The sequence below is a fragment of the Ignatzschineria sp. 22MB058224 genome (assembly GCF_058188435.1).
The window spans coordinates 1,267,844-1,325,514 of the sequence record NZ_CP187366.1; the positions used below are offsets into that span (position 1 = coordinate 1,267,844).

Genomic DNA, 57,671 nt, shown 5'->3' on the forward strand with positions numbered 1-57,671 from the left:
TGCGGACGCTCCTCCTCTTTCGATTCCACAATAACCGATTGTGGCTGATACTGAAATTGACGACTCATGCGTGCAATATCATCGGGGAATGTTGCTGAAAAAAGAAGTGTCTGCCGGTGTTTAGGAAGATAATGAATAATCTCAGAAACGTCATCCGCAAATCCCATATCTAACATTCGATCGGCTTCATCAAGTACTAAAACTTTTACTTTTGAGAGATCTAATGTCCGGCGTTCTAAATGATCGAGCAGCCGTCCTGGTGTACCAACAGCAACATGTGGCGCATGTTGCGATAGCGCATGAATTTGACGCTTAATCGGAACACCACCGCAGATCGAAGAGATTTTTAAATTCGGTATATAACGACCCAATCGGCGCAATTCCTTACTGACTTGATCCGCTAGTTCGCGGGTTGGGCAAATCACTAAGCTTTGCGTTGCAAAATGTTTAACGTCGATCGTTTCCAATAACCCAATACCGAAAGCGGCTGTTTTCCCACTACCTGTATCTGCTTGCCCTAAAATATCCTTTCCCTTCAAAATAAGAGGAAGCGTGGAAGCTTGAACAGGGGTCATTTCAGTGTAGCCGAAATCGGCCAAATTCTCGATTTGTGATTGAGGAAGTGATAATTGAGTAAAGGTTTGTTTATTCACGATGATCTGTTTCTCTTTTTATAGGTGATAACTAAGTATTTAAAAGCTCTGCCCATTCCTGAATAGAACCCCTAATAAAAAACCTATATCCCACTTGGAATATAGGTTATTCACAATTTTACGCTACTTTTAGAAATTATTCGATAATAAGCAGTGAAATCCTAATTTGACCATGCTTTTGGAAAGATAAATCCTTCATAGAGCGGATTATTTTCAATATAATTTTGAAACTCTTTCGATTCATAAGCTGACTTCAATGCTTTTGCCCAAGGCTTATTAATATCTTCTGCACGAATCGTAACCATAACCACATGCTGTGAAGGCGTATTTTCAATCACTAAAGCATCGGTCATTTTTAAGCCGGCATTAGCGACGTAATTACCATTAATCACGGCAAAATCTACATCTTCTAAAGCTCGTAATCCTTGCGCCGGATCGATTAAAAGAACTTTAACACCATTAAGCGATTCAATATCTCGCTCAGCAAATTGAGCAACATCTTCATTGTGTACCTTAACCCAGCCAATACTTTCAAGAAGTCTTGCTGCTCTTTCAGCATTAACAGGGTCATTCGGGATCGCAATTGTCATGCCAGGCTTTACATCCCTCAATGATTGATGCTTTACAGAACGGAGTGATTGTGGTGCACTTGCCATATCAGCAAGTTTAACCATATTCATGTTGAGCTCTTTATTCATCTCTTCCATGTAGGCTACACTTTGATGTCCTGTCGCATTGATCGCTCCCTCTTTAAGCGCCGGATCGATCTGCATATTTTGCGAAAGCACCTTTACTTCAACTTCAAAACCTTCTCGTTCTAAAATAGGGCGAATACCCTCTTCAAATTGATTGACATAAGTTGAGGGACCAAAACCAATAACAACGCGATGGTCGCTATCTTTCCCTTGACCGCAAGCAACAAGGACACCGGCGATAAGCAGTACTGAAAATCCTCGCACCAAGCGAGCCATAATATTTTTACGCTTATTGATAATCATTTTTTACCCCTATTAATCCCATGCTGTTGGAAAAATTAATCCTTCATAAATAGGATCTGATTTAATGTACTGCTCAAACTCTTTTGACTCATAGGCAGCTTTCACGTCTTGTGCCCATGCTTCATTTTTATTTTTCTCTAAAATAGCTACCCGAACGAGGTGCTGTGCTGGAGAGTTTTCAATCGCTAACCCATCTTGGATACGAAGCCCAGCATTAGTGACAAAGTTGCCATTGACCACGACAAAATCAAGATCTTGTAATGCCCGTAACATCTGTGCTGATTCCATCTCGATAATTTTGGGATTAACACTTCCAGGCTTTATTTCATTGACATGAAAGGTTGATACATCAATTTCAGGGTCGAGTGTTATCCATCCCACCGATTCGAGTAAGCGCGCTGCTCGTTCAGAGCTCACAGGATCTGTTGGAATCGCGACAGTCATTCCATCACGGATATCCTCGATGCTATCGTGACGATTAGAACGAATCGTTTGCGGTGCACTTGGTGTTGCCGCCCAAACCATCATCGGATCGCCGCCTAAACGACGATTCATCTCGTGTAGGTTTGCTTCACTAATATGCACAGAAACATCCACCGCACCTTCTTTTAACGCTGGAGGAATCATCGAATTTTGCGAGAACGTTTTAATCGAGACTTTATAACCTTGTTTCTCTAATATCGGGATAATACCGCCCTCAACTTGATTCACATAGATCGAGGGTCCTAATCCAAAAACAATCTCTTTTTTATGATCTGTTTGATCACTGCATGCAACTGCAATCAATAAGAACAAAATCCCCATCAATAGATGAACTATATTCCTAGATAATTGCCACAACACCTTCCTTGTTTGTTGACTCATTCCATTCTCCTTTGGTGATTTATGAGTATTATTGAATATCTAATCCCTCGCTACATACTGCGTCGCCATCATGTGTTTGTTATAAATTATGAACAATCGCGACTTACCATTGAATATTTCTCAACCTAATCATTTGAGCGTTAAAGTTTCAAAACGGCTTTTGCCAAATTAGTGTAGACCATGTCTTCCATCGGTGGATTATGGAGACCGGCACGAACATCTCGATAAGCACGTGAAAGAGGATGCTTTACTGAAAGGCTACGCGCACCAACAATACGCATCGCTAAGTCCACAACATCTAAGGCTTGATTAACAATCGCGACTTTAACCGCGCCAAGCTCATCTCCCATTGATAATCGTTCTTCCAATGTAGCTTCATCCCATTTACGCGCGACACCAAAGAGAAAGTATTCCATCTCCATAAGTTTCACGCGAATTTGCCCGATTTTTTGCTGAACCGTTGGGAACTGCCCAATCGTACCGGTCATCGCATTTGATGAGTAACTATTTGCAAAATGAAGCGCTTCTTCGTAGGCACCGCTGGCGATCCCAAAGTAGACTGCTGGAATATGTAACAACCATCCTTGCGGCTCTTTTTTCCCAGGTGTTAAGTATTGCGCTAGATCTTGTGAACGAACTTTTACATCTTTTAAAATAAGATCATGACTACCTGTTGCACTCATAGCAATTGAGTCCCAAGTCTCTTCAATCGATACACCGGGAAGATCTCGCTTTACTAAAAAGCTTCCCACATCGGAAGAGCCATCAATACCGGCACTGACCGCAATATAATCGAGTACTGGTGAAAGCGTAGTGAATGTTTTACGTCCATTTAAAACCCAACCATCAGCAACCTTTACCGCTGTTGTTTCAGGTCTTCCCCCACGCGTTGGACTGCCGGTCGCGGGTTCTGAAGCGGCGTTATTAATCAAAGCGCCTTTTGCTAAAACATCTTGAGCGAATGCCTCATAAAGTGATTTATCCCAAACATCAGTTTCGCCCAAATTTTTGCTAATGCCCATATGCCAACCAATCGCCAATCCTGTTGATCCGTCATGTTTAGCGATTTCTGATTGCAGACGAAGCATCTCTTCCAGAGAAATTCCCGCCCCTCCCAAAGCTTTAGGAAGTGTTAAAGCTGGGAAATTAACGTTCCGTAAATCTTCATAATTCTCGTATGGGAATGAGCCATCAAGATCATGCTTATAGGCACGCTCTTTAAAGTTCTTCGCAATTGTTTTAACAGCTTGCAAGCGTTCTTCAGGATTCAATTCTACAATATTCATACTTTCTCCAACATGAGTTTGACTACTACGCACTAAAAAGTGCGTATTTCGACAGTCATTTTTGTGTAAAAGTGGCTGTTTTTTTAAACAGGTATTACCAATTAGTGATAACGACGCGCAAGGAAGTTTCCGAGCGATTGAATCGCCTGCACGATAATCACGAGTAGAACAACCGTGTAGAACATAGCAACACTATCAAAACGCTGATAACCATAGTTCAATGCTAAATCACCGATACCACCACCACCAACGGCACCTGCCATAGCTGTTGCACCGACTAAACCAATTGTTGCGGTTGTAAAATTTAAGATGAGTGAACCACGCGCTTCGGGCAATAAGAATTTCCAGATTAACTGAAATGTTGAGGCTCCCATAGAATCAGCCGCTTCGACAATTCCATGATCAACTTCTAATAATGAGCTTTCGACTAAACGTCCAATAAATGGTGAGATATAGATAATAAGTGGAACAATCGCGGCCGCAGTTCCAATTGATGTGCCCACAACCATTCGTGTAAATGGAATAATCGCCACCATCAAAATAATAAAGGGTAAAGAACGAACAATGTTCACAATTGTATTGAGAATTTTATAGAAAATTGGTGATTGATGAATCCCGCCTGGGCGAGTTAACACTAAGGTAATACCGATTATTGATCCTAAAATAGTACCGACAATTAGTGAGACACTCACCATCACAAATGTTTCCCAACCTGCCTGTAAAAACTGTTCGAGCGTGACTTGCGTTTTAAATGTTTCTGTATACCATTGCCACATGATTTATGCTCCCTTTGGTAAGAGATCAAGATTTAACTCTTTCTCGGTAATATTAATGCCATGTTTAGATCCTTCATGCGTGACACGTACGCCATGAGAACGAAGGAATTCGATCGCCTTCGTCACTTTTTCAGGCTCGCCTTTCATCTGAACAAAAGTACTGCCGAGAATATTGCCCTCAATCTCAATCATATTGGCAAATAAGATATTAATAACGACTTCATCCTGAAGAATCAACGCATTAATTACAGGCTCTTGTGCTGAACGGCCGAGAAATTCGAAGCGGTAAATATCTTCTAAAGAAGAATCATCAAGGTTTGCTAAAACACGTTCTGGGATAGAATCCCCGATAACGGTTCTTACAAAACTCTTTGTCGTCGCTTGTTGGGGATTTCCAAATACGTCGATCGTTTTACCTGTTTCAATAACTTGCCCTTGCTCCATCACTGCAACTTTATTACAGAGATATTCCACAACTTCCATCTGATGCGTAACCATCATGATCGTAATCCCTTGTTCACGGTTGATCTTTTTCAGAAGATCTAAAATGGAGATCGTAGTTTGCGGATCAAGTGCAGAAGTTGCCTCATCACAAAGCAAAATTTTAGGATTATTTGCTAATGCCCGCGCAATACCAATCCGCTGCTTCTGCCCACCGGAGAGCTCCTTAGGATAAGAATTCTTTTTATCAGGGAGCTCAACAAACTGCAATAATTCATCAACACGCTTGTCGATTTGTGCACGACTATGATTGCCATTAAGCGTTAAAGGCATCGCGATATTTTCCGCCACAGTTTTCGTTTCAAGCAGATTAAAATGTTGGAAAATCATACCAATATTTTTTTTCGCTAATCGTAACTCTTTCGGGCTATAACTTGCTAAATCTCGACCATCAACGATTACACGCCCTTCAGTTGGGCTCTCAATGTCATTCACTAAACGAATTAAGGTACTTTTACCGGCGCCACTGTAACCAATTACGCCAAAAATATCCCCTTCTTTAATGTGTAAACTCACATCCTTTAGGGCTTGCGTTTCTACGCCATTACGTAGATATTTCTTATAAATATGTTCAAACTGAATCACGGGGTTTCTCCATTATTTCCGTATCGTATTGGTCAAACTTCTTTGTAAATTTTGACCATTTAATATCTCATACTTTGGTACGTTATGCCCCACACATATTTTGGTATTTTGCTTTTCTACTCACGTCTCATTTCCTTCCACGATCTTTTTAATTATCTTTTCTGCAAGTGATCTATTGCTTCACTCTCACAGCTATAATAAAACATACTTAACATATAAAAACAATACACTTTTAATTTTTTCGATGATTTTTTTAGGCATGTAAATCGATTAATCGTTATTAAAGGTATTTTCAAATTAAGAACAACAGCCAATAGCGGTGAAAAACACTCATATTTAATAATGAGTAGAAAAAACTAAGCCGATAAAAAAGCTCAAGGATTATATAAGCCTTAAGCTTCCTTAATACCAGTTTTTTGCCATCGACGATCGCATACTTATAAACTTATTTACGATACGCTTTTAATACTGCCGGAATTTGATTGATACGATCAAGTAGACGGCTCAATTGATCCACATGGTTAATTTCTAGTGTAAAGCTGATCGACTTTGTATCATCACTTTCATCTTTCATTGTCATATTGGTAATTTTAAGATGTTCAGCCGACATAAGCTGGCTAATCTCTTGAAGCAGATCCACATTGGCATAGGCCGTAACATGAATATCAGCTTCAACGAGGCGCTCATCACTCATTCCCCAATCAACATCAATACCACGCTCAGGATTTTGTTCGAGCATATTTTGATAATTCACACAGTTAAGACGATGAATCGTCACACCTCGGTTGATCGTAATATAACCACCAATAAGATCAGGCGGAGCAGGTTTACAACAAGTTGCAATGGAGGTAAGTAGTTTCCCCATTCCTTTAACTTGAATACCACTCGAAGCCTTTTTCGATTGTGGACGAACCATTAATTCAGGATCGAAATTATTTTTCTGTTTTTCACCGGGAAGGCGGCTAATTAGCTGTGCAATAGTAATATCGCCCGAACCAAGATTAGCATAAAGATCATTCAAACCCGTACAATGCAATTTACTTGCCAGTTTTTTAAGTTCGTCTTCACTTAACCGAGCGTTGAGGCGTGAGAGCTCTTTTTCGAGCATCTGCTTACCCGCTTGTAAGTTACTCTCAATCTCTTGAGAGCGGAACCATGCCCGAATTTTCGAACGTGTTCGGCTTGAGCCGGTATATCCTAAATGCGGTGACATCCAATCTCGACTTGGATTAGGAACTTTTCCGGTCAAAATTTCCACAACATCACGATTTTGCAATTGATATGTCAGCGGGACAATTGCCCCGTTCACTTTCGCACCACGACAGCGATTTCCTAATCCTGTATGGATTTTATACGCAAAATCGAGCGGCGTAGACCCCGCAATCAATTCAATGGGCTCTCCTGCCGGCGTCATTACATAGACATTTTCATTAAAGATCGATTCTTCAGTTAAAGGTTCCTCTCCCTCTTCAAGCGCACGATTAAGATGATCACGAAGCCAGTTAAGGTCGGCTTGGTCGATCGATGTCCCCCGCCCTTCTTTATATTTCCAATGCGCAGCGACACCCATTTCAGCATCTTGATGCATTTTGTGCGTTCGAATTTGGACTTCTAGCGTACGATCGCCGGGTGCAAGAACAACGGTATGCAGTGATTGATAGCCATTTGGCTTTGGATTAGCAATATAATCATCAAACTCACGAGGAATTGGCACCCATAATTCATGAATCATACCAAGGACGGCATAACAATCAGCGGTACTATCCACTAAAATACGAACAGCCCGAATATCGTATAGCTGTTCGAAACTTAAATTCTTTTGGCGCATTTTACGCGCAATACTGTAAATATGTTTTACGCGTCCTGTCACCTCTGCCGGAATATTATGTTCCGCTAAAAGTTTCTTGAGACGTTCAATAATATCGCGAATATATTGTTCACGAACCTTACGCTTGCCATCTAATTTAGAGGCAATTTCACGATAAAGATCAGGTTCAAGAAAACGCAATGCGTAATCTTCTAGCTCCCATTTGATTCCTGAAAGCCCTAAGCGATTAGCGATCGGTGCGAATATCGTATTCGTATTTTGTGCAATTGCGCGCTGTTTATCTTCTTGCGAATCTCGCGCATTACGCATCACAATCACTTGATAGGCAAGCATCACCACAATGACCCGAACATCTTCGGCAAATGCTAAAAACATCTTCCGTAATGTTTCAGGCGATTTTTCATGAGAGATTGCGCCGGATGTTAATTGATTCACAACAGCGAGGTATTGGATAAATTTCCGTGTCTCTTCTGGTTGTTGTTCAACAGGCGTATTTAAGATAAATAAAATCGTTGCCGCTTGAGGCATCGCTTCAATATCGAGTTGTTCGAGATAGTAGGCAGTTTCTAACGCCATTTTAAACAACGGATGATCCTGTTGAGAAATGCAAGCCTCAAAAAGCTCTGGTTTCCAGCTCTTTTCTTTTCCTTGTAACCACTCTAGAAGAGTGGCCAATGTTATTGACTTTGACACATCCACTTCCTCATACTCAATTTTATTGTTATAACCTCTTTTAGAGAGGAAAACGATGCAGACTCCTTTCGCCTGATTCGCAATCATTGCTCCTTAGAGCATAACAATTTCTAAAGCAAAAGACTCATTTTCGCAAAAATTTAATGCTCTATTTTACACGCAAAATAAAAAACGACATAGACCAAATGGAGAGGAATATGTCGCTTTATTCATTTTAGACTGCTATAAATACCTTATATCGTGCTAATTATGTATTAATTTGTCCAAGGACCGCGTATAGGTTTTGCAAAATAGGCAAGGACGGCAATCATACAGATCTCAATTGAAACAGACCAATATATATGGCCTAAAAATTCACTCCACAACTCTGCTTGGTTAAGATTCCATAACCACCCTGTTGCACCATCAGCATAGACAGGGTTTCTAAACCCTAATAACGGGATCAAAAATCCATGCATTACCACCGTAATCAAGATTCCGTAAAAAGCCCCATACCAAAGGCGAATTTTAGGCCAAAAGACTGATCCAGCGACATAAACAAAAGCAAAAGCAAAACTAAAAACCCAATGATAAAGTGTGACAGCCCCCTGAACAGTTACTCCCTGATAAACATAATCAAGTGAATGGGAATTGATCCCTAACCACCTCAACCAAGCATCAATATGTGCTCCTGGAGGAGAGATTTCATCCGGTACTCGCGGTGGCATATTCACTTCTGATCCCCATTTCACTAACGAGCTCATAAAACCACCAATGAGCGTAGTCCAAATAATGACTTTAAGATTCACCTTATTTAAAAAAGCTTGTTTATAGTTCATAACTTTTGCCCTTTATCACCCGATTGTTTTAATAACATCATATAAATCATATAAATCATATCTTTATGATCACATAGATAACACAATTTCCACACAAATATTTACTATCTCCTGATGATTGTTTTTTATAGAGTATAAAAATATCATTTAACAACTTAATCAAAAGATTAAAATAAAACTCAAAAAGATAATGAAAATAGGGTGAATGAATAAAAAGCGCTAAAAAGGACAATAAAGAACCATTATCTTTGAACTGCCCAAAAAAGTTGGACACAACTTTGAGGGGCAGTTTACTGTAAGAACACAGCTTTTTATTGTTCGTTAATCCCTATTACTGTGATTTGGGATTAAACATCTCTTTTACAAAATCGACCTCGCCGGTTTCAACTTTGTAAAATGCGCCGGCAATACCAATTTCGCCCGCTTTGAACATCTCTTTCAAGACAGCGCTTTTTTCAAGAATGTGCTCAATGGTATGCTCTACATTATGGAACGCAACCAAATCTACCGCTTCTTTCGATTCAATATCAATATTGTGATGATGTTTTTTAACATGTTCGATAGAAGGTTTGACCTTCGCCAATAGATCCGTTAAATGCCCCAGCTCCGTTCCTTTGCATGCGCCAGTAATTGCGCCGCAATGGGTATGACCAAGTACAACGATAAGCTTTGAACCTGCTAATTTACACGCAAACTCCATGGAACCAATAATATCGTCATTGAGAATATTTCCGGCAATTCGGACGCTAAAGATATCGCCTAAGCCTTGGTCGAAAATTAACTCTGCGGAAGTGCGGCTATCGATACAGCTTAAGATAATTGCGAAAGGAAACTGCCCTGCTTTCGTCTCATTGACTTGCTCAAGCAGATTACTATGTGCTTTTAAATTGGCAACAAATCGTTTGTTACCCTCTTTTAAAAATGAGAGCGCTAATTCCGGCGTTAATGACTTCTGATCTTCGATATTGTGTAATCTCATTGTTTCATATCTCTTCGTTTAGAAATTTTGTCCCTTGCTTTACAGCTAGAAAGGTGACTAACAATTAAACAGTCTACTCCGATTTAGCGTCAAAAAAGAACAAAAGTACGTTTTTTTTACAAAAAATGACCATTTTTTAAACAACTGTTAGAGTCATCTTTTTGATAAATATAGAGAATGAACAATAATCAAATTCCCACAACTTTAATCATGATGCCACCAATAGAACCGGCGATAAAAGCGGTATTTCCATTCGCCTTAAACGGTACTTCAACTTCCATCATAATGGTGAATTTACTCGTATCGCGGGAATCATAAAACACACTATCCGGCTCCTGATAGAGATTGAAATCGCCCTGTAACATACCGCAGTGAGGACAATTATTCGCATAATAAGCACTTTTTAGTGTCTTGCTATAACTCTTTTTATAGTGGGGATTGATCATTTGCATCTTCGTTAATACATGATGATCTAATACCGTAATATTCGAAACAAATGATTCATTCTCTGTCTCTTGCCAGTTAAAAAAACTTAAACCAAGATCGTTGTCCTCATACTCATCAAGTTGATAATAACGATCGAGCAAAAAGGTCGTCACCGGCATCTCTTTTTCGCACTTCCAACATGATTTTTTTGCCATCACAATCGAATAATTATCGGCAAGAATCGAATAGTCCGATTCTTGAATCAACCACCGGTGCAGTACCGTATCTAAGCTATCTTGTAACTCTACATACCACAATTTCAACTTAGGATTCCATTTCGCACCATGAGCTTTTGCTTCATCCTTCTCTTCAAAGGGAACATTTAAATAGAGTTTCATTTCACTCCTTAAATATATGCAGAATTTATTTATCACTACCGATCGTTTAAGCCATTTTCATCAATAGTTCTGTTATATTATTGAAAACTATATTGATTCAACTTCATCATTTATATATTTATAACAGAATAACCAAAATGTATAATTTTAAATATCCACTTTTAGCCTTTATTATCCTCGGTGTCTTTGCAATCATTGCAATGACATTTACCCAGCAGAAATCTACTCCGCAAAAGAGTTCAACGCTCAATGATCCCAATATTACCTATCAATTACGTTTCTATACGCGAGGATCTGATTATGGTGCCTACATAAATGATGAGCTTGTCTATAATTCCTATGAACAGGGATTTGGTGGAATTATCCGCGACAATATTGATCGCGTAAATCAATATCTCCACAATGGTGAAAATGAGATCGCCCTCAAAATTATTAGCCAAAGTCCCTACTTTAAACCTGATGATAATTATGAATGTTCCATGGGAATATACGCCGACCATGGCAATGGCGAAAATGAGCAAGCTGTTTTTTTAAACCTTAAATATGCTGATATTGATACTTTCACTCCCGGTACAACTTTTGAAAAAAAGAACCCATACTTCAAAGTTTTACCAGATTTAGAAATTAAGAAAGAGCAGCTTATGCAAAAAAGTGCTGAGATTAAGGGAATTCTGAACATTGAGAATTTAGTTCAGTAAAACCCTCAATATCATTCATATATTAAAATCACGCCAAACTTTTAAATGCTTCTATCGCTCTTAGGCGACTACTTTTTAAATCAACAATGGCATGCTTTTGCACTTTATGAATCCGTTTATTATCTAAATGGGCTAACTCCGGACACCATTGACGAATAAAGTCCCCATTGGGATCAAATCGCTCCGATTGGGTGACGGGATTAAAGATCCTAAAGTAAGGCACGGCATCTGTACCAGTAGAAGCGGACCATTGCCAGCCGCCATTATTCGCAGCAAAGTCTCCATCGATGAGATTCTGCATAAACCAAGCTTCCCCCTTACGCCAATCGGTTAAGAGGTTTTTGGTCAGAAACATTGCGGTAATCATGCGTCCTCGATTATGCATCCAACCAGTTGCTTTCAGCTGTCGCATAAAAGCATCCACAATGGGGATGCCGGTCTCTCCATTTTTCCACGCTTCAAAATCGGCATCATTCTCACGCCATTGAATATTTTCTGTCTTTTCTTGGAAGGCTCTATTTCTGGAGACTTGGGGAAAATTCCACATAATATGGTAATAAAATTCTCGCCAGTAGAGTTCATTCATCCAAGTTAAAACCCCTTCATCACCTGCGTGAAAATCACCTTCATTAATCATTAATGCTTCTTGAAGGAGTGTTTTCACAGAGATCACACCGAGTGCAAGATAGGGTGATAGACGACTCGTTCCCTCAATGGCAGGAAAGTCCCGATGAGCATGATAACGGAAAATATCTTCCTTTAAAAAGTTCTGAAAAATCTCAAAAGCAGCGTCTTCACCGGCTTTATAGGCTAAATTATCAAATGCATCATAAGGATTAACAGAGAGATCAGCACTTTCAATATCTAGCTTATTTTGCGTCGGGATGTCAAAATGACTCTCAAAACGCTGATGCTGTAAAATGTCGATTAAGCGTCTTTTGAAGGCGGTAAAGACTTTGTAAGGTCTATTTTCACCATTTAGAATAGAACCTAACTTTACTAAGGTCTTATCGTGGCAAGGATAGATATCTAAGAGATGTTTCTTTAATTGCCGATAAACCGCTCGATCTCTTGCAACCTCATTGACGCCAACTTCATGATTAAAATAGAGCGAGGAGATCTGATAAGCTTCCATCAATTGCAGTATACGCGTCGGAATCTCCGCCCAAGAATCAACTTCTACGATCTTTAAAGGGATATTCCTACTCTCGAGTGCTTTTTGTAATGCTTGTAAGTTTCGCCACATAAAAGCGAGTTTCAGCTTCGCATCACGATGGGCCTCCCATTCTTTATGAGAGACAATAAAAAGAGCAACTGTTTCCTGATTTTCAGTCGCCTTATAGAGCGCCTCATTATCATGAACTCTTAAATCAGATCGAAACCACATTAAAGATCGCATAATATCTCTTACCCCTATTAAAATAAGAAAATGGGATGAGGAGGATAGACTATAACCTTCCGGCAGTTTATGCGAGATTTTTATTGGAAATTAGCTACCAATTATTAATATAATTTAAAATTAGTAACCTATCTTATTTATCAAAAGTCTGATTCGTTCAATAAACATATTTTCATTTTTTATCAGGTCCTCCATAGCCTGTTTCTCGTGCACATAAATACCATCTATAATGAATTGTACATTATTATCATGGTTACCATATAAAGTCTCAGAGTAAGATTTAGTGGTATCTATTGGTTTTGATAAAGGATAAATTAATCCACTTACTATTAAGTTAGATCGGTAATATCCAGAATAAGAATGTATTTGATGTAAATCTGATCCATCAACATCCCCTCTCTTCATTTCCATTTTTTTAAATTTTGCATCAAAAACAATAATTTTTCTGCTTTTTCTGTGTTGCATAATTAAATCAGGGAATATTGACCTAGAATAAAATTGATTTAGATAAACTGGAATTTCGACTTGCCCACTCACCGACCATTCAGGAAAGTTTCTGCTCAATAATTTTTCAAGATAAATCTCGTATAACTCAGCAATATCAAAAAGATAACCAGTAGCCGATAAGGAATGCTTTTCATTATTAGATTTTAGATCTTTATTCAATAAAATTATCTCCGCATATTCCAAAACTTTTTTGAAACCAGAATAAATGGGAGAGTTGATAGCTTGATGAGCCTTAGCTATTTGAATTGTTTTATAATTCACATAATGGCCTGAATATTGTTGCCTTAACAATTTACTCAAACCAAGTAAGCGACTTTGAATTTCTTTTCCAAAAATATTTTCTAATTTCTTTAGCGCTAAATATAAAACATCAATAATTTCTTGAATATATACCCGTTCTCTGAAAACTGTTGTCAACTTCCCTCGAAACGGTATATCTCTTTTCAAATAATCATTAAAATTTATATTACCCTTTACCTTATGACTACGCTCTTGTCTTTTTTGGTATTGTTGTGGCAAACCTAAAACAGCGGCTTTTTCTAATGACTTAATAAACAAATGGGCAATAATAAACAAAAATTGATTTTCTGTTTCACTCTTTTCTGCGAATATTGTTTCATTATCAATATATATATCGCTTACAAAATTTAGCATACGTTGTAGAAATGCTTCACCATATTTTGTTGTAATATTTATTAAACAATCTCTATATAAAAGCATCCCGGCATATAAGCCTGTTTGAATAAAGTATTCTTTTTCTACTTTTTGTTTAGAATACAATCGCAGAATAAAACGTTCATTATTTTTATTGAAAAATCGTTTATTTTTAAAATGAAATATTTTGACATGTTCTAATTGTCCCGCACCACACTTCAACTCATAAACTGATGAAAATATTTGTTGTAACTTTTTAATACCTGACTGTTTGACTCCAAATTCTTTAGCCAAATTAGAATCTAAAATTGGAGCCTCTTCGTAAAAATTATGGTTTACGGGAATATTAATTTTCATTTTATTTCATTGCTTCTTTGAACTTATTTAACGCTTCGTCTAATTTAATTTCCAACTCACCTTCCATAAATACGGCTCTTAAATATTCTTTCAAAGTCGGTTCTAAATACAAATTAAATAACTCTTCAATATTATTATTTGTAATATATTTACGTTTAGCGATATCACTAACTTTCATAAAAAAAGCATGACCAAACTTATACGAGCTTCCCAAGCCTAAATCATTAGCAATATAGTTATTCAATTTTTCGCAAGCATTAATGTACCGTCCAATGTTATTAAACGGCTCTTTCCCTTTAAAACGAGTTTCCTCTTCTATTACATCGTAATTACAATCTTTTTTTATCCATTTAAAACGCCTACGAAGTGCTAAATCAAAGGTATCAATGCTTTTATCTACATCATTCATCATCCCAATAAAGAATACATTACTAGGAACACCAAACTTTACCTCATTGTTATCAATTTCATAGGCTAAATCTTTAAATTTCTCATCCTCTTTGATCAAATCTTCAATTAATGCAGAGTATTGAGTTCTAATCAGATTTTTACTGCTTTTATTCTCAACATCATGGCGGTAATCTTTTTCCAATAGCGATAGCGTTTCACCAAAAACTGTTGACAGATTTGCTCGATTTATTTCATCTACCACAAAATAAAATTCTTTTTGGGGATGTTTCTTTGCTTTTATACAAAAATTTTTAAAAATACCATTGACTAGTTCAAAACGAATATTCCCATCCTTCGAGACACCCTTAGGCTTAATCCCTTCTATGAAATCCTCATAAGTAAATGAGGGATGGAATTGTAAAATTTCATAACGTGAATTGTTACCTTGACAAACAAAATCCAAACTGTTTTTTACAGAAAATGTTTTACCAGTTCCTGGGGGGCCATAAAGAATAACATTAGGATTATTTTTATCTGCGATCGTTTTAGAGTTTACAAAACGCCATAAAAAGCGAGAGAGCAAAATAAGTTCATTCTGATCTTGTTCGTTAATTCCTAAAATTTTTTTTATTACAATGCAAACCTGATAGTTTTTTATAAATATTCCTTCTGCATCATCATCAATAAATTCGTTATACAACTCTTCTAATGATTCGGTAGAATAAATATTGAGAAAATCCGATTGGTTATCTAATATGGCTAATTTCATTAAGATTTGCTTTGCGCTATAATTTGCCCCTTCGATCAAACCTATTTTTTCTAAAGGGTCATTTTCTGACACAATACTTTTCAGTAAACTTTTTATATTTTCATCAAAATAAACTTCCGCCTCTTGTCGATTTGCATTAGGCTTATTTTGACTCTTTATAAAATATGTTTGACCATCAGAATTTAGTTTAACTTCAAAGTTTTCAGCATTCCCTGGTTTCGAAGAACCAAAAACACTTTTTGTAGTTCGTTCTAAAAAATTACATAAATATCCGCCTGGTCTCTGTATTTCTCCCGCATCGGATGTTTCTGAAGCCCCCTTCAGGATATTTGTATAGTCATCTAATTCCAATGCGTCATTTAAAATTTTCTTTTTATAAAACTGCCAACTAGAAATTAAATTCGATGCTTCAATATTGTTGAACTGTTCATCAGCCTTGGTTATACCACTTTTAAATTTATCCCAAAGTATTTTAATTTGGGCTTGTCGCCCTTTTGACAGTTTTATTTTTTCCATTAGCTTTCTATTACCTATGATTTTATGCCCATTTATTATTTTTGAGGCTGCTTTAGTATTAAAATCTCTATCCCTAGGAAATGAGATTATAAATTGTATCCTTTATCATCTAAGTCAAAAATTTCAATTTCTATTCTATAAGAAAATCTATCTAAATTATCAGTTACCAAATACTCATTACCTACTGCAATAACGGATTTTCTTGAAGAATTCTAATAACAAAATCTCGTGATATTAATTATTTAGATATAATGCATGTCTCAATAATTCATTTAACAATCCTTAAATTCAATACACCTAACTTACCCAACATTATGTAGGAATACAATTAGTAAATTTATACTTAAAAGTATGAAGTTAGGTTAACTAGATTTAGGTTTGACAGATTGTTAGGGATTCTTAACAAATACAAACGATGCCGTATAAAACACCCTCTCGCTTTAAAGTGATCTTAATCAGCTAAATAATGAGATTCTTCAACCAAAGACTTTGGATTATCTCTCATCACCTACAAAGTAAACCTGGATACTTACATTTTCAGGTAATTTTAAAATTAATTACAGATATTGAAGGCTAATGAATGAGGATAACTAGAAAAGGTGACAATTCACACTAATCTCTTGTTAAAATTACTAAAAATTATATACGGCATAATGAATCGAAAGCTTTTTCTATACTCAGTGCACTCATGTGGATGAAAAGGTATGCTCGTGAAGCCCACTATCTTAAATCATATCATGAAGAAGCAAAAAAGTTTCATGTGACTCTTAATAAGTGTCGCATGAAGTATCTCAACAATTAGTTACCATTTTTTAAAAAAGAATGGGAGCGAGTTCAAAAAGGCTAAATAATGGCAAATATAAACCTCTTAGTTAAAAAAATGGATGAACAAAATATTAAATCAGTCCTTTTTAATTTCAATTTCTCAAACCTTAAAATACGCGGAGTTTTCTATTCTGAATGCAAATCTATGACACTTGGAATAGAAGAACAAAATTTGGGCTGGCAACCAAAAATTGCAACAAATGGTCACATTAATCAGGAAATACCAAACGATATCTTTAAGAAAAATATCAACTTGTTCAGACAAGAGGATAAATCCTTTACAACAAAATATTTATTTATCGCATTGGGTAATGCAATAGAAGATTTAAAAGTTCTGAATCCACCTAATCAAAAAGATGCTCTTAATCTGCTAGGAATGTGCATTACCAATGATAAAAAATATGACAACGAAGGTAGTAAACCATATTTTTGGCATTGGAAAAGGGTAAAACCCAGTCCCCAAAATCTTGAAAAAATAGCACGATACTTTGGTAGTGATATCAGCGATTCATGTATAAAACTTGGAAAAACAGCTGTGTGGTCAAATATACCACAAAAAGACTCACTATGTTTTTCAAATAAAAATACAACTGAAAAACTACTTAATCAATAATTACTAATAGTAATCTATATCTACTGAAATAGCATTGAAGTGAATGACATTAAAGCTTATAGACAGAGGGACAGAAAATAAAAAAGCTACTTCATTTGAAATAACTAACAATTTTAAATCGATCCCGCCCAATTTCTCGCACAAACATTTTATAGATACAAAAAAGCCCGCTAACTAGCGGGCTTTCACAATCATGATTGGTGGAGGCGGCGGGATTTGAACCCGCGTCCGAAAACTATCCATTCTTGGTACTACATGTTTAGCCGTATCTTTAATTTAACTCCGCATCGTCCGACCGGCAGGAGATGCAAAGCTGTTCTAAGTTAAGTTTCGCAAAATACCCCTTAGAAATGATATTTCACTATTTCGTTTAAGTTGACTGATGATAATACCGAACGAACACAGTACCATGATCAGTTAGCAGACTAAGCTGCTAAAGCGTAGTTGTTATCGTTTGCAACTATACAATTTGCCGCGTTTTTACAAGACTCTCGACCATCTTGACATGCACCTCAAACTTCAACATCCCCGTCGAATCCAAGAACGCCCCCGTTTAAGTTGATAGGTCATTATAGCGAATCGTTCGATTTTATGCAATATTCGCGCAATCTTAAGCCTATTTTTATGCCATTTCAGGATGCTTTGCGAAAAAATCATCAAGCGCTACTTCCGCCGGCATAAAAGACTTCAATGCAGCATCTTCTAATAACGCTTTGGCTTTTGGCAGATCTTTTATAACGCCGGGACGAGATTTCATCAATAATTTTGCCCATTCCACTTGCGCAAAATGATTCCCGCGCTCACTCGCTAATTGATAAAACTGTAAGGCCTTTGGCACATCAAGTCCAACGATTACATCATTAGCAAACATATAGCCTATTTTAAAGAGCAACTCATTATTTAGATCAGTAGCTGGTAATGAAAGAATCTTTGCCTCAACTTCTGCAATTTTAACCGCTGCTTTAGGCTCTTCATTTCTAGAGAGCAGAAGGTAACGAAGCGCTAATGCATAATCGATTTCTTCCGGCGCTTTTTCAAGCTCGATCAACCCAAGATAATAGAGTGCTTTGGTGTATCTTTTATCAGTCGCTTTTTTAAGATAGATACTCGCCTTTTGTAAATCACGACCAACATATTTTCCATCAAAATAGAATGTTCCTAAGCGGTAAAGATCAATCTTATTACCAAAGGCTGCGGAGATACGGGTGAAGAGATATTCAATCATTATGGATCCTTATTCTACTTGATAACTACGTAAATTAAGCTCATAGCGTTTACCCTTCTCATAGTAAGCAATCATCGCCGGGAGATAAAGGTCTTGTGGAGCGAGTGCTAATTCAACACGATCATCCCCGCTGCCGCTAACATAGAGATCAACTTTTGTTTTACGACCATTCACATATTCTTCACGCTGACCTTCATACTTAAAAGGTGCGCGCTCGTAAACTTTTTTACCGTTAGTAGTTTGCATTTTTTCGCTTAATGGCGCTTTATTAAGTGTTGCTTGCCAAGCGGTGGTAAAAAAGTCTTGTGCAAGCCCGGTCATTGCGGTGGTTAATTGCTCACCATTACGACCATAGATAATCGATTTATTTTTACGATCAAATGTTGCTTTTGCATATGGTTTGCCACCGCGAGTATCTTCAAAAAAGGTGGGTATCAAGCGGTTATTTTCAAAATCCCCTTTGCTAACAAATTTCATTGTCTTAAAAGGAATATTTACAGTTGTGACTAATTCATAATGGCTATTTGTATGGGTAAAAACCATCTTTGCCGGCACTTGAAACGGGCCAACAAAGTTTAATGTTACTCGATTTGGAAAGCCTTCAGCATTTGCAATAGATATCGAAAAAAGTGCGAGTACTACCAATAATAGACGTTGAATCATTACGGTTTCCTTTTAAAATTTGTGGAATGAAAAAGCACATCCCTGCTATGATAAAAAACGATCACAAAAAATGATCGATATAGATTCTAATAAGACATATTATACTGCGAAGAGGAGATGCACATGCAACCTAATTTACGTCAAAGACATTTTCTAAAACTGCTCGATTTTTCAAAAGATGAGATTCTCTACTTTGTCTCACTTGCGGAAGAATTAAAACGTGCGAAACGTGCAGGGATAGAACAACGACGATTAACTGGGAAAAATATTGCATTAATCTTCGAAAAGTCCTCTACCCGCACACGCTGTGCATCAGAAGTTGCGGCGGCAGATCAAGGAGCGACAACAAGCTATCTTGGAAGCGACGGCACGCAGATTGGCACAAAAGAGTCAATGAAAGACACTGCTCGCGTTCTTGGCGATATGTATGATGCAATTTTATATCGTGGATTTAGTCAGGATGTGTTAGAGAATGAATTAGCGGCTTATGCTGGTGTACCCGTATATAACGGCTTAACTGATGAATTTCACCCAACACAGATGCTCGCGGATCTTTTAACAATGAAAGAAAATAGCGACAAACCCATTACGGATTTTAGCTATGCTTATTTGGGTGATGCCCGCAACAATATGGGGAATTCTCATCTTGTGATGGCTGCAAAATTGGGTGTTGATTTCCGTGTTGCCGCGCCCAAACATCTTTGGCCGGAAGCTGATCTTATTGCACAATGTCAAGCGCTTGCGAAAGTGAGTGGTGCGACATTAACCTTTACCGATAGTGCCGAAGAAGCGGTAAAAGGCGTTGACTTTATTCACACAGATGTATGGGTTTCAATGGGCGAGTCGGAAGATGCATGGCGTGAGCGTATTGCCCTGTTAAAACCTTATCAAGTCAATCGTCAATTGATGCAGGCAACAGGAAATAAAAATACTAAGTTTATGCACTGTCTGCCAGCATTTCATAATCGTGAAACAAAAGTCGGCGAATGGATTTATCAAACGTTCGGGCTTGACGGTGTAGAAGTTACCGAAGAGGTTTTTGAGAGCGCTCAAGGCATTCAATTCCAACAAGCGGGGAATCGTATGCATACGATTAAAGCGGTAATGGTCGCAACTCTCGGCTAATTGCTATCATATTCTTATTATCAATAAAGCGTTTTAAAGGAAACTTTAGAACGCTTTTTTTATGGTTCATTAAAAGATTTCATCCGATCAATATGTACTAAATAACTTTTTCGGCCACTTCTAAAATAACAACAATAATCAGATAACGCCCCCCCTTCCCGATCAATATTGCGAGGCTCGATTTCCAAATATTGAGCCGAAACCACCCAGCAGCTATTGGCAAAACATCCCCAATAATAGGCATACCAGAAAGTAGTAGCGTCCAAGCACCATAACGATGAATATAATATTCCGTCTTGGGTTTTATTTTTTTTCGATTCGGAATAATCCGCCCTACAAAGAGCATAATCATACTGCCAACAGTATTAAAAATTGTTGCAATGAGCCATGCCGAAAAAGCGTAATCAGGAAATTTATGAATAAATGCAACTAAAGCAACTTCGGAGCTTCCGGGAAGAATTGTAGAAGAAGTCACACTCGAGAGCGATAAAAGTAGAAGCGACTCAGTTACCGAGACAGCCATCGTGTATCTCCTAACAACTCAACTGTTCTGGGAAAAGTTTGATTACCTCTTGAAGAATCTGCATGGCCACTTGATTCTTTTCGGCAAATGGCACTTCGATTTTTTCACCTTTATGCGTAAAGAGCCATAATTGATTCTGATCCGAGCCAAATACTTTGCCACCAGAGACATCATTAAGGCAGATCATGTCTACATTTTTACGTTGGAGTTTTGATTTCGCATTCTCTTCAATATCATCTGTTTCGGCAGCAAAGCCAATACAGAGCGCGGGGCGTTTTTTGCCCTTGGAAATCGTTGCTAAAATATCAGGGTTTTTCTTTAGCTTGAGTGTAAGCTCATCACTATCATCAGTTTTCTTGATTTTTCTATCGGCACGATTGACCACAGAATAATCTGCAACTGCTGCTGCCGCGATAAATATGTCGGCACTCTTGGTCGCAGTCTCACTTGCGCTCATCATTTCATCAGCGCTTTTCACATTAATAACAGCAATACCTTTGGGAGCAGGGATTGAAACCGGACCGGAGATAAGTGTGACATCTGCTCCTAATTGATAAGCCTTTTCTGCTAAGGCATAACCCATTTTACCGCTTGAGTAGTTACTAATATAACGAACAGGATCAATCTCCTCGATAGTTGGTCCCGCAGTAATAACAATCTTTTTACCCCGTAATGGCTGATCTAAAACTTCACCAAAATCGGCATCATGTTCGTGCTGCGCTCTAAAAAAGTGAAGAACTGCATCACGAATTGCCAATGGTTCTGGCATTCTTCCCTGCCCAACTTCACCACATGCTTGCGAACCCACTGCGGGTTCTAATAAATGAAAACCACGTTCCATCAGTGTTGCAATGTTTGCCTTAGTTGCAGGATTTGCCCACATTAAGCGATTCATCCCCGGTACTAGCATCACAGGTCTTTCGGTTGCTAAGATCATTGCGGATAATAGATCATCCGCAAAACCACCGGCAAGCTTTGCTAATGAATTTGCGCTAACCGGCGCAACGAGGATAAGATCTGCCCAACGTGCAAGTTCTATATGTCCCATTCCTGCTTCATGCTGAGGGTCAAGGAGATCAAATATCACGGGATTTCCCGATACTGCTTGCATTGTCAGTGGCGTAATAAAACTCTGCCCGCCCTTTGTCATCACAACGCGTACATTAAAATCAGCTTCTCGTAAACGTCGTACTAAATCTGGAGATTTATAAGCAGCAATACTACCGGTAACGCCTAATACAATATTCATCAATATCCTCAACGCATTTTAATACCGAACTACATCGGTACAATATCAAATTGCTCCACATTATAGAGCTCTTCCGCTTGCAGACGAATGTTTGCATCGATCTGGATTTGAAGGTCTGCCACGCTATGCGCCTCTTCATCAAGAAGACGTTCGATAACCTCAGGCGCTGCCAATACTAAAAACTCTTTCAATGTTGGGAAGCGCTTTCCATCCCGAATCAATTCACGCAAAATTTCAAAGCAAACCGTTGCACTTGTTTTGACATAGCCATTTCCTTGGCATTTTGGACAAGGTTCACAAAGAAGCTGCACCAAACTTTCGCGGGTACGTTTACGAGTCATTTGAACCAGCCCAAGAGATGTGACCTCACTAATTGAGGTGCGTGCATAATCTTGAGCTAAGTGTTCTGCAAGCTCATCTAAAACGCCCTGACGATGCTCTTCGCTCTGCATATCGATAAAATCGATAATAATAATTCCCCCAAGATTCCGGAGGCGAACCTGACGCGCCAATGCTTGTGCCGCTTCAAGGTTCGTTTTATAGATTGTTTCTTCTAAATTACGAAAACCGACAAATCCGCCAGTATTCACATCAATGGTGGTCATCGCTTCTGTCTGCTCAATAAGAAGATAACCACCCGACTTAAGATCCACACGCTTATCAAGTGCTAGATTAATTTCGCGCTCTGTATTAAAGAGATCGAAAATTGCACGAGGGCCAACATAATACTCAATGCGTTCCGTCATTTCAGGTAAGAAACGCTCTGAAAAATCGATCATGCTTTTATAACCATCCATCGAATCGATTCGAACACGTTGAATATCTTTCGAAATATAATCTCGTAAAATTCGTTGTTCTAAAGGGAAGTTACCATAAATAAGCTCCCCTACTTTTGAGGCAGCAATCTTCTCTTTCACCTCACTCCAAAGACGGCTTAAAAATTGCATATCTGCTCGAAGAACCCAAGGATCTGTCCCTTCAGCAGCTGTACGTGCAATATAGGCACCGGGAATCTCTTGCTGATAATTTTGTAACACTGTTTTGAGTCTTTCCCGCTCCTCCTCTTCTTCAATTCGTATCGATACACCAATTACATCCGAATTAGCAAGATAGACAAGGTAACACGAAGGAATCGAAATTTGTGTCGTAATACGCGCCCCTTTCGTACCTAGGGGATCACGTATTACCTGCACAATTAATTCCTGGCCTTGTGTAAGCAATTTAGTGATATCAATCGCTTCTGGATTTCGTTTTGTAGGAGTCCGTTCATTTTCTGCATCAACAGAATCATTGCAACTCTCACACTGCTCTGCTGAATACTCATTACTGCTAGTTTGAATATCACTCACATGTAAAAAGGCAGCGCGCTCTAAACCAATATCTACAAATGCTGCCTCAAGACCTGGTAAAACACGAATAACGACACCTTTATAAATATTGCCGACTAATCCACGCTTTTCATCTCGTTCAATTAACACCTCTTGAACAATCGCACTACTAATTACTGCAGCACGCGTTTCATTCGGCGTAATATTAATTAAGATTTCGTTATTATTTACCATTTTTAATTTGCTCTCTTCTCTAACATCTCTACTGCGGGCAATACTTTACCTTCTAATAATTCAAGGAATGCACCACCTGCTGTTGAGATATATGAAATATCATCTTTTAAACCAAACTCTTCTACTGCAGAAACAGTATCACCGCCACCCGCTATGGAGAACGCATCACTTTTTGCAATAGCTTCACCGAGTTTTTTTGTTCCCGCTGCAAAATTCGGGAATTCAAATACGCCCACAGGACCATTCCAAACAATTGTTTTCGCTTTTTCTAAAATCTTGCTATAAAGTTCACTGGTTTTAGGACCGATATCCATAATCATGTCATTCGGACCGATTTCATCAATCAATTTTATTGTTGCAGCAGCATCTGCTGAGAACTCAGCTCCCACTACCACATCAATTGGAAGAGGGATCTCTTTGCCTTCTTGTTCTGCACGTTTTAATAGCTTTTTTGCCTCCGGCACAAGATCTTTCTCAACGAGACTTTTACCAACTTTATACCCTTTAGCAAGAAGTAATGTATTGGTAATACCACCACCTGTAATAAGTTGATCAACCTTGTCGAGGAGTGCATTAAGCACTGTTAATTTAGTTGAAACTTTCGCCCCACCTACGATCGCAACCATCGGGCTTTCGGGATTTAATAATACTTTGGTTAAGGCATTTAACTCATTTTCAAGTAATAGTCCGGCAGCAGCCTCTTTCGCTTCCATGCCCACGCCATAAGTTGATGCAGCTTTACGGTGAGCGGTTGCAAAAGCATCCATCACATACACATCGCAAAGATTCGCCATTTTTTTAGAGAGTGTTTCATCATTGGCTTTTTCACCTTTTAAGAAACGGACATTTTCTAAAAGTTTGACTTCACCAGGCTTAATATCGACGCCATTAATCCAACTCTTCACTAACGGTACCGATTGACCTAATTTGTTCGATAACCAAACCGCAACCGGTGCTAAAGAGAATTCCTCATTCTCTTCACCTTCTGCCGGTCGACCTAAGTGAGACATGATCATCACGCCGGCGCCTTTTTTAAGAATTTTTTGGATATTAGGAAGCGCTGCCTCTAATCTTGCATCTGAAGTGATTTTTCCATCATGAATAGGGACATTTAAATCTTCTCGAACTAAAACTCGTTTCCCCTCTAAATTGAGATCTTCTAAAGTATTAAATTTCATATAATCATCCTCCTGTGGAGATTCCACTCTGATATTAATGTTGTATCGTATTGACCAATTACTCTAAACCATCTAAATAACGCTCTGCATCTAAGGCTGCCATACATCCTGTACCCGCAGAAGTAATTGCTTGACGGTAATGAGAATCCATAACATCACCTGCGGCAAACACGCCATGGACAGAGGTTATTGTTGCACCACCATCAATACCTGATTTTACAACAATATAACCATTACGCATGTTTAGTTGATCTTTGAAAATTTCCGTATTCGGTGTGTGACCAATGGCAATAAAAACACCCGGAACGGCTAGTTCTTTCACGCTATCATTAATTGTTGATGAGAGGATAACCCCTGTAACGCCGTTATCATCGCCCTTAACTTCATTTAAAACATGATTAATATGAAGTTCAATTTTCCCTTCGGCAACATGTTGATGCAATTTATCAAGCAATATTTTCTCAGCTCTAAAAGCATCACGACGATGTACTAAATGCACCTTTGAAGCTATTTGACTTAAATAGAGAGCTTCCTCCACTGCTGTATTACCACCGCCGACAACGACAACTTCTTGCCCACGATAAAAGAAACCATCACAGGTTGCACATGCTGAAACGCCACGTCCTTTATAAAACTCTTCTGACGGTAATCCTAAATATTTTGCCGATGCTCCGGTGGCAACAATTAATGCATCACATGTGTAGGTTGCATTATCCCCTTTCAAAGTAAAAGGACGATTTTGTAAATCTACTTCGTTGATGTGATCAAAAAGAATTTGGGTACCAAAGCGTTCACACTGTTCTCGCATCTGATCCATCAAAACAGGGCCTGTTAAGCCTTCAGCACCACTTGGCCAATTATCGATTTCTGTCGTAGTTGTCAATTGACCGCCCATTTGCATGCCGGTAATAACAACAGGTTTAAGATTTGCACGCGCAGCATATAAGCCCGCGGTATATCCTGCAGGACCGGAACCTAAAATAATTAACGGGTGATGAATTGTACTCATAATTTTCAAAATCCTTTTATCCGTTTAGAGATGTTAAGCATCAGCTATTATTCTCGTCAATAAACTACTACATTCGCTCTATTCTGAGGCTACCAAATAGTAGCCCGAAATAATTTATTCTTTCATTATACATTAAAACAAAGTTCTCTTTCGCACGATGACCGATAAACATTTCGACAAATAAAAAAGAGTTTGATCACCACCAAACTCTTTAAAATATTCACTATTATGGATTACTAACGTTGCGCTTTTATTTTTAACCAGTGACGCATCAACTTTTTCTGTTCTCGTTGGGTGTAAGGTTGTTTTACGTTTAATAATGAGAGCGTCTCTTTCGAAGGATAGAGCGCTTGATCATTCAGTAGATCCTGATCGACAAACTCAAAAGCAGCCTCATTAGAGGTTGCATACTCTACATAATCTGCCGCTCTTGCATTAACCTTCGCATCCAACAGAAAATCGATAAATGCATAAGCCTCATCCACATTTTTTGCATTTTTTAAGATCGCTAATTGATCAAACCAAAGTAACCCACCTTCTTTTGGAATAAAATATTCGATATCAACACCGGCATTTGCTTCTTTTGCTCGTGCTTTTGCTAAATAAAGATCTCCCGACCAACCAAGGGATAAACAAGCATCTCCATTTGCCATCGCATTAATATACTCAGAGGAATGAAATTTAGTAATGTAAGGACGAATTGCTTCTAAAACCTCATTAGCTTTTGCAAGATCTTCATCTGACGTGCTCTCTGCCGGTAATCCTAAATAACGCATTACCATTGGGTAAAACTCGCTTGGAGAATCGATAATATAGATTCCACAACTTGCAAGTTTAGAGGCATATTCAGGATTAAAGAGCAATTCCATAGAATCAAGCGGAGCATCAGGGACTAGCTCCTTAATCTTAGCCACATTATAGGCAATACCCGTCGTTCCCCACATATAAGGTACAGAGTAATCCGTCGCACCAGGAAGTTCCTCTAAACGCTCTTCAACAAATGGCCAAATATTATCGATATTTTTGAGTTTGTCTCGATCGATCTTTTGTACTGCATCTGCTTGCACCATATAAATTAAGGTGTAATCTGAAGGCACAACAATATCATAGCCTGAATTACCGGTAAGGGTTTTAGCAAGCAACACTTCATTACTATCAAACGTATCATAAATAACTTTGATTCCCGTTTTATCAGTAAACTCCGTGATCAATTCAGGATCAATATAATCCGTCCAATTATAAACACGCACTTCTTGAGCTTTTACCGCCTGACTTCCAAGCAAAAACCCCAGTGATAATAACATCGATAATTTTAACTTTTTCATCACTTTATTACTCTCCTATAAAGTGGGTAAACATAAAAGAAGCGACTGATTCAATCAATCGCTTCCCTTGTTATAACATAATTTAAGCAAAGTACGAGAAGAAACCTCTCTTTTATCAAATTGTGTTATTAAATTAGTTATCGAACGGAATGTTCTTTAATTAGTCTAATTTGAACGAGTCATGGCAAGACTTACAAGTGCCACCAAGTTTACCCATTTGTGCAGCCATTGTCTGTTTTTCGCCTGCTGCCTCTACCATTGCACCACTTTGTTCAATAAATGCAGCTAGATCTGCATCAAATTCTGCGCGGTTTTCTGCAATTTTAGGGCTTGCTTTTGTACCTTCATAAGTGCCATCAATAAATGTTGCGCCTACAGCTTTTGCCATTTCATTGATACGTGTTGCTGCTGCAACCGCTTCTTCTGGATTATAATCGATTTCACCTTTCAGCATTCCACCGAGAATACCCATATTCCAACCCGCAACAGTAAATGCTGCTTTACGATATTTAATGACCGCATCTGTATCAACCTGCGCCATAGAGATACCAGTTGTTGCAACTGCTAACATAGCAGCAAGAGCTAACTTCTTCATTGACTTCTCCTTATTAAATAAAATTTGTTTGTACATAGTTCTACTTATTGGAACATATACATCCTCTATTATAAAGGTTTTTATAAAAAAAGTGTGACAAATCAATTTCTTTGGTGAAAAAATTCTTAAAAAGGAAAATCCCCTAAAAATTTTAAGATTCTTTGCGCTTACGAAGTGCAAGATAAAACATCACTATGACAATAACACTACTGGCAATAATTGGTAAAAATGTCCAATTATCCCATTTAAGCAACAACGCAAGCAGAAACACTCCGCCAATACCGGCATACACTTTTCGGGAGGTTTCTTCTCCATGAATTTTTATCAGCTTATCCCACTCTTTATCCGCAAGATTAACTTTCAACTCACCTTTTGCAGCTTGCCTTAACATCAAATTACTATTTTGAATAACATCTGGGAGCTGCTCAATCCATATTGGAAAATCCCGTTTATATCGCTTAGCAATCGCTTTTGGGCCACGTTTTTTCTTCACGAAATCGACAAGATACGGTTTAGCGGTTGCCCAAAGATCAAGTTCAGGATAGAGCTCACGCCCCACACCTTCGATCGCAAAAAGTGTTTTTTGGAGCAACATCAATTGTGGCTGCATCTCCATTTTAAAACGTCGCGCTGTCTGAAATAACGACAATAAAAATGCACCAAATGAGATATCTTTTAACGGCTTATTAAAAATTGGCTCACATAAAGAACGGATAACCGCTTCAAAATCCCCCACTGAAGTATCCGGTGGCACCCAACCAGACTCTACATGGAGCTGTGCGACCTTCAGATAATCTCGATTAAAAAAGGCTAAAAAATTACTCGCCAAATAATGTTGATCTTGTTCATTTAATGTTCCGATAATGCCAAAATCAAGCGCGATATATGTTGGATCAGCTGGATTAGTAACATCTACAAAAATATTTCCGGGATGCATATCTGCATGGAAAAAACTATGTTCAAACACTTGAGTAAAAAAGATATCAACACTCCGTTTTGCTAAAAGCGGGATATCTACACCGAGTGCTTTAAGCGTTTCGATTTCGCCAACTGGCACACCAGAGATTCGCTCCATCACCATCACATTTTTGCGCACATAATCAATATAGATTTCTGGCACATATAAATCATGTGAATCACGAAAATTTTCACGTAATTGTGCGCCATTTGCGGCTTCAATTGTTAAGTCTAATTCATTAAGAATTGTACGTGCGTGTTCATCGACAATTTCTACGGGACGCAAGCGCTTACCATCAGGATAATAACGCTCGATCATTTGGGCAAGAATACGCATTAAGCCAATATCACGCTTGATAACTTTCTGAATATTTGGCCGAACAACCTTTACAACAACTTCTTGTCCATTAGGCAAAATAGCGCCATGCACTTGAGCTATCGAAGCCGCTGCTATTGGCGCTTTTTCAAATGATTGGAATAATTGATCAATCGATTTATCAAGTGATGTTTCAATAATATTAACAGCGATATCACTCGAAAAAGGCGGAACTCGATCTTGTAGTTTGATTAATTCATCAACGATCTCTTTATCGAGAAGGTCATAACGAGTAGAGAGCGCTTGTCCAAGTTTAATAAAGGTTGGACCGAGATTCTCAAGCGCCAAGCGAATACGCACTGCTAAAGGTGTTGATTTGTAACCATTAAATATAGATAAAAGGGGTTTTACAAAACGAAGATGGCGTAACCCTGGCACCATAAATGCAAGATCATATAGACCATAGCGTAATAATACCCACCAAATTTTTACCATCCTCAAACTTCGAGAAATCATCCGCCTATCCTTTTTTCACGCATTATTAACGATTACGATCGCAACTTATTATTTTTAGTAGACAAATCCACGGTGAATCGCAACAATCCCACCCGTTAGATTTTTATAATCCACCTCATCAAAACCTGCTTCAAGCATCATATCTCGAAGTTCTTCTTGTGGCGGATGCATTCGAATTGATTCCGAAAGATAGCGATAACTATCCCCATCTTTTGCGATAAATTCACCCATTCGTGGAATAATTTGGAAAGAGTAAAAATCGTAAAGAGTCCCCAACCCAGGAACGACAGGTTTTGAAAATTCTAATACTAAAAGACGGCCTCCTGGTTTTAAAACTCGGCGCATCTCCTTTAGTGCTTTCATTTTATCCGTAACATTCCGCAGACCAAAACCAATCGTGACAAGATCAAACGTCGCATCTTCAAAAGGAATCTGTTCAGCGTTAATTTGCTTAAATTCAACATTACCAACAATCCCTTCATTAATTAGACGTTTTCGCCCTTCCTCAAGCATAGATTCATTAATATCTGACAGAACCACTAATCCTTCTGACCCGACTCGTTTACTCAAACGTTTTGTCAAATCACCAGTGCCGCCGGCTAGGTCAAGAACTTTTTGACCACGTTTCGCACCAGAGAGTGTCATTGCAGTATTTTTCCATAAACGATGAATCCCGAAGCTCATCACATCATTCATCACATCATAGCGACTTGCGACAGAATGAAATACTTCTGCGACTTTTGCTTCTTTTTCATCACGATCGACAGTTTGATAACCAAAATGCGTTTTTTCTTCAGACATATCTCTGCATCCTTTTCTAATAATTCTGAAATAATAACAAAAATCGATATTTATTACCTGATAATAAGTGCTTTTTCCATATCTGTACCAATGATTAATCACGCCCAAAAATGGATAATACACCTTCAATCGAAGGTTTTACACCAAACCAGAATTCAAATGCATAAACACCCTGCTCAATCAACATTCCCAAACCATCATAGGCTGCAGAACCACCATTATTTTCAATATAGCGCATAAAAACAGTGGGCTCATGGCTATACACAAGGTCATATCCAACTGTTTTAGAACAAATCACGCCGAGCGGCAAATCAGGAAATGATTGCTGTAAGGAAGCGCTAGTACCGTTAATAATCAAATCAAACTCATCTTTTACATCACTCCAAGCAGTTGCACGAATATTGCCATATTGCTTAAACTCTTTTGCAAGCTGTATCGCTTTAGTTTGTGTACGATTACTCAATACAACTAAATTTGGATTTTTCTCTAAAAGTGGCTGCAAAATACCTCTTACCGCACCACCTGCACCTAACACCAAAACTTTCTTTCCAGTAATTTCTATATTTTTTGTGACAGTAATATCCCGAATTAATCCAATTCCATCAGTATTATGCCCACTGATCGTACCATTACTCTCTATACGAATAGTATTAACTGCTTTCGCAACTTGCGCTTCTACGGTTAAGCGATCACATAACGATAGGATCATCTCTTTAAAAGGCACCGTGATATTCGCACCCAATATCCCTTTTTCTTGCCAGTTTTTAACTATTTCTTTAAATTGATCAAGCGGGACTAATACTCTTAAATATTCTAAATTCACCCCGCTATTTTTTGCGAACTGCATCTGCATTTCTGGGGATTTTGAATGAGCCACCGGATTACCAAAAATCACACATAAATGTTGACTCATCATTTACTCTCCGCGTAAAAAAAGTTTATCAAGATCCGTAAGTGCTAGTGAACGCCATGTTGGGCGTCCATGATTACATTGCCCAGAACGCTCTGTTCGTTCCATATCTCGAAGTAAAGCATTCATCTCTGGAAGCGTCAGGCGCCGATGATGGCGAATAGCGCTATGACAAGCCATTGTTGATAAAATATCATTCATATGTTCAGTAATTTTTTGGCTCGACCCATAACGATCTAGGTCTGTTAAAACTCCTTGAACAAGTTTTTCGATATCTGCCCGAATAAGGCTTGCCGGAACTTCACGAATTACAATACTGTTATGACTGAGTACTTCTAGTAACAAACCTAAAGAGAGCAGCTCACGCTGAAACTCCTCCACGATTGCAATCTCCTTACTTCCAACATCCATTGTTTTGGGGATCAACAATGCTTGACGCACAATCCCCTCTTGGGATGCAACAGCATTTTTAAAACGCTCATAAATAATACGCTCATGTGCAGCATGCATATCAACCAAAACCAATCCATCACGATTCTCAGCTAAGATATAAGCTTCATGAAGCTGACCTAGAGCATATCCCAGGGGTGCTTCATCAGTATTTTCTCCATCGCTGTTTAATCGTTCTTCAGTATTTAACACAGAATGAGTCTGAGGCTCGTTGAAGTTTTTTATCGAGTCTAGAGAAATCCCGCCAGCACCAAGCGCTTCATATAAATTTATAGGATTATAACTTTTAGAAGGAATACTTCCATTCCCAAAACTAAACCTGTGTTGTCGAGAGGGCGGAAGGAGTCCTTCTTCTGATGTAGCAGTAACAGAGGGTTCTAATGAAGCGACAACCGGCAAAGCTTCACTGCCCTCTAGGACTTCAGGTTTCGAAATCACATAGTTAAGCGTACTAAAGATAAAATCATGCACGATTCGTGATTCCCGAAAACGTACTTCATGTTTTTGTGGATGTGCATTCACATCGACTGATGCAGGATCCAACGTTAAATAGATCACAAAGGCCGGATGCTTATCACTATACATCACATCTCTATATGCTTGACGAATAGCATGAGCAACAAGACGATCTTTCACCATACGGCCATTCACATAGACATATTGCCAATCATTACTATTTCGAAAAAAAGTTGGTTTTGCCAACCATCCCTCAAGTGTTAAAACTCTAGTGATTCCCTGTTCATCAAGCACAATCTCTTTCGTATGCGAAAAGTGAAAACTATTCTCTAAAAAATCTTGATTAAATACCGTCCCAATTCGTACTTGTTGCTCGTCAATATTTGATGCAATTGGAGCGGTAAAAACCGTTTTACCATTATGAATTAATGTAAAACTAATATCGAAACGAATAAGTGCTAACCGCTTTACAAGCGTTTCAATATGGCTAAACTCTGTACGTTCAGTACGGAGAAATTTACGGCGAGCAGGCACATTAAAGAAGAGATCATAAACCTCGATACGTGTTCCCTCTGGCAATGAGGCAGGCATTGGTTCGTTGATCTCATCATGCCCTCTTCCATTTACTTTAAAGGCATATTCAGTGCCATTGGCCTTTGAAATAAGCGTCAAACGTGACACCGCCGCAATACTAGGCAATGCCTCTCCTCGAAATCCGAGTGTAGCAATCTCTACTAAATCATCTGCATGCCGAATTTTACTCGTTGAGTGGCTCGATAATGCCAAATTTAGATCATCTTTAACAATCCCATGACCGTTATCTTGGACAATAATATGATCCATTCCACCACTTTTAATATCAATAGTAATTTCGGTAGAACCTGCATCTATACTATTTTCAACCAACTCTTTCACGATAGATGCTGGTCTTTCAACAACCTCACCTGCCGCTATTTGATTGATAACATGAGGATCTAACTTGGCAATTCGCCGATTCATACTAAGTCCTTCTTGCTATTTATAACAAAGATAAATAAAAACGCCTGAGAAAAAATCTACAGGCGTTTTTATGATACCAAAAAATATTCGCGTAAAAAGTACTAGTTCATTTGAGTCGTCATTCGATCCATCAAATCTTCTAAGTAATTAAGCGTGAGAACAGGCAATACATCAATACGTGTTTTGCCATCCCCAATATTATTCACGCGAATATAATAGACCTCTCCTTCACGATCATACTTTGTGAAAAAGAAGAAACGCCGTTTCTTTACCGTACGTCCCACACGATAGGTGTTAATGCCAGAGTAACTTTCAAGAACATTAAACACCGCACCATCATCTAAAATATTCCCGAGCTGTTTCCAGACATCTTGTTGATCTCTGTTATTAATGACAAGCGTAGTCCCTTCCCGTTCAACCGCGGGAAGCACGCCCTTTCCCAAGGCGCTTTGGCCATCACCTCCTAACCGCGCGGCTAGGCGGGCAATAAACTCTGCTTCTAGCTCAGGATCTCCCGGGGCATCAACCCAACGATGAAACTGATCATCATTTCCTGTTGCTTCATCTTTCATTGCATAGTGAGTAACATAGACTAACGTACGATCTCCATCTTTTTCTAAACGAATTTTAAACTTATCACGAGAAGATGAACCAAAAAGATTACTTGCGATACGCTTAATCAAACCACGAATTAAACCATCAGGAACATCTGCCTGATTTTCAGCCCATTTAGTTTCGATAAGGCCTGCATCAGGTGACTGTGATTCGATTTCTAACCCTAACTCACGAAGCAATAGTTGAGTTTGTTGCCAAACAAAATCAGGCGTATGACCGGTATTAATCCAACGACGTCCATTTTCAGACTCCACAAAAGTGACACCGTTATCAGAATTTGCAGCTAACACCTTAGCGACTACCTGTTTCTGATGTTGGCGATACTCTTGGAGCGAAGTTGTCGCACTAGTATCCGTTTGAGTACGTTTCACCAAATTGGGCGGATATTCAAGCGGATTTACCTGAGATGATTTCAAATAACGCAAACTATCTCTAGACTGCACTTTCTGAGTAGAGCAGCCGCTTATTATTAAGCCAGATAGCAACACTGCAAACGCTATTTTTTTTGTATACATGGACTAACCTTTACTGAATATAAATTCTTGTCATTGTACGAGGAATTCAAGTAACTACCAAATAAATTTTCTTAAGAATTATACCCGAAAAATCTATTTAGTGTTTGTTTATCTATTTAATTCTGTAGCTTATATCAAAATTTTCTTAAATAAGCCCAACTTTTCTCATAGCTTCTTGAACTGTCAAATGATATTGAGGATTTAAAGGAACAAGAGGTAAGCGAATTCCTGCATTAATTTTACCCATTTGCTGAAGAGCCCATTTAACGGGAATCGGGTTTGTCTCTAAAAAAAGAATATGATGCAGTTCTTTAATTTGTTCATTAATTTCATATGCACGTGCCTCGTCACCTTTTAAAGCTGCTTGAATCATTTCATGCATTTGAAGAGGGACGATATTGGCCGTTACAGAAATAACGCCTTTTGCCCCTGCCAAAACACATTGAGCAGCAATTCCATCCTCACCCGTCAATACATCAATTTTATCACCAACACGGCGGATTAATTGCTCTACACGCTCAAAATTACTTGCCTCTTTTATTGCAACGATATTTTTAATATTCGCAAGTTTTTCAACGGTATCAACTTGAATATCTGATGCAGTTCTTCCTGGTACATTATAAAGAATTTGTGGAATATCTACTGTTTCCGCAATTAACTTAAAGTGTTGAAAAAGACCTTCTTGTGGAGGTTTATTATAGTAAGGAGCAACGAGTAAACATGCATCTACACCATCCTCAGCCGCCCAATGCGTAAGACGAATCGCTTCTTCAGTTGAATTACCACCGGTTCCGGCAATAACGGGCACTCGACCGCGAACATACTGCACAACGCGCTTCACAACTTCACGGTGCTCATCAAAATTAATCGTAGCTGACTCACCAGTTGTACCTACTGCGACTAGTGCGTCTGTCTTATTTTCGATATGAAATTCAACAAGTTTTTCAAACGAGTCAAAATCGATACGACCATCAGGAAACATCGGAGTTGCAATCGCAACAATACTACCACCAAACATAGACTCTCTCCTTACAACTTTTCTCTGAGTGATTAAGAAGAAAAACTCCCAACCACTGCTATTTTAGTATAATTGATACTGGCGCATGATCCGAAGGACGCTCCATGGCTCTATACTTCACATGAACTGCAGATGATATAAAACGGCGGCTCAATCTTCTTGATAATAATAGATGATCAATGCGAATGCCACTATTTTTCTCAAATCCACCTTGGCGATAATCCCACCATGTAAAAAGACCTTTAGGAGATGCTTCAATTCGGAGCCCATCCACTAACCCTAGCGCTAAAATTTTTTGATAAGACTCTCGCTCTTGATCAGTACATAATATTTTTCCCTTCCAAGAAAGCGGATTATGAACATCATCGTCAGTTGGGGCAATATTAAAATCTCCCAATACCACAAGCTCGGAATAGCGCTTTAAACTTTTTTCAACATAGTCAGTGAAGGCTGCTAACCACTTAAGTTTATATTGATATTTTTCAGACTCAGGAGATTGGCCATTAGGCACATAAGCATTAATCACTCTGACACCATCAATAGTACCCGCAATAACCCTTTTTTCGGAATCTTCATACCCTGGGATATCATATTCAATATCAAAGATCTCTTTTTTTGATAACAGCGCAACACCGTTATACGTTGGCTGAGCATTAAAAGCAAAGTGAAGCCCTTGAGTTTCTATCTCATGAACAGGAAATTGATCATTATTACACTTTAACTCTTGTAGGCCAATCACATCGGGTTGTTCAGCTTCTATAAAATTGGTCAACTGTTCTAAGCGAACTTTAATTGAATTAAGATTCCAAGTCGTTATTTTCATTGTTTATACTATTCTTCTCTATCGATAATTTGAATTCACTTCCCCATTCTACCTATATTTTGCGATTTCCCCAAAATGCTTTTATCACTGGATTTTTTTACTTTAACAAACAACTTTCTTGCATTTTTTTTCACAAAACTAGTGTAGAATAAATCGTTTATAGACGCGACATAATGACAGGAAGGAGTAAATAATGCCGGCTGATAGTATACGTTCCATTTTAAAACTCATTAAGGAGAAGGAAATTTTATTTGTAGACCTACGCTTAACAGATATGGTCGGACAGGAGCACCACTTTACTATCCCAGCACGACAGGTGAATGAAGAACTTTTTACTCAAGGAAAATTCTTTGATGGCTCAAGTTTTCAAGGTTGGAAGCAGACTGAATCATCTGACATGATTTTAATGCCTGACCCCACAAGCGCATTTATTGACCCCCTTATTAAACACCCAACACTCGTTTTAATTTGTGATGTTCTCGAACCTGATACAAAAGATTACTACTCTCGGGATCCTCGGGCACTTGCAAAACGTGCCGAAAGCTACTTACAAGCAACAGGAATTGCTGATACTGCATTTTTTGGCCCTGAAAACGAATTTTTCATCTTTGATAATGTTCAATATAATGTTGCACCCGATAATGTAAGTTATGAACTCAATTCAAATACATCTTATTGGGATTCTTCCAAAAAAGAATCCTATTCAGGCCACTATGCAGAACACCAAGGTGGCTACTCTCCGCTCCAGCCGGTCGATAAGCTACATGATATACGTAATGAAATTGTCGTAAATGCAGAAAAAACTGGATTGGAAATTGAAATTCATCACCGTGAAGTTGCTTCCGCTGGCCAATGTGAAATTGGGGCAAAGTTTAACACACTTCTTCAAAAAGCAGATGAGGTTCAGCGATTAAAATATATCGTCAAAAGCACGGTAGACCTTTGTGGAAAAAGCGCAACCTTCTTGCCAAAACCCTATTTTGGTGAAAATGGTTCTGGAATGCATGTCCATATCTCTCTCTTTAAAAATAATGAGAATATCTTCTGTGGATCTGAATACAGCAATTTATCAGAAACAGCACTCTATTTTATCGGTGGTATTATTAAACACGCAAAAGCACTAAACGCTTTTACTAACGCTTCGACAAACAGTTATAAACGTTTAGTACCACATTACGAGGCACCGGTATTACTCGCATATTCTGCCAAAAATCGAACCGCATCCATCCGTATTCCTTACGTTGCCAATGAAAAAGCACGCCGCATTGAAATTCGTTTCCCTGACGCAACCGGCAATAGCTATTTTTCCTTCGCAGCACTTCTTATGGCCGGTCTTGATGGTATAAAAAATAAAATTCATCCTGGAGGCGCTTCTGATGAGAATCTTTACGATCTCTCGAGTGATCTATTAAAAGCAATTCCCAAGGTTTCTAAAAATCTTGATGAGGCATTACACGCATTAAACGAAGACCGAGAGTTCTTATTAGAAGGTGGCGTTTTCACCAATGAAATGATTGATGCATATATCCGCCTTAAGCAAGCAGAAATCAATAAAGTTGCAGAGACACCGCATCCTATGGAATACAAACTTTATTATTCAATTTAACATTTAATACAATTCATATGAAAAGAGCCCCTATTAAGTATAATAGGGGCCTTTTTTATAAGCTAAATATATTAGTCTTTATTATTAGAATCTAATTCTTCTGAATTGATTTTTTGATAGATCTCTTCTCGATAGATCTTTACATTTTGTGGCGCATCAACACCAATTCGAACCTGTTTGCCTTTATAGTCCAATACAGTTACAACTATGTCGTCATTTATAATAAACCGTTCACCAGGCTTTCGTGTAAAAATTAACAACCATCCCTCCTTATTATATCGAAGGCATTAAAATGTAAACTATATTACGTTAGTATTATAATTTTTATGAAAAATAATAATAAACATTATTTTTTTACTAGTCAACATAACATTTTACATATAAATTCGAATTATCGACCCTTCAATAACCTTTCTCTTCTCAACTTTGTACGTTCAGTAGCAATGGATTTTCTCCATTGAGCAATTTTTTGATGGTCGCCCGAAAAAAGAACCTCGGGCACTTTTAACCCATTAATTTCTCTAGGACGGGCATAATGAGGGTGATCAAGTAGATCTCCCTCAGAAAATGAGTCACAAATATGCGATGACTCATTTGATATAGCTCCTGGCAATAGACGTACAATCGAATCAATCACAACCGCAGCGGCTAGCTCTCCACCTGATAAAACATAATTACCGATTGATAACTCCAAATCAATTTCACTATCAATCAAACGCTGATCGACACCTTCATAGCGACCGCATAGTATGACAATATGCTCTAATTCAGCAAATTTTCGCACCAGTGGTTGTTCCAAAAGATCACCTTGTGGCGACATGTAAATTCTAAATCCTCGGCTCCCTCGAAAATCTTCTATTTCATCAAGCGTTTTCTTCAATGGCTCATAAAGCATCACCATGCCCGGACCGCCTCCATAAGGACGTGAATCTACTGTATGATGCCGATCCGTCGTATATTCTCGAGGATTCCAAAAACGAAGTTCAAAAATACCGGCTTTGTAGGCTCTACTAACAATGCCATCCGTTAAAACAGGCGTAATAAGATCAGGAATTAATCCTATGATATCAATAATCATTCTTCATCCAAATCCCAATCTACTTGTATATAACCTTCTTCGAGATTAATTTCCATTATGATATATTCCAATGAGTAAGGAATTAAAATCTCACCATATTCACCTTTAACAGCGATAACATCATTAGCACCCGTTTCAAAAATATCTTCAATAATACCTAGCAAAATATCATCGTGATTAAATACCTTCAAACCATAAAGATCTACCCAATATACCTCATTTTCACAAAGTTTTGGAAGATCATCTTTATCAAGATATAACTCCTTACCCAATAAGTTTTCAACAGAATCTCTTGAATCATAACCTTTAAATTTTAGCAGGATATGCTTACTATGCTTTTGCCCTACCTCAACTTCGAGCTCTTGCCATTCATGCTCATTACGTCTGATATAAAACCGCTTATACTCCAAAATTCCTTCACGAGGACGTGTTTCTGAAAAAACTTTAATAAAGCCCTTCACGCCATGAAATCCATTAATTTTACCAATATTAATTTTTTTTGTGCCCAACATTTATGATTCCACCTTAATAAAAAAGCCATCTTACTTATTATGTAAGATGGCCTAATTTTAATTTATTAGCAACAATTATGCTTCTTGAGCAACCGCTGCTTTTTTAGCTTCTTTGATTAAAGATGCAACACGCTCTGAAGGCTGTGCTCCAACTCCAATCCAATAATCGAGACGGTCTTGAGCTAATTGTAAACGTTTCTCTCCACCCTTAGCGATTGGATTGAAAAAGCCAAGACGCTCAATATATTTACCTGTCACAGAGTTTCTTTGATCCGCAACAACAATTTGGTAGAAAGGACGCTTCTTAGAGCCTCCACGAGCTAGACGAATTGTAACCATAAAAATTTATATCCTATCTTTAACTAATATCCAAAACTTTTTTATATGATATAGAGACACGTTATTCAATATAAAATCGTAAACAACAAACTATACTCTAATTTAAATAAAATTAAAAGTACTCACCAAAATTAATTCCACGCGGGAACTTCGTATGTAACAGGAGAAACATCAGCTTCTTCATACGTTACCAACTCATAGGCTGAAGGATCTTTCATTAGCTCTCTGATGAGCATATTATTCATCATATGCCCTGCTTTATACCCAACAAACTCCCCGATAATCGGATGCCCTAATACATACAGATCACCCACTGCATCTAATACTTTATGACGCACAAACTCATCTTCATAACGAAGACCATCGCTATTTAAAATACGGTAATCATCAACGACAATGGCATTATCCATACTACCGCCCAAAGCAAGATTTAACTCGCGCATAACTTCAAGGTCTTTCATAAAGCCAAAGGTTCGCGCTCTTGCAATCTCTCTTACATAATACTGAGAAGAAAACTCACAACGATGATGAGGATTGGTTTTATCTAATACAGCATGGTCAAATTTAATAGTGAAATCCAATCGAAAACCATTGTAAGGCAGCAATTTTGCTATTTTATCTTCATGCTTATAAGTCACCGGCTTTTTCACCTTTATAAACTTCTTAGCAGCATTTTGCTCTTGAATACCCGCCGATTGTATTAAGTAGATAAATGGCGCAGAACTACCATCCATAATTGGAATTTCTGGCGCACTCACTTCGACAATAACATTATCAATTCCAAGCCCACAAAGTGCAGACATCAAGTGCTCAATTGTAGAGATAGTTACTTCTGGCGCTTCAGGAGAGGCAATCATTGTAGCAAGCTGTGTGCTTACCACGGACTCTGCTTGAATTTTAATATCCGGCGAAGGGACATCCGTACGTCGAAAGATGATTCCCTGATCAATTCCGGCAGGTCTCAAGGTTAGATAAACCTTTTTCCCTGAATGTAAGCCAACTCCTGTTGTTTGAACGAGGCTTTTTATTGTTCTTTGCTTAAGCATAAAATTACTCACTTCAAATTTTAAGAGTTTTTTCTTAAAAATGCAGGTATGTCTAAATAGCCTGTCGATGAACTACTTGTCGCTGATGACTTCACATTATCACGCGACACGGCCTCTGAAGCTGGGCGAGAAACGCGACCTAGAAGTTGATCTGCGACACTGCGCTGCTCAGTTGGGGACTGATACTCTCCTAAGCCGGTGGCAACTAATGTCACTTTAATATCATCACCCATTTCATCATCAATAACCGTACCAAATACAATTGTTGTATCTTCATTAGTATAGTCACTAATGATTGCACCGATGTCATTTAAATCACCCAGATTCAATTTCGATCCACCCGCAACGTTCACAAGCAAACCTTTTGCACCAGTCAAGTTCACTTCCTCTAAAAGAGGCGATGAAATTGCTTGTTGAATTGCTTCACGAGCAGCATTATCCCCGGATGCTAAACCAACACCCATCATTGCCAAACCTTGTTGCTTCATAACCGTTTTTACATCATTGAAATCAAGGTTAATCATCCCTGGTTTAGTAATACTATCCGTAATCCCTTGAACAGCATTAAAAAGTACATTGTTAGCTGCACTAAATGCGTCATAAAGACTTACACCTTTACCTAAAACGCTCATTAATCGGTCATTTGGAATCGTTATTAATGAGTCTACTTGTTGTGCTAATTGTTTTAAGCCTTGAGCGGCAGCCTGATCACGTTTACGACCTTCCATTGAGAAAGGACGCGATACCACTGCAACCGTTAAAATGCCTAATTCCCGCGCAATCTCAGCAACAATTGGCGCCGCACCAGTACCAGTTCCACCGCCCATTCCAGCTGCAATAAAGACCATATCAGCACCATTCAATTCAGTACGGATAGCATCTTTTGTCTCTTCAGCTGCTTGACGACCAATTTCAGGATTTGCCCCAGCTCCAAGACCACGCGTCAATTGCTCTCCTAGTTGAATTCGGACATCTGCTTTCGCTTCACCTAAATCTTGCGAATCTGTATTCGCAACAATAAAGGTTACACCTGTAAGACCAGAATTCACCATATGCGTGATAGCATTACCACCCGCGCCACCGACACCTATCACCTTAATGATAGGACCATGTTCGTTATGATCTTGCTGCAGTTCAAATATGGACATTGTCAATCCTCAATTTATATTTATATTCTTCAAGTACTAGAAGTTCTTACGAAACATTCCAGCTATTTTGTTATATATGTTACTAAAAATATTACCGCTTGGCACTGTTTTTTGCACGTCTTTCTGCCAAATATTTTCATATTTATGAGCCGCCAGTAAACCGACGACCGCCGCATGAGAAGCTGTTAATGGCTCTGTATAATTAGTATAGACATTAATAGGCACGCCAATGCGACAAGGTTTTTCCATAATTTCTTGTGCTAAATCAACACAACCAGGCATTAGGCTTGCTCCTCCGGTCAGAACAACTCCAGCATCATGAATTTGATACGCATCTGCATTCATAATTTTTTGCCGGACTATTTCAAAAATTTCTCGATAGCGAGCTTCTATAATCGAACAAAGATCACGCCGAGACATTGTACGATTCTCACTTTGATTGGTAATCACCGGCAATGTAATGACGTCATTAAATGATGAATAGGTTAAACAGCTTCCATATTCAAGCTTAATATTTTCAGCGACTTGAGTTGAAAATCGTTTAATTTTAGCGATATCAGAAGTCACATCATCGCCGCCAATGGGAATCGATTCATGAAAAATAACAGCACCATTTTTATAAGTGACAACATCCGTAACACCTGCACCAATATCAATAAGCGTTACACCATGTTGCATCTCATCTTCCGTCAACACACTGATCGCCGAAGATATTCCTTCATAGATAATGTTATCAATCGCTACCCCGTTGGCGGTGACACAATTGCTAATATTAGCAATCTCATTCGTTGCAGCAGTTACGAGATGGGCATTTAATGTAAATTTAACGCCCGATAAACCCACGACATTTTCTACGGGCGGACCATTATCTACAATATATTTTTGTGGAAGTACATGAATGACACTCTCGCCTTCATCAAGCTTTATTTTGCCAGCTTCACTCAAAAGTTTGCTATGATCTTCTTCTGAAAATCGCTCATTACTATTCGAAACAACCCCAATATTACTCCGACTTCGAATATGCGCTCCAGTAATTGATACAGACACAGACAACACGCTCACCGATTGCGTCTCTTCAAACTCTTTAATAATATCGCCAACAATATTTGTTATAGGTGCAATATTGGTGATAATCCCCCGCTTAATACCTCTTGATGGTCGAGAAACAATGCGCATTATCTCAATTCTGCCATCATCTCGAATTTTAGCCATCATACCGACAACTTTATGCGTGCCGATATCAATGCATACACCAACTGATTGTACTGAAGTCTCTGTCATATTTTGAGCCCCGTTAATTATTACTCATATTCTTTATGTTATAAATTCTCTCGCCATTTGACAGAGAATCCATTTTTATACCGTAAATCAATTTGCTGTATCGCTTTTAAGACCTCTTTGTCAGGAAACTGTTTCAAGAATCGCGATAAACGATCTTGTAACTCTTCTGAGCCGATTACAAGCCATAAGTCATTGTCTAACAGTATAGCCCAGGAACCATTTTGATCCAATACTAGCTTTTGTAGCTTAAATCCAGCCTTTTCAAGCTGAAGTGACACATCTGTATAAGTCTCAAGAACCGTTAACGCTTTATCATCTGGTCCTTCAAGTGATACCCATTCTTCATCAGGGATGAATGATGGTTCAAAGATAGTTCCCTCCGCATCAATCATCCTTGTAAGATTCCAAATAGCGACCGGTCGCTCTTCAGCTATATGAACCTCAAGCTCATGCAACCATTGCCGTTTAAGAGAGACAGATTTAATCCAACGCTCTTCTAAAATTTGATCTTGATAATGTTGCATATCAAGGCCAATTAAATTTTGTCCAATAGCAGCTTTTACTAACTCATTGATTCTTGATGAAGGGAGATACTCGATATCACCATAGACTGACACTGTTTCAATTTTAAAAAACGTATTATTTTTTTTGAGATATTGCCAACCAAAATAAGGACCGATCAAAATCCCACCTAATAATGACAATAAAAACACAAAACGAATTACGCGCAAAATACCTCGCCCAAGTTTCCCCCAATCAAATGGCTTTTTTTGAACGACGCCATACTGATTTCGACCTTTATTTCGTAAAGATCGATATGTATTTTCAGATGATATTTGCATTTTATTCAAGCGACATTAAATCCGTATTATTTATAAAAATCAATAATTAAATTGAAAATTACTTCACTAAAGAATCTTCCAATATTTTCCAACATAATTCTTGAAAATCAATCCCTGACACTTTTGCTGCCATTGGCACTAAAGAATGGTTAGTCATTCCTGGAACGGTATTAATCTCTAATAACCAAGGATTATTATCATTATCCACGACAAAATCAACACGTCCCCAACCACTTGCACCTAAAGCCGCAAATGCTTTTTCACATAGATCACGAAAACGATACTCATCCGCTTCGTCAATTCCTGACGGGCAGTAATAACGTGTATCATCACGCAAATACTTTGCTTCATAATCATAAAACGCAAGATCTGTTTCCATGCGAATTAACGGTAACGCTTTGCCACCAAGAATCGCACATGTAAATTCCCCTTTACCTACAATCCAATTTTCAGCAAATACGGGGGTATTAAATCCGCCAGCAGCCTCCCAAGCACTTACGAAGTCTTCAGCTTTATCAACACGGCTGACACCAATACTTGATCCCTCTTCAGATGGCTTAACAGCCACGGGATAGACCAATTGATTTTTTAGGCACTCCGCCTCTTCTCTACTTTGAATAATGTAGGATTCAAGCACCGGCAAATTTAACGCTTTCCAAATCTGCTTGGTCTTAAGCTTATCCATCCCGACACTCGATGCTAAAACGCCACTGCCGGTGTAAGGAATATTAAGATACTCTAACGCGCCTTGTAGTACACCATCTTCACCACCACGGCCATGTAAAACAATAAATACTCGATCAAAACTTTCATCTATCAGGTGGCTTAAAAGCGCGACTTCTCGAGAATCAACACCGTGAGCATCTACACCTTTTGCCTGCAAAGCCTCTAAAACAGCTTCTCCCGACCAAAGTGACACTTCACGCTCCGATGAATTTCCGCCATAGACAACCGCAACTTTTCCAAATTTTTCCGGATTGATACCAACACTATTTGTCATATTAAAGCGCTCCACCTTTATAGAAGTTTGCAGCGATACCACCAATATTACCAGCACCCATCATCACAATTAAATCACCATTTTCTGCCATTTCAGCATATTTGGTACGAATTTGATCGATTCCTCCCACAAAAATAATATTATTACCACCGGCACTGGCAATATCCGCCGCTAATTGTTCACCACTAATACCTGGAATCTCTGGCTCTCGTACAGAATAGATATCTGTTAGTAATACATGATCAATTTGTGATAAGACATCGATAAACTCTTGGTATAACTCTGCTGTTCGCGAATAGCGATGTGGCTGAAAAGCTACAACAATACGACGATTAGGATATGCTGTTGTAAGGGCATCATATACGGCCCTAATCTCAGTTGGATGGTGACCGTAATCTTCCATCACTTCAACAACTCCCCCGGATTTAAGGCTTACAGATGGATGAAATTGAAAACGCCGACCAATTCCTTTAAAACGACGAAGTGCTCGGCGAATCGCTGGATGAGGCACACCTAGATCATTTGCAATTGCAATGGCAGCTAAGCTATTGAGAACACTATGCTTTCCCGGTAAGGCGACTGTAAACTCACTAATACCATTAGGCATTTTTACCTCAAAACAGGTCTTCATCCCTTTGGATTCATAACGAAGCAACTGATAATCAGCACCCTCTTTCTCCCCATAGGTCAAAATTGGGCGATGAATACGAGGGATTAAATTCGCCACTTCTTCATTATCAACACAGAGTACAGCTAAACCGTAAAATGGTAATAAATGCAGAAAATCAACAAACGTTTTCCTTAGATTCTCAATATCTCCACCATAAGTACTCATATGATCTTGATCGATATTAGTAATAATGGCCGACATCGGATGCAGATTTAAAAAGGATGCATCCGATTCATCAGCTTCTGCTACAAGATACTGCCCTAGCCCTAAACGCGCATTTACATTCGAGCTATTTAAACGACCGCCGATCACATAAGTAGGATCAAGTCCCGCTTCATCTAAAATCGATGCTAACAGACTTGTTGTTGTTGTTTTTCCATGAGTTCCGGCAACGGCAATCCCGTAACGAAAACGCATCAGTTCCCCGAGCATTTGCGCTCGCTGAATAATTGGAATACGTGCTTCTTTTGCACTAATTACCTCAGGATTATCCGGTTTAACCGCTGTTGAAGTAACAACCACATCAGCACCTAAAACGTGTTCTTTTTGATGACCAATCCAAACTAATGCACCTAGATCAATCAAGTGTTCAACTACTGATGATGAAGCGATATCCGAACCGGTTACCTCATAACCTAAATTCAGTAAAACTTCAGCGATTCCGCACATCCCAGATCCACCGATTCCAACAAAATGAATTCTCTCTATGCGGCGCATATCGGAAGGACAAATATAACTTTTTTGATTCATGATTCTATGACCTTTTCAATTTCCGACACAATCTGATTCGTTGCCTCGGGCTTTGCTAAAATTTCTGTTTTACTCGCCATTTCCATAGCTTTCTCTCGCGTAAAATCTCGCAATAAATCAGCTAAAACAGGCTGTGATATCTCTGACTCAGAGAATAGAAAAGCAGCACCAATATCGGCAACTGCTTGTGCATTTTTTGTTTGATGATCATCAACAGCTTTCGCAAAAGGAATAAAACAACTCGCCACATTAACAGCAAGTATTTCCGATACCGTTAGCGCTCCTGCTCGGCAAATCACTAAATCTGCCCAACTATAAGCTGTTACCATATCATCAATAAAAGGCGATAAATGATAACGATCTGTATTGAATGATACATCATCACAATGTTGGTCAAAAAACGATTGTCCTGTTTGATGCCATACTTCAAACGAACGAGCCAACTCAGTTTGTGAAAATGCCAACATTAATTCATTTAAAATTCGCGCACCTTGCGAACCACCGACAATTAACAGTCGAAGTGGCTGATCCCCTCTTGAAAGATAACGTTCTTTAAAATCCGGAATCGCCAACAACTCTTGTCGAATAGGATTACCAACAACCTCAGAATGAGGAAGCAAAGTATTAAATGCTGCCAAATTTTTCCGACTCATTCGTGCCAGCACTCGATTAACGAGGCCAGGCACAGCATTTTGCTCATGAATCACTATGGGAATCTTGAGTAATTTAGCAGCAATTCCTCCAGGACCGGCAGCAAATCCACCAAACCCTACAACACAAACAGGATTAATCTCTCTTAAAAAACGTTTAGCTTCTTGTACAGCGCGACCCAACTTAAAAGGGAGCATTAACCAACCTTTAATGCCATTCCCTCTCAACCCCTTAATCGCCAGGGAATGAAGAGGATAGCCATGTTGTGGAACGAGTTTTGTTTCTAATCCATTTGCACCAAGCCAATAGATTGAATATCCTTTCTCTTCTAGCGCTTTGGCAACGGCAAGTCCTGGAAAGATATGTCCACCGGTTCCACCGGCCATAATGACAATGTTTCGCCAATTTTTACTCATTTTCTTGCTACCTTAATATTCGATTGAGCTAACTCTTTTTCAGCATCTGCCTGTCTCTCTTTCTGGTATTGCTGTATTCGCATTGATTTTACATAGTGATCGACATTAAAGAGAACACCAACGCCAATCAACATTGTCACAATACTGGAGCCACCATAACTTATTAGCGGTAACGTCAACCCTTTTGTAGGCAATAAACCGGAAGTAACGCCCATGTGAATCAAGGCTTGCGTACCGACCCACAGCCCCATACCATAAGCAATATATGCAGCAAAACTTTTATTTATTTCTTCCGCTTTAGCTCCTAGATCAAAAGCGCGCCAGAAGAACATCATATAGAGAAAGACTAAAAAGACTACCCCGAAAAAGCCAAATTCTTCTGCATAAATTGAAAAAATAAAATCCGTATGCGCTTCTGGTAGATAACCGAGCTTTGACATGCTCTCACCAATCCCGACGCCAGCTAATTTTCCTCGACCAATTGCGATCCATGAATTTGCTAACTGATAACCTTGATTGTAGACATCTTCCCAGGGGTTTAAGAATCCTGATAGACGCGCGCGCCGATATGGCGAGGTAAAAAGAATAATCACCATAAGCACAATGGTAGGAACCAACACGAGCGCAAATCGCCAAAGGCTAACGCCAGCAATAAAGAGCAGACCTAATCCCACAACAAAGATAATTGCTGTCGATCCGAAATCTGGTTCTAGAAGCAGCAAAACACCTAAAAAACCCATAACAACAAGAGGGATAAAGAGCGCTGAAATTCGTTCAGCAATACTTTTTTTATGGCGATGGAGGTAGGAAGCAACATAAAAAAGCGCCGCAAATTTTGCTAACTCTGCAGGCTGAAAGTTAAAAAAGGCAATCGGAATCCACCGCAAAGAACCATTTACTTCTCGCCCTATCCCCGGTATTAGCACTAATATCAAAGCAATAATGGTGAAAATCATCAATACAGGCGTTAATCGGTACCACGTTTCCAGGCTAATCTTAAAAGCGACCCATCCAAGAAAGCCACCGACAAGAATGTACGAAGCTTGGCGAATACCGTAATGATACGGTGAAAGCCCATAATATTCTGCGATATACCCCGATGAGGTTGTCACCATTAAAAAACCGAGCAATAAAAAAAACGAGGTCGTTACAACGAGCCAAGGATCTAGTCTTATTTTTGTTGGTAGAGGAGAATTTTTCAAAAGCACACCTGAATTTTGTCAATACGGCAAAAATTGTAACACAATCTCCGTACATATCATTATGAATTATGAACCTTTATTACCGAGATTAGAGCTCATTTACTAAGGACTCAAAAACCTCTCCTCGATGTTCAAATCCTTTAAACTGATCAAAACTTGCACAAGCTGGCGAAAATAGGACAATATCCCCTGATTGCGTCTTTTCGTGCAGTGTATTAAGCGCATTCTCTAAAGTTTTACATTCAAAAATCGGCATCTCTTTAGGGATATGTGCCAAGATTGTTGAATAATCGACACCAATTAAGGCAACACCGGCAACATTGTTTTTGAGCAATGTTGGCAAGACAGAGAAATCCTGCCCTTTTGTGACACCTCCTAAGATCAGCCATTTACGCTCCGGAAAACCTAAAATCGCAGCTTCAGTAGATGAAATATTTGTGGCTTTTGAATCATTAAAATAATCAACACCTTCTATTGTTCTTACGCGGACACAACGGTGCGCTAAAGGTCTATAACGTATAATTCCTGCTTCAATATCCGCCAAATCCAATCCGAAAGTTTCTGCAATAGCAGTAGCAGCAACAATGTTCAAAATATTATGCTGTCCTCCGAGAATACTGCCCGTATAACTAACCGATTCTCCGGTACGGCTTTGTATCGTTTTCGCTTCGAGATTTGCCCAATAATCACTTTGAGGTTGTTGCATTAAAGAGAATCGACTACATTCTGAATAACCTTTAAACAGAGGATCTCGTAGAGCATTTTCAATTTCCGGTACATTTGTGGGAACAATCACCGTTTCCGATTGAGCAAAAAGGCGGAATTTTGACTCAATATAGTGTTGATAATCTCGATAACGATCTAGATGGTCCGGTGATAAATTGAGTAAAACACCAACATCAGCTTTTAGTGAATAGGTTGTTTCTAGTTGGAAACTTGAAAGTTCCAACACAAAAAGTGCCTCTCGTTCATCGGTTTTCGGTCGCTCGGAATAATTAATCCATAAGTCTAACGCTGGCGTACCTAAATTTCCACCGACATAGAGGTCGTAAGGAGATTCTTTAAATATCTCACCAACTAATGTTGTTACAGTACTCTTTCCGTTAGTACCAGTAATGGCAATAATATTTTCACGAACTAAACGCGCAAAAAGTTCAATATCGCCACCAACATGATCTTTCGGTAAGCGTGCAATACATGATTGTAATTCTGGCGTCGCGATTGCAACACCGGGACTCACCCAGAGATAATCGCAATTATCTAATAGATAGGTATTAAATCGCCCTGTCTCAATTTCATCACACAATGACAATATTTCATCATGATTCGGTGGTGTTTTCCGCGAGTCCATTGCCCAAATTTCACCAACGCCAATTTTGGACAATGCTTTCACGATTGAAAGACCGGTAATTCCAAATCCAATAACGAGGTGTTTTGAGTCTTGAGCAAACATAAAATAACCTTTAAATAGAGCAAAAAATAGCAGTACAAAAACATTTATTACATGAATAAAGTTCTCATTATCATACGCTGAAAGCCTGAGAAGAAAAAGAAACCCCGTCAAAAAACGGGGTTATACTCAATATTCTATCGATAAATCACTTACCAACAATAAAATTTATTCTTCAATCTCTTCACGCCGTAAGTCATGCCCCTGCTTACGCTCAGATGTTAATGCTTTATCTTTCTGTTTCACTAATTGACGCTCAATTTTTCCGGCGAGCTCATCGATCGACTGATACATATCTTCTGTTGTTGCATTAACATGGATATCTTTACCTTTCGCGATCATTAAAGTCGCTTCAGCTGTTTGTTGCTTATCTTTAATAGTTAAAACAACGTGAGCGGAGGTAATATGCTCACTATAACGATCTAAAAATGCAAACTTCTCATCAACGCGTGCATGAAGTCCATCAGTTAACTCTAAACCTTGACCTGTTAAATTAACATTCATATTAGTCTCCTTCATCGATTATTAATTATGAATTTATTCAAAAAAGACTGCGAGAGAACTCTCAAGCCATTCATGATTTCATCAGACTATTCAAGAATCTTTCTACTTCCACCCTATCACCTTTTGAGGGAAAGAGGTACTTTTTACGTACAAAAAACATACTTAAATCAAACTTCCTTTCAATTTATAAAAAAGCTCTGATTACACCCATTATGACTGGCATTTTGGACAAAAATAGGTTGCCCGATTAGTAAGAACTATACGCTCTATCTCCGTTTCACATACAACACATTTCTGTCCTTTTTGTCCATAAACCATAAGATCTTGTGCAAAATATCCTGGTGAACCATCGGGTGTTGAGAAATCTTTTAAGGTTGTTCCTCCTTGCAAAATGGCACGTTGCAACACTTCTTTAATAGCCTCAACAAGCCGACTGAGCTCTTTTTTATTCACATTGTTCGCGGGTCTCTCTGGATGAATACCCGCCATAAAAAGGGATTCATTAGCATAAATATTACCAACACCCACTACAAACGCCTGATCCATTAATAAGGTTTTAATCGGTCGCGTTCGCCCCTGTAATTTTGGAAATAGGTACTCCACATTAAAATCATCACTTAGAGGCTCCGGCGCAAGCTTCTCTAAAAATGGGATTTTCTGATCCTTTCCATAAAGTAAAATAAACCCAAAACGGCGTGGATCATTATAAACAAGGACTTTATCACCTGCTATTTGCAGAAGAAAATGGTCATGTTTTTTAAGATCAAACTCATCCTCAACCACTCGAATAGCACCCGACATTCCTAAGTGGATCAATAATTTATACTTAGGCGTATGTAAAATCAGATATTTTGCGCGCCGCTCAACAGATTCGATAGTTTCACCAAATAGTTTTTCCACTTCTTTCGTCACAGGATAACGAAGCTTGTCATTACGAATCTCAATTCCACGCACTTTTTTGCCGATAACATGGGGAGATATTCCAGCACGGACAGTTTCAACTTCTGGTAATTCTGGCATGTTTTATCTTCCTTGTTTCATGTTAAGATGTCTTTTTTTGTTTCGTAAGGATTTATTCTAATATGCGGTCGATTGTTTCTATTTCAAGAATAAGCACTCTCTTCGCTTATTTTGCTCTCTTTTTCTTTACGATTTTCTGTATTGTGACGAACAAAATCTATCCCGATCAACCACGAATTTTTTTAATTATTGGTCTTTTAATGCCCCTTGTATTTCCCGCTCGCGGATTACTAAGAGCTCGACGATACACTCATGCATGGACAAGCTTTTTATCACTTTTCTATCTGATTGCTGCGACCGATATCTGGGTTTCTGGTCATCATTCCATTAGTAGCATCTACTTTTTGTTAACGATTCTGCTTTTTGTCAGTTGCATTCTTTATGCTCGTTATTCTCCATTACCTTTTAGAGAGTAACTTACGAACGTAAAAAAATTTTCCGATCCACAAAAAATGCAGAACTTTAAAAAGCGCTGCATTTTTTTAAAACGGAATTTTTTCTATTAACGCAGTCGAGAATGTCGTTTTAACCAAAAACAATGCTCCCCATACGCGATCAACAACAGTAGACCAAAAAATATTACCCAAGAAAAATCGCCGAGTTTACTATATCCAGTTTGCCCTGATAATGGCGTAATATCAGCGACTAACACTCCTTGCTGAAACTGTGGCAAAATCGCTTTTACAGCACCATTTTTAGCAATAAACGCTGTAATCCCATTGTTCGTAGCACGAGCCATCTCTCGTTGCAATTCAATTGCACGAGCCCGCGCAATCTGAAAATGCTGCCACGGGCCAATTGAATCCCCAAACCACGCATCATTGCTCACATTTACTAGAAAATTTGCATTTTTACCTTGATAACGTAATTCATCACCAAATACCGCTTCATAACAAATTGAAGGACCTACGTAGATATCTGACTCAAATGATCCTGTATTCACTTTTAAAGGTGCTTGTCTATCTGCTCCTTGTACTAGATCAGAATAAGGGATTTCGATAATACCATTAAAGATGTTGAGTAAACTCCGAAATGGCAAATATTCTCCGAAAGGTACTAAATGCACTTTATCGTAACGTTGATCCCCCTTTTGTCCCTCTTGACTATAAGTCACAATAGAATTACGAATCGACCGCCCATCACTTGAAAATATACCCGTCATTATTATTGTTTCTTCTTTTTGAGCAATATTTTTTGCATAATTTGCAATATCTAACTCTCGCTCGTAAAGATCGGGAATCGCGGTCTCTGGCCAAATCACCAACTCAACATTTTGCGTAACTTCATCTGTCAAATGAGTATAGGTATCGACAATATATTGGTATTGAGTTGCACTAAATTTAAGTTCTTGCGGAATATTTCCCTGCACCAACGCTACTGGAAATGATGAGTGCGTTGTGTGGATTCTATCTGCAATCCAGTGAGCAGAAATCCCAACTGCTCCCCCTACAAGTATTAATAAAGAAAAACTAGGAACTAGGCGCCGTAAAAAGAATTTTCCGGTAGTATTTCCCTTTTGGATAAAAAGAATTTTCCACATCATAAAAAGAAGCCCTGCAAACCAATAAACCCAAAAACTTGTCATCAACGCTCCCATTTGAGGAAAAAGCCAAGATGCAATAGGCAAGTCTGTTAGAGAATACCCCAGTGCAAGCCAAGGAAAACCGGAAAGAAGTTCTCCTCGGAGATACTCTAAAAGTACAGCGGTTATAGGGAAAAAAACTCCATATTTGAGAGGATTTCGCCATTGGATTTTAGTTGCTAGATAGAGTAAAACAGCATAATAAAGCGATAAATAAAATGCTAACAGAAGCGCCAATAAAGCACCCAACAGAAGCGGCGCTCCTCCAAATTCAATAAGACTGATGCGAACCCACCAAACACCCCAAGAAAACATTCCAAAACCAAATAAAAGCCCTAAAAGGGCCGCTCTTCTAGCTGTTTGCTGATAGGCAAGCACTAATAGAAAAGCTAATGAAAAAGGCGCTAGAAACGCCAAATTAAACGGTGCAAAACTCAATGGCATTGTAGCGCCAAGCAAAAGCGCGAGAAGAAGTTGTAATAAGCGTGATTGAATCATTAGTAATGAATTCCTAAATCCTGATAGATAGCATGAATCATATTAATATATTTCCCTGCCGGCAATCTATCTCCGTAAAAAAGATTCATATTTTCAGAAGGTTGTATTAATGGCGTGTTTTTTCGATTCGTTAAATAAACGATTGTGAGCTCATTTTTTGGATCATGAGTTGCAAGACATCCTGTCCAACCGGTATGTCCAAAGCTCGCTTGCCCAGCAAAGTCTCCAAACATATAGCGCATATCTTCCCCATTTAAACGCCAACCGAGCCCAAATGTTTTATCTGTAAAAGGAGGCGTTCGAAAATATTGCCCAACCTCTCGACTAAAAAATTCATTATCGACATACATTAATCGAAATAATCCCAATAAAGTTTTGGCATTACTAAAAAGTCCCGAATGTCCTGAAATACCATCCATACAATGAAACGCTTTTTCATCTTGAACTAGGCCCTGAACCATTTCTTGGCGCATATTAGGAAAATTAATAATACCATCTCGACTATTTCCTTTGCGCTCTGTTGCTGCAATATCGTTCTTAGAAAATCCATGAGTTAAAGGTGTGTAGGTAATATGCGTTAATCCAAGCGGCTTCCAAAAAACATTTGAAAGCTGAGATGCGAGACTTTCATCTTTGTATCTCTCTAAAATAAAGGTTAAGAGCATAAAATCCACATCTGAATAGAGCCCTTTCTGTCCTGATGGATAAATCTTAGGTGCTTGTAATAATTTCTCTAAAAAAGAAGCTCTATTTTGACAATAAAGTAATTCACTATAATGAGGATCATAAAAAAGCGGATTAGACTCAAATCCTGCATGATGAGCGAGTAACTCCTTAATGGTTATTTTCCATACATCATTTAAAATATTCGCTCTCAACTTCGAAGAGAAAGACGTTTGAAAAAATTCCCCGACAGTACGCTCTAGAAGATGAGGGTCAGTCATAACGTAATGTTGAAAAAGATAGGTTACTGCAAAAATTTTAGTTAATGAGGCAATATCGAATAATGTTTCTGCTGTAACATCCGCCCCCCTCCTCACCTTTAACGCAAACTCCATTTCTAACGTCTCTGTACATTTCCCCTCTCTTATATGATTGTTTTTTTCAATATCTACGTCCGTTAAAACGACCGAACCAAAGTTTCGCTCATAAATTACGGCATTATTTTGCTCCACTATCAGCTGACCACCGGGAAATCCTTGCCTCAAAGAACAATTTATAAGACTTTCAACATGCTCAAAGGGTGCCATCAAAATACCTTTTTTAAAAAAATTTCGTTAAGTTTAACCGTTAATATCAAGCACTAGCATCTATTGCGCAATAATAAACCAATTAATATCCTTGACGAAAAGATAAGAATGCTGTTTAATACCCTACATCAGCAACGGCTTGATAGCTCAGTTGGTAGAGCAGCGGATTGAAAATCCGCGTGTCGGCAGTTCGATTCTGCCTCGAGCCACCACTTATTAAACACCTAATGACTTTAAGTTATTAGGTGTTTTTATTTATGCTAAGTTTTTGACATAACGCTTAATCAAACACTATTAATTCGCTATAACTCATTTTCCATTCGATCGACACCCTTCATGTTCAAATTTATTGACCGAATTCAGTGAAACTTAGGTAAATATTGATTATTTCTTATTAAACACATCATTCCTCAAATTCTCGAACTTGACACGCATCAAGCAACCTCAACTATTCTGCCAATCTTATAGATAATTAAATTTTTTTATGGAATAGTATATTTATATTGAATATGTGTTTTTAAAGTTACTCATCTTGATAACAAAGAAGGAAATATTCTATGATGAAACTAATCGGCGCTGACCCATACTTTGTCGTCATTGTTGGGCTTGGAGTTGTGTTTATGATCTGCATGCTCGGCTTTTTAACATGGTTCTTTGCAAAAAAAAGTAAAGAAGAGCGTAGCAGAAATAGCAAATAATATTAAATAAACTTCTATATCACAAATGTTTAAAAAAAATTAAAGAACTATACAAACGCCCTTCAAAGTTGTTTGAAGGGCGTTTAAATATTTGCTCAATCAATTAAAACCTAATCCTTACTACTTTTTTTAGCAGGATCTTGCTTTAAAGAAGCCTCATACGCATCCCATGCAGCCCATTCATCTTCCGCATCTCCTTCTGTCATTGCAGAAGAGAGATAGTAAAAAATCTTCTCACCCAATTTCTCTTCAAGATGATGAATACGCTCTTTAAATGTTACGGGTAATATCGGGTAATCAAAGCCATCACGATCATTACGACAAATTATTAATTTGCCATCACTGAGATCTTTATGTTGCTGATCAGTGACAAAGACGGAGCGAATTTTCTTACCATCATGACTAAAGTTGAATCGTGCTTCGCCTTTTTCTTTATTAACACGTTCACGATCGATAAGATCGCGCATTTCACTTCTTGCGCGATTTTTCTCTTGTTGATCTAAAATGGCCTGATTTTTCTCTCGATCCATCGCTTTCTTCGCTTCATCATACGCACGGATCTCTTCCTGTGTCCGAGCTTTTTCAGACTCAATCTCCGCTTTCAAACCTTTATCACGATGCGCTTGAAATTTCCGCTTTGACTGCTCTTTCTGAACCGTTTTTGCTTTCTCTTTGGATACTAATCCAGCCTTTACTAATTGATCTCGTAGTGACATTTTTATCTCTCTTTATTGCATGTTTTCATCAATCTATGATCGAAATTATGAATTTCAACAAAAAATGGACTTACAGCCATACTATAAGTCCATTATATTTATAAATTTTCAATAACCCATCAAAATTTACAAAATTAATAGAGAATTCGACACTTCAAGGTTCCTTTAATCTCTTTCATATCATTTTGTAACTGCATAGCATTCTCTTCTTTCCCTGAAACATCCAATACCACATATCCTACTTCTCCAAGCGTTTGTAGATACTGAGCATTGATATTGAGATCGAGGTTTGACACTAATTCATTCACAGCACGTAAGATACCCGGCGTATTTTCATGAACATGCAAAATACGATGACTTCCGGGCTGTTTTGGCAACATTACTTCTGGGAAGTTTACCGCTGAAATCGTTGAACCATTATCAGAATAGAGAACCAATTTTGAAGCAACTTCAATACCAATATTTTGTTGCGCCTCTAATGTAGAACCACCGATATGGGGCGTTAAAATGACATTTTGCAGCTCACGAAGTGGTGATTGAAACTCCTCTTTATTCGATTTAGGCTCAACGGGAAACACATCGATTGCAGCACCTGAAAGATGCTCATTTTTGATATTATCTGCAAGTGCATCGATATCTACCACTGTTCCACGCGATGCATTGATCAATACTGCCCCAGGCTTCATCTTCTCAATACGCGCACGGCTCATAAGATTTTTCGTTGAATCAGCTTGCGGAACATGGAGTGTCACTATATCCGCTTGGGCTAATAATTCATCTAAAGTCTCTACTTGATGGGCATTTCCAAGTGATAATTTAGACTCAACATCATAAAAAATAACATGCATACCTAAACTTTCAGCAATAATCCCAACTTGCGTTCCGATATGACCATATCCCACAATCCCAAGCGTCTTACCACGCACTTCATACGAATCTTTCGCTGATTTTACCCAACCACCTTGATGGCAAGCATAGTTTTTATAAGCAATCCCGCGTTTCAGCATAATCATCTCAGCAATCACAAGTTCCGCCACAGAACGAGTATT

54 protein-coding genes, 1 tRNA gene and 1 other RNA gene (2 of these 56 running past the window's edge) are annotated in these 57,671 nt (G+C 38.5%); 7 read left to right on the forward strand and 49 right to left on the reverse strand.

The window, feature by feature from the left end; genetic code table 11:
- The 10 genes from dbpA to ACPF7B_RS05530 form a co-directional block, all read right to left on the reverse strand.
- On the reverse strand, window positions 1-653 hold the beginning of the coding sequence (dbpA, locus tag ACPF7B_RS05485; protein WP_490504834.1) for an ATP-dependent RNA helicase DbpA. Its footprint begins 739 nt before the window's first position; the window shows 653 of its 1,392 coding nt (coding positions 1-653); it begins with the start codon at window positions 651-653; the stop codon falls past the left edge of the window.
- A gap of 161 nt (window positions 654-814) precedes the next feature.
- Window positions 815-1,651: a MetQ/NlpA family ABC transporter substrate-binding protein gene (locus ACPF7B_RS05490; RefSeq protein ID WP_490504835.1), complete on the reverse strand. Its 837-nt coding sequence runs from the start codon at window positions 1,649-1,651 to the stop codon at window positions 815-817.
- 12 nt (window positions 1,652-1,663) lie between these two features.
- Window positions 1,664-2,515 (reverse strand): MetQ/NlpA family ABC transporter substrate-binding protein, encoded by an 852-nt coding sequence (locus ACPF7B_RS05495; RefSeq protein ID WP_490504836.1) that lies wholly within the window; start codon window positions 2,513-2,515, stop codon window positions 1,664-1,666.
- A gap of 140 nt (window positions 2,516-2,655) precedes the next feature.
- The gene (locus tag ACPF7B_RS05500; RefSeq protein ID WP_490504837.1) at window positions 2,656-3,801 is read right to left on the reverse strand and encodes an acyl-CoA dehydrogenase family protein; all 1,146 of its coding nucleotides are present in this window, start codon (window positions 3,799-3,801) and stop codon (window positions 2,656-2,658) included.
- Window positions 3,802-3,902: 101 nt separating this feature from the next.
- Entirely contained in the window at window positions 3,903-4,577 is a 675-nt protein-coding gene (locus ACPF7B_RS05505; RefSeq protein WP_490504838.1) for a methionine ABC transporter permease, read from the reverse strand.
- Window positions 4,578-4,580: 3 nt separating this feature from the next.
- Window positions 4,581-5,663, reverse strand: a complete 1,083-nt coding sequence (locus ACPF7B_RS05510; RefSeq protein WP_490504839.1) for a methionine ABC transporter ATP-binding protein — start codon at window positions 5,661-5,663, stop codon at window positions 4,581-4,583.
- A gap of 445 nt (window positions 5,664-6,108) precedes the next feature.
- Window positions 6,109-8,184, reverse strand: coding sequence for a bifunctional (p)ppGpp synthetase/guanosine-3',5'-bis(diphosphate) 3'-pyrophosphohydrolase (locus ACPF7B_RS05515; RefSeq protein WP_490504840.1), 2,076 nt, complete (start codon window positions 8,182-8,184; stop codon window positions 6,109-6,111).
- A gap of 254 nt (window positions 8,185-8,438) precedes the next feature.
- The gene (locus tag ACPF7B_RS05520) at window positions 8,439-9,002 is read right to left on the reverse strand and encodes a YagU family protein (protein ID WP_490504841.1); all 564 of its coding nucleotides are present in this window, start codon (window positions 9,000-9,002) and stop codon (window positions 8,439-8,441) included.
- 331 nt (window positions 9,003-9,333) lie between these two features.
- On the reverse strand, window positions 9,334-9,981 hold the full coding sequence (locus tag ACPF7B_RS05525) for a carbonic anhydrase family protein (protein ID WP_490504842.1): 648 nt from the start codon (window positions 9,979-9,981) through the stop codon (window positions 9,334-9,336).
- A gap of 188 nt (window positions 9,982-10,169) precedes the next feature.
- Window positions 10,170-10,805, reverse strand: a complete 636-nt coding sequence (locus ACPF7B_RS05530) for a DUF5710 domain-containing protein (RefSeq protein ID WP_490504843.1) — start codon at window positions 10,803-10,805, stop codon at window positions 10,170-10,172.
- Window positions 10,806-10,942: 137 nt separating this feature from the next.
- On the opposite strand from ACPF7B_RS05530, the gene ACPF7B_RS05535 reads away from it, so the two are divergent.
- Window positions 10,943-11,503 carry a hypothetical protein gene (locus ACPF7B_RS05535; protein WP_490504844.1) on the forward strand — a complete coding sequence of 187 codons (561 nt, stop codon included), beginning with the start codon at window positions 10,943-10,945 and terminating at the stop codon, window positions 11,501-11,503.
- A gap of 28 nt (window positions 11,504-11,531) precedes the next feature.
- Here the strand turns inward: ACPF7B_RS05535 and ACPF7B_RS05540 are convergent, their stop codons facing one another.
- The 3 genes from ACPF7B_RS05540 to ACPF7B_RS05550 all read right to left on the reverse strand — a co-directional run bounded on the left by ACPF7B_RS05540 (window position 11,532) and on the right by ACPF7B_RS05550 (window position 16,095).
- A complete protein-coding gene (locus ACPF7B_RS05540; protein WP_490504845.1) occupies window positions 11,532-12,902 on the reverse strand; it encodes a cryptochrome/photolyase family protein in 1,371 nt (456 codons plus the stop codon).
- Window positions 12,903-13,022: 120 nt separating this feature from the next.
- Window positions 13,023-14,420, reverse strand: a complete 1,398-nt coding sequence (locus ACPF7B_RS05545) for a 5-methylcytosine restriction system specificity protein McrC (protein WP_490504846.1) — start codon at window positions 14,418-14,420, stop codon at window positions 13,023-13,025.
- A gap of 1 nt (window position 14,421) precedes the next feature.
- Window positions 14,422-16,095, reverse strand: a complete 1,674-nt coding sequence (locus ACPF7B_RS05550; protein ID WP_490504847.1) for an McrB family protein — start codon at window positions 16,093-16,095, stop codon at window positions 14,422-14,424.
- Window positions 16,096-16,945: 850 nt separating this feature from the next.
- Here ACPF7B_RS05550 and ACPF7B_RS05555 point away from each other — a divergent pair.
- Entirely contained in the window at window positions 16,946-17,533 is a 588-nt protein-coding gene (locus ACPF7B_RS05555; protein WP_490504848.1) for a DUF6037 family protein, read from the forward strand.
- Between the two features lie 198 nt (window positions 17,534-17,731).
- Here ACPF7B_RS05555 and ssrA read toward each other — a convergent pair.
- The 3 genes from ssrA to ACPF7B_RS05570 form a co-directional block, all read right to left on the reverse strand.
- Window positions 17,732-18,084, reverse strand: a transfer-messenger RNA (tmRNA) gene (ssrA, locus tag ACPF7B_RS05560).
- Window positions 18,085-18,155: 71 nt separating this feature from the next.
- Window positions 18,156-18,758, reverse strand: coding sequence for a tetratricopeptide repeat protein (locus tag ACPF7B_RS05565; RefSeq protein WP_490504849.1), 603 nt, complete (start codon window positions 18,756-18,758; stop codon window positions 18,156-18,158).
- Between the two features lie 9 nt (window positions 18,759-18,767).
- Window positions 18,768-19,421 carry a hypothetical protein gene (locus tag ACPF7B_RS05570; RefSeq protein ID WP_490504850.1) on the reverse strand — a complete coding sequence of 218 codons (654 nt, stop codon included), beginning with the start codon at window positions 19,419-19,421 and terminating at the stop codon, window positions 18,768-18,770.
- A gap of 123 nt (window positions 19,422-19,544) precedes the next feature.
- Here ACPF7B_RS05570 and argF point away from each other — a divergent pair, with 123 nt between their 5' ends.
- Complete coding sequence (argF, locus tag ACPF7B_RS05575; protein ID WP_490504851.1) at window positions 19,545-20,546, forward strand: ornithine carbamoyltransferase; 1,002 nt, start codon at window positions 19,545-19,547, stop codon at window positions 20,544-20,546.
- A 97-nt stretch (window positions 20,547-20,643) separates the two neighbouring features.
- Here argF and ACPF7B_RS05580 read toward each other — a convergent pair whose 3' ends face one another.
- From ACPF7B_RS05580 to xth, 14 genes are all read right to left on the reverse strand, one after another.
- Complete coding sequence (locus ACPF7B_RS05580; protein WP_490504852.1) at window positions 20,644-21,069, reverse strand: YqaA family protein; 426 nt, start codon at window positions 21,067-21,069, stop codon at window positions 20,644-20,646.
- A 10-nt stretch (window positions 21,070-21,079) separates the two neighbouring features.
- Window positions 21,080-22,318: a bifunctional phosphopantothenoylcysteine decarboxylase/phosphopantothenate--cysteine ligase CoaBC gene (gene coaBC / locus ACPF7B_RS05585; RefSeq protein ID WP_490504853.1), complete on the reverse strand. Its 1,239-nt coding sequence runs from the start codon at window positions 22,316-22,318 to the stop codon at window positions 21,080-21,082.
- Window positions 22,319-22,347: 29 nt separating this feature from the next.
- On the reverse strand, window positions 22,348-23,880 hold the full coding sequence (rng, locus tag ACPF7B_RS05590; protein WP_490504854.1) for a ribonuclease G: 1,533 nt from the start codon (window positions 23,878-23,880) through the stop codon (window positions 22,348-22,350).
- 2 nt (window positions 23,881-23,882) lie between these two features.
- Window positions 23,883-25,058: a phosphoglycerate kinase gene (locus ACPF7B_RS05595; protein WP_490504855.1), complete on the reverse strand. Its 1,176-nt coding sequence runs from the start codon at window positions 25,056-25,058 to the stop codon at window positions 23,883-23,885.
- Between the two features lie 58 nt (window positions 25,059-25,116).
- Window positions 25,117-26,067 carry a thioredoxin-disulfide reductase gene (gene trxB, locus ACPF7B_RS05600; protein WP_490504856.1) on the reverse strand — a complete coding sequence of 317 codons (951 nt, stop codon included), beginning with the start codon at window positions 26,065-26,067 and terminating at the stop codon, window positions 25,117-25,119.
- Window positions 26,068-26,303: 236 nt separating this feature from the next.
- On the reverse strand, window positions 26,304-27,392 hold the full coding sequence (locus tag ACPF7B_RS05605) for a polyamine ABC transporter substrate-binding protein (RefSeq protein ID WP_490504857.1): 1,089 nt from the start codon (window positions 27,390-27,392) through the stop codon (window positions 26,304-26,306).
- A gap of 160 nt (window positions 27,393-27,552) precedes the next feature.
- The gene (locus ACPF7B_RS05610; RefSeq protein ID WP_490504858.1) at window positions 27,553-27,987 is read right to left on the reverse strand and encodes a c-type cytochrome; all 435 of its coding nucleotides are present in this window, start codon (window positions 27,985-27,987) and stop codon (window positions 27,553-27,555) included.
- A gap of 151 nt (window positions 27,988-28,138) precedes the next feature.
- The gene (gene ubiB, locus ACPF7B_RS05615) at window positions 28,139-29,776 is read right to left on the reverse strand and encodes a ubiquinone biosynthesis regulatory protein kinase UbiB (protein ID WP_490504859.1); all 1,638 of its coding nucleotides are present in this window, start codon (window positions 29,774-29,776) and stop codon (window positions 28,139-28,141) included.
- 54 nt (window positions 29,777-29,830) lie between these two features.
- On the reverse strand, window positions 29,831-30,577 hold the full coding sequence (gene ubiE, locus ACPF7B_RS05620; RefSeq protein WP_490504860.1) for a bifunctional demethylmenaquinone methyltransferase/2-methoxy-6-polyprenyl-1,4-benzoquinol methylase UbiE: 747 nt from the start codon (window positions 30,575-30,577) through the stop codon (window positions 29,831-29,833).
- A gap of 94 nt (window positions 30,578-30,671) precedes the next feature.
- Window positions 30,672-31,493, reverse strand: a complete 822-nt coding sequence (gene aroE / locus ACPF7B_RS05625) for a shikimate dehydrogenase (protein ID WP_490504861.1) — start codon at window positions 31,491-31,493, stop codon at window positions 30,672-30,674.
- Window positions 31,494-33,392, reverse strand: a complete 1,899-nt coding sequence (mutL, locus tag ACPF7B_RS05630) for a DNA mismatch repair endonuclease MutL (protein WP_490504862.1) — start codon at window positions 33,390-33,392, stop codon at window positions 31,494-31,496.
- A 101-nt stretch (window positions 33,393-33,493) separates the two neighbouring features.
- Window positions 33,494-34,522 carry a hypothetical protein gene (locus ACPF7B_RS05635; RefSeq protein WP_490504863.1) on the reverse strand — a complete coding sequence of 343 codons (1,029 nt, stop codon included), beginning with the start codon at window positions 34,520-34,522 and terminating at the stop codon, window positions 33,494-33,496.
- 145 nt (window positions 34,523-34,667) lie between these two features.
- Window positions 34,668-35,540 (reverse strand): 4-hydroxy-tetrahydrodipicolinate synthase, encoded by an 873-nt coding sequence (dapA, locus tag ACPF7B_RS05640; protein ID WP_490504864.1) that lies wholly within the window; start codon window positions 35,538-35,540, stop codon window positions 34,668-34,670.
- Window positions 35,541-35,598: 58 nt separating this feature from the next.
- A complete protein-coding gene (gene xth, locus ACPF7B_RS05645) occupies window positions 35,599-36,363 on the reverse strand; it encodes an exodeoxyribonuclease III (RefSeq protein ID WP_490504865.1) in 765 nt (254 codons plus the stop codon).
- Window positions 36,364-36,556: 193 nt separating this feature from the next.
- Here xth and glnA point away from each other — a divergent pair, with 193 nt between their 5' ends.
- Entirely contained in the window at window positions 36,557-37,969 is a 1,413-nt protein-coding gene (gene glnA, locus ACPF7B_RS05650) for a type I glutamate--ammonia ligase (RefSeq protein WP_490504866.1), read from the forward strand.
- A 71-nt stretch (window positions 37,970-38,040) separates the two neighbouring features.
- On the opposite strand, the gene csrA is transcribed toward glnA, so the two are convergent.
- The 15 genes from csrA to mutM form a co-directional block, all read right to left on the reverse strand.
- Window positions 38,041-38,229 (reverse strand): carbon storage regulator CsrA, encoded by a 189-nt coding sequence (gene csrA / locus ACPF7B_RS05655; RefSeq protein ID WP_490504867.1) that lies wholly within the window; start codon window positions 38,227-38,229, stop codon window positions 38,041-38,043.
- Between the two features lie 131 nt (window positions 38,230-38,360).
- Window positions 38,361-39,047 carry a tRNA (guanosine(37)-N1)-methyltransferase TrmD gene (gene trmD / locus ACPF7B_RS05660; protein WP_490504868.1) on the reverse strand — a complete coding sequence of 229 codons (687 nt, stop codon included), beginning with the start codon at window positions 39,045-39,047 and terminating at the stop codon, window positions 38,361-38,363.
- Window positions 39,044-39,559, reverse strand: a complete 516-nt coding sequence (gene rimM, locus ACPF7B_RS05665; protein WP_490504869.1) for a ribosome maturation factor RimM — start codon at window positions 39,557-39,559, stop codon at window positions 39,044-39,046. Before rimM ends, trmD begins: the two co-directional genes overlap by 4 nt.
- A 75-nt stretch (window positions 39,560-39,634) precedes the next feature.
- Complete coding sequence (rpsP, locus tag ACPF7B_RS05670) at window positions 39,635-39,898, reverse strand: 30S ribosomal protein S16 (protein WP_490504870.1); 264 nt, start codon at window positions 39,896-39,898, stop codon at window positions 39,635-39,637.
- A gap of 131 nt (window positions 39,899-40,029) precedes the next feature.
- Window positions 40,030-40,944 (reverse strand): UDP-3-O-acyl-N-acetylglucosamine deacetylase, encoded by a 915-nt coding sequence (gene lpxC / locus ACPF7B_RS05675; protein ID WP_490504871.1) that lies wholly within the window; start codon window positions 40,942-40,944, stop codon window positions 40,030-40,032.
- A gap of 20 nt (window positions 40,945-40,964) precedes the next feature.
- Window positions 40,965-42,092 (reverse strand): cell division protein FtsZ, encoded by a 1,128-nt coding sequence (ftsZ, locus tag ACPF7B_RS05680; protein ID WP_490504872.1) that lies wholly within the window; start codon window positions 42,090-42,092, stop codon window positions 40,965-40,967.
- A 36-nt stretch (window positions 42,093-42,128) separates the two neighbouring features.
- The gene (ftsA, locus tag ACPF7B_RS05685) at window positions 42,129-43,373 is read right to left on the reverse strand and encodes a cell division protein FtsA (protein WP_490504873.1); all 1,245 of its coding nucleotides are present in this window, start codon (window positions 43,371-43,373) and stop codon (window positions 42,129-42,131) included.
- Window positions 43,374-43,411: 38 nt separating this feature from the next.
- Complete coding sequence (locus ACPF7B_RS05690; RefSeq protein WP_490504874.1) at window positions 43,412-44,215, reverse strand: cell division protein FtsQ/DivIB; 804 nt, start codon at window positions 44,213-44,215, stop codon at window positions 43,412-43,414.
- Window positions 44,216-44,273: 58 nt separating this feature from the next.
- Window positions 44,274-45,215 carry a D-alanine--D-alanine ligase gene (locus ACPF7B_RS05695; RefSeq protein ID WP_490504875.1) on the reverse strand — a complete coding sequence of 314 codons (942 nt, stop codon included), beginning with the start codon at window positions 45,213-45,215 and terminating at the stop codon, window positions 44,274-44,276.
- Window position 45,216: 1 nt separating this feature from the next.
- Window positions 45,217-46,635, reverse strand: coding sequence for a UDP-N-acetylmuramate--L-alanine ligase (gene murC, locus ACPF7B_RS05700; RefSeq protein WP_490504876.1), 1,419 nt, complete (start codon window positions 46,633-46,635; stop codon window positions 45,217-45,219).
- Window positions 46,632-47,702: an undecaprenyldiphospho-muramoylpentapeptide beta-N-acetylglucosaminyltransferase gene (murG, locus tag ACPF7B_RS05705; RefSeq protein WP_490504877.1), complete on the reverse strand. Its 1,071-nt coding sequence runs from the start codon at window positions 47,700-47,702 to the stop codon at window positions 46,632-46,634. The genes murC and murG overlap by 4 nt, the downstream gene beginning before the upstream one ends.
- Complete coding sequence (gene ftsW, locus ACPF7B_RS05710) at window positions 47,699-48,910, reverse strand: putative lipid II flippase FtsW (RefSeq protein WP_490504878.1); 1,212 nt, start codon at window positions 48,908-48,910, stop codon at window positions 47,699-47,701. The genes murG and ftsW overlap by 4 nt, the downstream gene beginning before the upstream one ends.
- An 82-nt stretch (window positions 48,911-48,992) precedes the next feature.
- Window positions 48,993-50,357, reverse strand: a complete 1,365-nt coding sequence (murD, locus tag ACPF7B_RS05715; protein WP_490504879.1) for a UDP-N-acetylmuramoyl-L-alanine--D-glutamate ligase — start codon at window positions 50,355-50,357, stop codon at window positions 48,993-48,995.
- Window positions 50,358-50,522: 165 nt separating this feature from the next.
- Window positions 50,523-50,858 (reverse strand): ribosome hibernation-promoting factor, HPF/YfiA family, encoded by a 336-nt coding sequence (gene hpf / locus ACPF7B_RS05720; RefSeq protein ID WP_490504880.1) that lies wholly within the window; start codon window positions 50,856-50,858, stop codon window positions 50,523-50,525.
- 210 nt (window positions 50,859-51,068) lie between these two features.
- Window positions 51,069-51,878, reverse strand: coding sequence for a bifunctional DNA-formamidopyrimidine glycosylase/DNA-(apurinic or apyrimidinic site) lyase (mutM, locus tag ACPF7B_RS05725; RefSeq protein ID WP_490504881.1), 810 nt, complete (start codon window positions 51,876-51,878; stop codon window positions 51,069-51,071).
- A 62-nt stretch (window positions 51,879-51,940) separates the two neighbouring features.
- Here mutM and ACPF7B_RS05730 point away from each other — a divergent pair, with 62 nt between their 5' ends.
- Complete coding sequence (locus tag ACPF7B_RS05730) at window positions 51,941-52,294, forward strand: DUF2069 domain-containing protein (protein WP_490504882.1); 354 nt, start codon at window positions 51,941-51,943, stop codon at window positions 52,292-52,294.
- 86 nt (window positions 52,295-52,380) lie between these two features.
- On the opposite strand, the gene lnt is transcribed toward ACPF7B_RS05730, so the two are convergent.
- Together lnt and ACPF7B_RS05740 are read right to left on the reverse strand one after the other, a co-directional pair.
- A complete protein-coding gene (gene lnt / locus ACPF7B_RS05735; RefSeq protein WP_490504883.1) occupies window positions 52,381-53,958 on the reverse strand; it encodes an apolipoprotein N-acyltransferase in 1,578 nt (525 codons plus the stop codon).
- Entirely contained in the window at window positions 53,958-55,208 is a 1,251-nt protein-coding gene (locus ACPF7B_RS05740) for a serine hydrolase (RefSeq protein ID WP_490504884.1), read from the reverse strand. Before ACPF7B_RS05740 ends, lnt begins: the two co-directional genes overlap by 1 nt.
- 136 nt (window positions 55,209-55,344) lie before the next feature.
- Here ACPF7B_RS05740 and ACPF7B_RS05745 point away from each other — a divergent pair.
- Both ACPF7B_RS05745 and ACPF7B_RS05750 read left to right on the forward strand, forming a co-directional pair.
- Window positions 55,345-55,420: transfer RNA gene (locus tag ACPF7B_RS05745), tRNA-Phe, on the forward strand.
- 345 nt (window positions 55,421-55,765) lie between these two features.
- Entirely contained in the window at window positions 55,766-55,906 is a 141-nt protein-coding gene (locus ACPF7B_RS05750; protein ID WP_490504885.1) for a hypothetical protein, read from the forward strand.
- 110 nt (window positions 55,907-56,016) lie between these two features.
- On the opposite strand, the gene ACPF7B_RS05755 is transcribed toward ACPF7B_RS05750, so the two are convergent.
- Together ACPF7B_RS05755 and serA are read right to left on the reverse strand one after the other, a co-directional pair.
- On the reverse strand, window positions 56,017-56,622 hold the full coding sequence (locus ACPF7B_RS05755; protein WP_490504886.1) for a DUF2058 family protein: 606 nt from the start codon (window positions 56,620-56,622) through the stop codon (window positions 56,017-56,019).
- A gap of 134 nt (window positions 56,623-56,756) precedes the next feature.
- Window positions 56,757-57,671: the 3' portion of a phosphoglycerate dehydrogenase gene (gene serA / locus ACPF7B_RS05760; protein WP_490504887.1), read on the reverse strand. It continues 321 nt past the right edge of the window; the window shows 915 of its 1,236 coding nt (coding positions 322-1,236); the start codon falls outside the window, past its right edge; it ends in the stop codon at window positions 56,757-56,759.

What these genes read in the sequence shown, in the direction of transcription:
- ACPF7B_RS05490 (WP_490504835.1), bottom strand. Translation starts at nt 1,651, where the DNA reads ATGATTATCAATAAGCGTAAAAATATTATGGCTCGCTTGGTGCGAGGA.
- ACPF7B_RS05495 (WP_490504836.1), bottom strand. Translation starts at nt 2,515, where the DNA reads ATGAGTCAACAAACAAGGAAGGTGTTGTGGCAATTATCTAGGAATATA.
- ACPF7B_RS05500 (WP_490504837.1), bottom strand. Translation starts at nt 3,801, where the DNA reads ATGAATATTGTAGAATTGAATCCTGAAGAACGCTTGCAAGCTGTTAAA.
- ACPF7B_RS05505 (WP_490504838.1), bottom strand. Translation starts at nt 4,577, where the DNA reads ATGTGGCAATGGTATACAGAAACATTTAAAACGCAAGTCACGCTCGAA.
- ACPF7B_RS05520 (WP_490504841.1), bottom strand. Translation starts at nt 9,002, where the DNA reads ATGAACTATAAACAAGCTTTTTTAAATAAGGTGAATCTTAAAGTCATT.
- ACPF7B_RS05525 (WP_490504842.1), bottom strand. Translation starts at nt 9,981, where the DNA reads ATGAGATTACACAATATCGAAGATCAGAAGTCATTAACGCCGGAATTA.
- ACPF7B_RS05530 (WP_490504843.1), bottom strand. Translation starts at nt 10,805, where the DNA reads ATGAAACTCTATTTAAATGTTCCCTTTGAAGAGAAGGATGAAGCAAAA.
- ACPF7B_RS05535 (WP_490504844.1), top strand. Translation starts at nt 10,943, where the DNA reads ATGTATAATTTTAAATATCCACTTTTAGCCTTTATTATCCTCGGTGTC.
- ACPF7B_RS05540 (WP_490504845.1), bottom strand. Translation starts at nt 12,902, where the DNA reads ATGCGATCTTTAATGTGGTTTCGATCTGATTTAAGAGTTCATGATAAT.
- ACPF7B_RS05545 (WP_490504846.1), bottom strand. Translation starts at nt 14,420, where the DNA reads ATGAAAATTAATATTCCCGTAAACCATAATTTTTACGAAGAGGCTCCA.
- ACPF7B_RS05550 (WP_490504847.1), bottom strand. Translation starts at nt 16,095, where the DNA reads ATGGAAAAAATAAAACTGTCAAAAGGGCGACAAGCCCAAATTAAAATA.
- ACPF7B_RS05555 (WP_490504848.1), top strand. Translation starts at nt 16,946, where the DNA reads ATGGCAAATATAAACCTCTTAGTTAAAAAAATGGATGAACAAAATATT.
- ACPF7B_RS05565 (WP_490504849.1), bottom strand. Translation starts at nt 18,758, where the DNA reads ATGATTGAATATCTCTTCACCCGTATCTCCGCAGCCTTTGGTAATAAG.
- ACPF7B_RS05570 (WP_490504850.1), bottom strand. Translation starts at nt 19,421, where the DNA reads ATGATTCAACGTCTATTATTGGTAGTACTCGCACTTTTTTCGATATCT.
- argF (WP_490504851.1), top strand. Translation starts at nt 19,545, where the DNA reads ATGCAACCTAATTTACGTCAAAGACATTTTCTAAAACTGCTCGATTTT.
- ACPF7B_RS05580 (WP_490504852.1), bottom strand. Translation starts at nt 21,069, where the DNA reads ATGGCTGTCTCGGTAACTGAGTCGCTTCTACTTTTATCGCTCTCGAGT.
- coaBC (WP_490504853.1), bottom strand. Translation starts at nt 22,318, where the DNA reads ATGAATATTGTATTAGGCGTTACCGGTAGTATTGCTGCTTATAAATCT.
- rng (WP_490504854.1), bottom strand. Translation starts at nt 23,880, where the DNA reads ATGGTAAATAATAACGAAATCTTAATTAATATTACGCCGAATGAAACG.
- ACPF7B_RS05595 (WP_490504855.1), bottom strand. Translation starts at nt 25,058, where the DNA reads ATGAAATTTAATACTTTAGAAGATCTCAATTTAGAGGGGAAACGAGTT.
- trxB (WP_490504856.1), bottom strand. Translation starts at nt 26,067, where the DNA reads ATGAGTACAATTCATCACCCGTTAATTATTTTAGGTTCCGGTCCTGCA.
- ACPF7B_RS05605 (WP_490504857.1), bottom strand. Translation starts at nt 27,392, where the DNA reads ATGAAAAAGTTAAAATTATCGATGTTATTATCACTGGGGTTTTTGCTT.
- ACPF7B_RS05610 (WP_490504858.1), bottom strand. Translation starts at nt 27,987, where the DNA reads ATGAAGAAGTTAGCTCTTGCTGCTATGTTAGCAGTTGCAACAACTGGT.
- ubiB (WP_490504859.1), bottom strand. Translation starts at nt 29,776, where the DNA reads ATGATTTCTCGAAGTTTGAGGATGGTAAAAATTTGGTGGGTATTATTA.
- ubiE (WP_490504860.1), bottom strand. Translation starts at nt 30,577, where the DNA reads ATGTCTGAAGAAAAAACGCATTTTGGTTATCAAACTGTCGATCGTGAT.
- aroE (WP_490504861.1), bottom strand. Translation starts at nt 31,493, where the DNA reads ATGATGAGTCAACATTTATGTGTGATTTTTGGTAATCCGGTGGCTCAT.
- mutL (WP_490504862.1), bottom strand. Translation starts at nt 33,392, where the DNA reads ATGAATCGGCGAATTGCCAAGTTAGATCCTCATGTTATCAATCAAATA.
- ACPF7B_RS05635 (WP_490504863.1), bottom strand. Translation starts at nt 34,522, where the DNA reads ATGTATACAAAAAAAATAGCGTTTGCAGTGTTGCTATCTGGCTTAATA.
- dapA (WP_490504864.1), bottom strand. Translation starts at nt 35,540, where the DNA reads ATGTTTGGTGGTAGTATTGTTGCGATTGCAACTCCGATGTTTCCTGAT.
- xth (WP_490504865.1), bottom strand. Translation starts at nt 36,363, where the DNA reads ATGAAAATAACGACTTGGAATCTTAATTCAATTAAAGTTCGCTTAGAA.
- glnA (WP_490504866.1), top strand. Translation starts at nt 36,557, where the DNA reads ATGCCGGCTGATAGTATACGTTCCATTTTAAAACTCATTAAGGAGAAG.
- trmD (WP_490504868.1), bottom strand. Translation starts at nt 39,047, where the DNA reads ATGATTATTGATATCATAGGATTAATTCCTGATCTTATTACGCCTGTT.
- rimM (WP_490504869.1), bottom strand. Translation starts at nt 39,559, where the DNA reads ATGTTGGGCACAAAAAAAATTAATATTGGTAAAATTAATGGATTTCAT.
- rpsP (WP_490504870.1), bottom strand. Translation starts at nt 39,898, where the DNA reads ATGGTTACAATTCGTCTAGCTCGTGGAGGCTCTAAGAAGCGTCCTTTC.
- lpxC (WP_490504871.1), bottom strand. Translation starts at nt 40,944, where the DNA reads ATGCTTAAGCAAAGAACAATAAAAAGCCTCGTTCAAACAACAGGAGTT.
- ftsZ (WP_490504872.1), bottom strand. Translation starts at nt 42,092, where the DNA reads ATGTCCATATTTGAACTGCAGCAAGATCATAACGAACATGGTCCTATC.
- ftsA (WP_490504873.1), bottom strand. Translation starts at nt 43,373, where the DNA reads ATGACAGAGACTTCAGTACAATCAGTTGGTGTATGCATTGATATCGGC.
- ACPF7B_RS05690 (WP_490504874.1), bottom strand. Translation starts at nt 44,215, where the DNA reads ATGCAAATATCATCTGAAAATACATATCGATCTTTACGAAATAAAGGT.
- ACPF7B_RS05695 (WP_490504875.1), bottom strand. Translation starts at nt 45,215, where the DNA reads ATGACAAATAGTGTTGGTATCAATCCGGAAAAATTTGGAAAAGTTGCG.
- murC (WP_490504876.1), bottom strand. Translation starts at nt 46,635, where the DNA reads ATGAATCAAAAAAGTTATATTTGTCCTTCCGATATGCGCCGCATAGAG.
- murG (WP_490504877.1), bottom strand. Translation starts at nt 47,702, where the DNA reads ATGAGTAAAAATTGGCGAAACATTGTCATTATGGCCGGTGGAACCGGT.
- murD (WP_490504879.1), bottom strand. Translation starts at nt 50,357, where the DNA reads ATGTTTGCTCAAGACTCAAAACACCTCGTTATTGGATTTGGAATTACC.
- hpf (WP_490504880.1), bottom strand. Translation starts at nt 50,858, where the DNA reads ATGAATGTTAATTTAACAGGTCAAGGTTTAGAGTTAACTGATGGACTT.
- mutM (WP_490504881.1), bottom strand. Translation starts at nt 51,878, where the DNA reads ATGCCAGAATTACCAGAAGTTGAAACTGTCCGTGCTGGAATATCTCCC.
- ACPF7B_RS05730 (WP_490504882.1), top strand. Translation starts at nt 51,941, where the DNA reads ATGCGGTCGATTGTTTCTATTTCAAGAATAAGCACTCTCTTCGCTTAT.
- lnt (WP_490504883.1), bottom strand. Translation starts at nt 53,958, where the DNA reads ATGATTCAATCACGCTTATTACAACTTCTTCTCGCGCTTTTGCTTGGC.
- ACPF7B_RS05740 (WP_490504884.1), bottom strand. Translation starts at nt 55,208, where the DNA reads ATGGCACCCTTTGAGCATGTTGAAAGTCTTATAAATTGTTCTTTGAGG.
- ACPF7B_RS05750 (WP_490504885.1), top strand. Translation starts at nt 55,766, where the DNA reads ATGATGAAACTAATCGGCGCTGACCCATACTTTGTCGTCATTGTTGGG.
- ACPF7B_RS05755 (WP_490504886.1), bottom strand. Translation starts at nt 56,622, where the DNA reads ATGTCACTACGAGATCAATTAGTAAAGGCTGGATTAGTATCCAAAGAG.